Raw genomic sequence first — 56,852 nt, forward strand, 5'->3', positions numbered from 1 at the left:
AGCTTTAAGGGCAATTTCGTCCCCTTCTTCCGCGGCTTGGGTAATGTCCTCCCCGTGGAGGTCGTTATAGGCGATACTCCTAAACCTACTATCCACCAAATATTTGCTCTGCATATACATAACGGTTCGCTTTAATCCGGTTGCGGATACATAAGCCTCCAGCCCGCCTTTTACGCCTAGTCCGGTCAACCTGCCATCTCCCATGGTCATGTCCACATGGCCCAATTCGCCTGCGAATCCATCATATCCATCAATAAGTTGGCCATTGGCCACTATTCCGGCGCCAAAACCTGTGCCAAGTGTAATTACAATAAAATCGGTCATGTTTTTTGCACCTCCAAATAGCATTTCGCCCAATGCGGCGGCACTGGCGTCGTTCATTATGCGAATGGGCATGTCCATTCTTTGTTTTAGGAGTTTAACCAAGGGAACGCTGCCTTTCCACACTAAGTTACTGGCATTCTCTATAGTTCCGTTTTTACTGGAAGCATTAGGGGCGCCGATACCGCAGCCTATTACATTGGCACGCTCTCCAAACTGCGCCAAAAGCTCATCGGAAGTAGCTTTTATTTTATCAAGGTAAGCATCCAGGTTTGGGAATTCCTTGGTTCTAAAAAAGGTTTTTTCGTGGCATTCACCAGTTTCATCTACCAATCCGATTTTGGTTTTGGTTCCACCAATATCTATTCCGATTACTAAATCCATATTTAAAGTCACATTATTTTACGGCTTTTAAATATAACTATTATGAAGGCAATAAAATAACCTCCTTGACTTTTATGACCGCTGATTTTTTGCTAATATCAGGGAAAATTTGAAAACCCTGACTTCTGTCATGTTTTAGATCATGCCACGGTTCTACTTTTGAGTTCAAGAATTGAAATCATTAAATAAAATAGGTATGAGCAGTTTAAATAAAATATTAATTCCGTTTGATTTTTCCGAGGCATCTGTAAACGCCTTGGAGTATGTGGTCAATTTTGTAGGTACAGAGAGAGCTATAAATATCTTGGGCCTTTATGTAGGTGTTATGCCCATGAGTGAATCCGATAGTGAAAAATTAAAGAGGGATTTTTTAAAAGTGTTGGACTCTTTCAATGTAAAATTGAAAGTGAATCCAGAATTCACTACCGATACGGGCGAAGTGATCGGCACTATTCTTTCTGCCCAAGAAAAGAGTAACGCAGATTTGATCATGATGGGCACTATGGGCGATAAAATTACGGATGAGGCCATTACAAACACATCGAAATTGGTGTTGGAGGCCAATTGCCCTGTAATATCAATCCCTTATGGAACCGCCATTAAAGAGCCCAAAAACATTGCCTTGGTAATGGGTGGCGAAAAAATAGATGACAAGAACGTCTTGGGAACACTATTGGACATTGCCAGGGATTTTGATGCCCGTGTCCATGTGCTTACCATTTATAAGGATTCCGTTTTTGATGAAGAAGCCATTAAAGACTCCAATGAAAATCTGTTGGAATACTATTTGGAACACTTTTATGCCGATCATACCTTCACTAAAAATGAAGATGTGGAACAAGGTATTTTGGATTACATCAACGAAAAAAAAATTGATCTGTTAGCCATATTGCCCCGTAACCATGCCGAAAAAAGCTCACCTTCGGAAGGAAGATTGACAAAATTGTTGACCCTGCACTCCGAGATACCGGTTTTGGCCCTGGATTAAACCCTTACCTTTGAAGATGCTGTCGCTGCCGATAGGTTTGCATTACAGTTTGTCCGAACATCTTTAAGATTCAATAAAAGTGAACGATAACAATAGATTTGATATAGAAAGTTTGGGGGCCCCTCAGTATTCATCTCCCCTTGAGCTCAGTACCGTTAAGGGAGACCGCATATTCAACTTTGTAAGTGAATCGGATAGATTGGTTTTTGACCCATCGGTACAATATTACAACCAATGTTTAAATGACGGGGAGTCACCTATTTGTATGGAAAAAGCAGGTCCAAGACAAAACATCTTTTTTGATGCCAAAACCACTACTGCTGCAATAGTTACCTGTGGTGGTCTTTGCCCGGGGATCAACAATGTGATCCGTGGATTGGTAATGGCCCTGCACTATTTTTATGGGATTAAAAAAATTATTGGGATCCCCTATGGCTATGAAGGCCTAAACCCTGAAAAAGGACACGAGTTTGTGGAATTGACACCGGACAAGGTAAAGGATATCCATCAATTTGGGGGCACCTTTTTAGGCTCGTCCAGAGGCGGACAAGACGTGTCTATAATGGTGGATACCCTTGAGAAAAACCATGTGGATATGCTATTTGCCATCGGAGGGGATGGAACTTTGAAAGGTGTAAATGCCATTGGTGGGGAAATTGCCAAAAGAAATGGCAAAATCAGTGTAGTGGGAATTCCAAAGACCATAGACAACGATATTGACCTAATTGATGAATCCTTTGGCTTTCAGACCGCTTTTGACGTAGCGAGTCCCATTTTGCGCGATGCCCATAATGAAGCTACAGGGGCTTACAATGGAATATCCATTATCAAATTAATGGGCAGGGATAGTGGTTTTATTGCTGCTTCGGCCGCTTTGGCCATGCCCGTAGTTAATTTTGTACTTGTTCCGGAAATGGATTTTTCCCTTGAGGGTGAAGAAGGTTTCTTAAAGGTTTTGGAAAAGCGCCTACAAGAAAAAAAACATGCCGTTATTGTGGTGGCCGAAGGCGCGGGACAACAACTTTTTAAAGACAGAAAGATGGTGAAGGATGCATCGGGCAATGTACAGCACGAGGATATCGGTGTTTTCCTAAAGGAAAAAATCACAGCATATTTTAAAGGAAAAAGTCCAGTGACCATTAAGTACATCGATCCTAGCTATATTGTGCGGTGTGCCCCTGCCAACTCCAGCGATAGTGTTTATTGCAGTGGACTGGCCTATCATGCCGTTCATGGAGCCATGGCAGGAAAAACCAAGTTTGTCGCCAGTAGGATAAACAACCGTTATGTGTACTTGCCTGTTGCCGAAGTCACAAAAAAGAGAAAAAAAATTGATTTGGAAGGCGAGTTCTGGTTCTCTGTACTGCAAAGCACAGGTCAACCATTTTTCTTGGGATAAGAATTGGTTTTTAACTGACAATTGTCATTAAATTTTATCGATAGTAGTCATAGATTTGAGTATAATCAAAACAGTAATCATGGAAGTACATGTTCAATATCAAAAGATGAAGACCAGTGAGTCGTTGACCCAACTATTAATGAAAAAACTGGAAAGTTTGGAGCAAAAATACAGTTGGTTGATCAAGGCCAATGTATTGTTTAAAACGGAAAACGATAAAACTGGAGAAGGCAAGATCTGTGAAATTGAACTGAGTGCTCCTGGCCCGAGAATATTTGCCAAATCGGATACCGACGATTTTGAGAAATCCATGTCCCAAACCGTTGAGGATTTAAGAAGGCAACTTGAAAAAAGGCAAGCTACCTTCGATACCCGTTAATAGAAATCAAGATCTTTGTTGCATCCAGATCTTTTAAAAAACACCAAAATGAAACTTAAATTAATCGGCATCAGTTTATTGCTTCTAATGGGGTGCTCCTCAACCCGGTTGGTCAGCACTTGGAAGAACCCGGATATAGTGCTTTTTGACGCATACCAAGTACTGGTGGTGGGCATGTCACAAGACGATAATACCAGAATGGAGTTTGAAACCAGATTTGCCGAAGCGTTGAAGGATCAGGGAGTGGATGCCGTGCGTAGTATTGATCTTTTTGATGTGGAATTCACCTCTTCCAAAAGGTCGGAAGAGGAATTGGCCGAGGTAGAACAGCAATTATTGGATAAGGGGTTCGATGCCATTCTGGTCACCAAGGTTGTTGGGACAGAGAATCGACGAACATTTAGGGAGCACATCAACGAAGTGGATAAAATGTTTGTAAGGTTCAGTACGGATTATTTGGAACATCAAGAAATCTATTACGACCCCGAATACTATGATACTTTCAATATATACCATTCAGAGACCTCTCTCTACTGTATATGCATTGGAAAAGAGATAGAATTGATTTGGAGGGGCGAAGTGGATGTCACAGAACCCAAAAATATAGACAGGACCATAGACTCTTACATAAAGTTGGTGACAAAATCAATGGGGGAGGAAGATGTAATATTTTAAGAAGATAGGCCTATCGCATCCAAGACTCCCAAAAAGTCCAATGCGATCAAAATAGGAATCGCTATCAATATTACAATCAACACAAAGACCATAATTCGTAAAAAACCGACTATAAGTTTATTTCCAAAACTAATTTCATCTGCCATAATAGTGTAATTTCCATCAATTTAAGGAATTATTTGCGTATTTCCTTTATTGGCTGGCTCACTATTCGATTAACGGATTGTTTTTAGCCGTATGCTGTAAACCAATCAATTGGGCCTTTGTTTCTTTCGACTGAGGAGTTTTCCCAACTCCTCCAAAGAGATTCCCTTGGTCTCTGGCATCATGAATGCTACCCATATTAATTGAAGTACCATCATAAAGGCAAAGAAGATGAAAATGGGCCAAGGGTTATCCTTGAAAATCCCAATTTCGGCATCTAAAAAGGTAGGGGTGAGCAAAGTAATAAGTGCAGCGAATACCCAATGGGTCCCAGTGCCCCAAGATTGTCCGTAAGACCTAACCTTGTTCGGGAATATTTCCGAGATGAACACCCAAATCACCGCACCTTGGCCAATGGCATGTGAGGCGATAAAAACTAAGATAAAGGTGAGCAGCAGCACGGAACTGGCTCCCGAATAGAAACACCAGCCCACCATGGCCAAACTCACAATATAACCAATGGAACCAATGTACATTAATTGCTTTCGCCCCAATTTATCGATCAGGGATATGCCCACAAAGGTGAATATCAGGTTAATGATGCCGATGGATATGGAACTAAAGAGCGATTCACCGGAAGCGAGACCTGCACGTTCCAAAATTTCAGGGGCGTAGTACAGTACAAAGTTGATTCCCGAAAGTTGATTGAAGAAAGCAATCAGAAAAGCTAGGGCCAGCGGTTTGTTGTACTTTCCAGAGAATAAACTTTCCTTTTGTTTTTCCGTGGTTTCCACTAAGGCAACTTTAATTTGTTCCAGATGAATGGAGGCCTTGTCTTTTGCAATGCCCAATAAAGTAATGGATTCGATGACCACAGCGTCTGCTCGGTCCTTCATTAACAACCACCGTGGGCTGTTCGGTATTTTGAACACCATAAAGGTGTAGATCAAAGCGGGAAGCCCTTCAATGCCCAACATCCATCGCCAAGCTATGCTTTCATCAAAAACAATCCCGATAAAATAGTTGGATATAAAGGCGATCAAGATGCCAAAAACAATATTGAACTGGTACATGGCCGTTAACCTACCCCGTGTTTGGGCCGTGGAAATCTCGGAGATATAAACCGGTGCGGCCACCGATGAGGCCCCTACGCCGATCCCCCCAATAAACCTAAAGAGTGAAAAACTATAAGGTTCGGGAGCAAAGGCCGAACCCATCGCCGATACAAAATAAAGTACACCTATCCAGAACAAGGTCTTTTTTCTTCCCAAACGGTCGGTTGGGATACCTCCAAAAAGCGAACCCAGAACGGTTCCCCAAAGCGCCATGGACATTATAAAGATGCCGTGGAAAGTAAAAATGGAATCGCCCAAAAACCAGTTGGTGTCCCATATTTCCTTTATGGGCTGGTTGGCACCGGAAATAACAACGGTATCAAACCCAAACAAAAAGCCCGCTAGGGCTGCTGTCAATGAAATTCTAAAAATACGCTTGTCCATATAAAAGGTGAATTTTGCTAAAGCTAACCAAAATTTACATAATCTTGGAAATGTGTTTCATGATCAAATCGGCAGCACCTCTGTTGGAATTGATATAATTGGAGTTGATTGCTCCAATATTTTTAATGGAAACGGGGTTGTTCAAAAGGTCGATCACCAAATCGTCAAAACTATCTTTGCTCGAAATGGGCAGTATACCACCTTCGTTAACAAGATCCTCTGCTTCCTTAAAGCCTTCAAATTGTGGCCCGATGATGATGGGAATTCCAAAAACAGCAGGTTCCATGGTGTTGTGGAGTCCCGTGGCAAAACCGCCCCCTACGTAGGCAATGTTGGCATAACTGTATATTTTGGTCAACAGGCCAATGGTGTCCACCACAAGTACATCGAACTCCTTTAAATTTTGATTGCCCATCGTGGAATAAAGTACCGTCCTTTTTTGAAGGGACGAGGTGATTTTCTCAATATGGGCAGGTTTTATTTCGTGAGGGGCGATTACAAATTTCACCTTTTCCTTACTGTTGTTGATGTAGTTGATGAGTATCTCTTCATCTTCGGGCCAAGTACTGCCCGCTACCAAGCAAAGTTGGTTGTTTTTGAAACGATCCATGAAATCCAATTGATTGTTGCGTTCCAAAATTTCTGAAACCCGGTCCAAACGAGTGTCCCCGCTAATGCTACTAGTTGTAAATCCGATGGATTCCAACAGCTTTTTGGAGTTTTTATCTTGAACAAAATAATGGTCGAATTTCCCGAGGCTCTTTCGCATAAACCCGCCATAAGGCTTAAAATAAATCTGTCTACCCGAAAAAATGGCCGATACCAAAATAGTGGGAATGTTCCTTTTTTTAAGGTGATACAGATAATTGGGCCAAACCTCGTACTTTACAAAAATGGCCAACTCTGGATTTACAAGGTTTAAAAATCGCTTTACCTTGGAGTTGCTGTCCATGGGCAGATACACCACCAGATCTGCAGCCAAAGAATTCTTTTTCACCTCATAACCAGAAGGGGAGAAAAAGCTCAGAACCAGTTTGTGGTCGGGATATTTGGAGCGTAATCTTTCCAAAATGGGCAGCCCTTGTTCAAATTCGCCCAGGGAGGCCACATGCATCCAAATAGTTCTGTCTTCGGAATCGAACTTATCCTCAAGGGTGGGAAAAGTTAACTTTCTGCCCTGAACGAACAATTTGATCTTGGCATTGAAAAGGGCAATTACATTTAGGCCAAGCCAAGCTATGTTGATCAGGATGTTGTAAAGAAAACGCAAGGGCATCATTTTTCGCTAAAATACATTCTTTCGGTCAGAGACCATTATAGCATCTTAATTTCTTAATTTTGACGTATTAATTTATTTGGATGAAAAAAATACAGATGGTTGACCTAAAAGGTCAATATGAAGGTATAAAAACCGAGGTCAACGATGCCATTTCGGAAATCTTGGATTCTTCGGCATTTATAAATGGGCCCCACGTGCACGCTTTTCAAAATGAATTAGAGGAATATTTGGACGTAAAACATGTTATCCCCTGTGCCAACGGAACCGATGCCCTTCAAATTTGCATGATGGGGCTCGGGTTGAAACCAGGAGATGAGGTAATTACGGCCGACTTTACTTTTGCCGCCACGGTTGAGGTGATAGGTCTTTTACAATTGACTCCAGTTTTGGTGGATGTGGAACCCGATACTTTCAATATTGATGTAAAAGCCATGGAAAAAGCCATTACGCCAAAAACAAAGGCCATCGTGCCCGTACATTTATTTGGACAGTGCGCCGATATGGATGAGATCATGGCCTTGGCCAAAAAGCACAATCTGTATGTGATTGAAGATAATGCACAGGCCATTGGGGGATCCTACTTCTCAAAAGATGGTTCCAAACAAAAGGCAGGGACTATTGGGCATGTAGGGGCCACTTCTTTCTTTCCGTCCAAAAACTTGGGCTGTTATGGCGATGGTGGAGCCATTTTTACCAACGATGATGATTTGGCGCATACCATTCGCGGTATCGTGAACCACGGTATGTACAAAAGATATTACCATGATGTGGTGGGTGTGAACTCCAGGTTGGACTCCATTCAAGCTGCTGTTTTAAGGGCAAAGCTGCCCAAATTGGACTTTTACAACCAGAAACGATGGGAGGCAGCATCAAAATATTCAAAGGCATTTAAAGGGCAGGAGCATATCATATCGCCAAAGATATCTTGCGGCTGTGAAACGGATAAAAGTGTTTGCGATTGCCATGTGTTCCATCAGTACACTTTGCGGATTACAAATGGTAAGAGGGACGGTCTGGCACAACATCTAAACGATAACAACGTTCCTTGTGGTGTATATTATCCAGTTCCATTGCATAAGCAAAAAGCCTATGCGGATGACCGTTACAATGAAGAAGATTTTCCTGTGACCAATCAATTGGTGGAAGAGGTTATTTCGCTCCCCATGCACACGGAGTTGGATGATGAACAAATTGATTTTATAACCAAGTTGGTGATTGATTTCGTAAACAAATAATAATGAAAATACTCGTAACTGGTGGTTTGGGCTTTATTGGATCCCATACCGTTGTTGAATTGCAGAATGAAGGTTTTGAGGTAGTGGTGGTGGACAACCTATCCAACTCATCCATTGATGTTTTGGATGGCATTGAAGCCATAAGGGGCAAAAGACCCATTTTTGAAGAATTTGATCTTCGGGACAAGCCAAAAGTCCAAGATTTCTTTCAAAAGCACGCCGATATTGCCGGAGTAATTCATTTTGCGGCCTCCAAAGCGGTCGGGGAGAGTGTGGCCGAACCATTGTTGTATTATGAGAATAATCTTGGGGTATTGGTTTATATCCTTCAGGAGCTCAAGAAAAAAGGGGGGTCAAACTTTATCTTCAGTAGTTCATGCACCGTTTATGGCCAAGCGGATCAAATGCCCATTACCGAGGCTGCTCCAGTAAAGCCGGCAGAATCTCCCTATGGGAACACCAAGCAAGTAGGCGAGGAAATTATTCGGGATACCTGCAAGGTAAATCCAGGGTTGAAAGCCATCGCGTTACGATACTTTAATCCTATTGGGGCCCATCCCTCCGGTAAAATTGGAGAGCTTCCCATTGGAGTGCCCCAGAATTTGGTGCCCTTTATCACGCAAACAGGTGTCGGTCTGCGTGAACAGTTGTCTGTCTTTGGAGATGATTATCCAACCGAAGATGGGACTTGCATTAGGGACTATATCCATGTAGTGGATTTGGCCAAGGCCCATGTAGCAGCATTGCAACGTCTTTTGGAAGACAGGAACGAAAGTAATTACGAGGTGTTCAACTTGGGTACCGGAAAAGGAAGTTCCGTTTTGGAAGTTATCCAAAGTTTTGAGCGCGTTTCTGGAGAAAGGTTGAACTACAAAATAGTTGGTAGAAGGCCAGGGGACGTGATCCAAGCCTATGCCGATACCCAAAAGGCAAATAAAGTTTTGGGTTGGAAGGCTAAATCCAGCCTTGATGATGCCATGAAATCCGCTTGGGAATGGGAGAAAATCGTAAGAAGTTCAAACTGAAAAAATCCTAAAGTATATTTTGGTCGTAAATAGAGTATGCTGCCCAATTTTAACAACAGTTTGGAGTTGCTCGAAGGCGTAGAGCGGGAGCAACTTTATCAAAACCTACTGCTACAACTCAAAAAAGATTTTGAATTGGCCAATGTGCCCATCAATATCCCTTTGGATATATCTCCCGAAGAACTAAAAAGCACCATCCACGAAAAGATTTATTACTTGATCGTGGAAAAATTCCCAGAGTATCTCAACCTATTATATGTAGTTGATATTGCAGAGAGCGAGGTAAAAAAAATAACTCCGTCGGATGTCGTTGATATTTCGGCGGAGGTATCTTTTTTATTATTGAAAAGGGAATGGCAAAAAGTATGGTACAAAGCCAAATATAGCAGCTGACCTTTGGTCAGACCTTCACGTAAATGCCTCTTTTGTCCATAAAGTAACCCACGAGCCAACAAGTCAGCATAATCCAAAGGGCAAATAATAATGAGCCCGTGTGGCCACCTGACCATGATATAAATATGTTGTCGGCAATCCATCGGTACAGCGATTCCCCGTTGAGGTCAATGGCAAAAAGAGTAATTATAAATAACTCCGACAATAAATAAATAAACAAGGTGTTTTTACCGAAGACTTCAAAAAAGTAGCTCCAGCTTTTCGCCTTTTTCATATCCAAGATATAAATAAGCGTAGCGATGGCAAAAAGGTCAATACCGCAAGTGAGCAATACAAAGGAACTCGTCCACAATTTTTTGTTGATGGGCAAAATAAGGTCCCATGCCAAGCCCGCAAATACCAGGGCAAAACCGAACATCATCAATTTGGCGACGGTCTCAAAATTTTGACCGTTGTTTTGGATGAATCGACCAGCCAGGTAACCAATAATCACATTTACAATGGCGGGAAGGGTGCTCAACAATCCCTCGGGATCAAAAGCAATGCCTTCGCCATGGTACATATGGTCGGCTCCAATAAGCCACTCATCCAGTTTAAGAACGGCATTTCCCGATAAGGTAAGGTCGCCAAAACCAATTAAAATAAGATGGTAGCCCACTAAAAAGACAGCGCTCAGCCATATAGCGGTTTTGGCCTTTACAAAGTGAAGGATTATGGATGCGAACATATAGCACAAGGCAATACGTTGCAAAACCCCGAAAACCCTGGTCTCCGAAAATGGTTTTAACTGTCCGTCATCAAAAAATGGGTACCAGTACATTAAAAAGCCCAAAAGAAAAATGATGGCAGTTCGCTTCAGGACCTTCTTAAAAAATGCAGGGTTGCCCATGCTTTCATACTTTTTCATGCTAAAACTCATGGAATTTCCCACCACAAACAAAAAAGTGGGAAAAACAAGGTCGGTCAATGTAAATCCGTTCCAGTCGGCGTGCAATAATGGCGCAAAAGTGGTGGATCCATTGCCTGGTGAGTTAACAATGATCATCAAGGCGACATCCAGACCCCTGAAAACATCCAAGGAAAGATATCTGTTTTTAAGTTTGGACATGTTTGGTTGGTTTAACTGGGCGTTCAAGTTAAATTATTTTTAGTTTATACTGTTAAATTCAGTTAAAAATTTCATTTTTATCGCTTTCCTGTCCATTCTGTGATTTAGTTGTAAATTTGAATAAGAAATTAAGGGGAATGCAAGCATATAAATGCTAAAACCCGTATTTTTGACAAAATTTTCCATAAAGTTTTGGAGAAACATAAAGAATGGACAAATATTCATTTTTAAATGCTGCGCACACTTCGTTTTTTGCGGAGCAATACGAAAAATATCTAACGAATCCAGATACCATAGAGCCCAGTTGGAGGGCTTTTTTTCAAGGATTTGATTTTGGTTTGGAAGGTTCCCTCGAAGATTTGGGGATTGAATCCGATAAAGGGGGAATGGTGGTGCTTTCCAATGGAAGGAAAGTGGAAATGCCCGAAGCCCTTCAAAAGGAATTTCAGGTTATACGCCTTATTGATGGTTACCGTTCCCGCGGACACCTTTTTACCGAAACAAACCCTGTAAGGGAAAGGAGAAAGTATGTCCCTACCTTGGATATAGCCAACTTTGGCCTGACCGAAGGGGACTTGGAGACTGTTTTTGATGCTGGAAAAATTCTTGGAATAGGTCCAGCCCCCCTAAAGGAAATTATACGTCACCTCGAGAGTATTTATTGTGATGCGATAGGAGTGGAGTACATGTATATCCGTACCCCGGAACGTATTCAATGGATTCAGGATTGGCTCAACAAAAACGACAACCACCCCAATTATACTGCGGAAGAAAAGAAAAACATCCTTAGAAAATTAAACGAGGCCGTTTCTTTTGAGAGCTTTTTGCATACCAAATATGTGGGGCAAAAACGATTTTCGTTGGAAGGTGGCGAATCATTGATTCCCGCTTTGGATGTAATCGTAGAAAAAGCGGCGGACAAAGGCGTAAAGCAATTTGTGGTGGGTATGGCCCACCGAGGGCGCTTGAACGTTCTGACCAATATTTTCGGGAAATCGCCAAAGGATATCTTTAGCGAGTTCGATGGTAAGGATTACGAGGAAACCATCTTTGATGGTGATGTAAAATATCACTTGGGATGGACCTCTAAACGTGAGACGGATTCAGGGAAAATGGTCAATATGAACATTGCCCCGAACCCTTCGCACCTGGAAACCGTAAACTCCATTGTTGAAGGTATAGCCAGAGCCAAGCAAGATCGTGATCACAGTGATGAAATCTCTGAAGTACTGCCGATTTTAATCCATGGAGATGCTGCTTTTGCTGCACAGGGAGTGGTGTACGAAGTGATTCAAATGGCCCGTTTGGATGGGTATACCACAGGCGGTACCATCCACATTGTTGTGAACAACCAAATCGGGTTTACCACCAACTATTTGGATGCTAGATCCTCCACCTATTGTACCGATGTTGGGAAAGTCACCCTTTCGCCGGTACTCCATGTAAATGCCGATGATGCCGAAGCTGTGGTGCATGCCACGACCTTTGCGCTGGAATACAGGATGCGATACAAGCGTGATATTTTCTTGGATTTGTTGGGCTATAGAAAGTATGGCCACAATGAAGGTGATGAACCCAAGTTTACACAGCCCTTGTTGTACAAATCCATTTCCAAGCATAAAAACCCGAGGGATATTTACGCAGAGAAATTGATTGCCGAAGGAGTCATCGATGAGAACTACGTAAAAGAACTCGAAGAAAAATATAAGAACGATCTTGAGGAGGACCTTTTGGATTCCCGCAAAATCGAAAAGACCAGAATAACCCCTTTCATGCAAGATGAATGGGAAGGGTTTGAGCAGGTGACCGAAGAGGTGATGCTCAAACCCATGGACACCACCTACGACCTTAAAAAGTTGGATGAGGTTGCCCAAAGCATTACCAAGCTTCCAGAGGATAAAAAATTCCTGAGAAAATTGGAACGATTGGTGGAAGGCCGCCATAAAATGTATTTTGAGGACAACAAGCTCGATTGGGCCATGGGAGAACTTTTGGCCTATGGGTCATTGATCGAGGAAGGGTACGATGTTCGCATGACGGGCCAAGATGTGGAAAGGGGAACCTTCTCCCACAGGCATGCCGTCATCAAAACGGAAATGCACGAGGAAGAGGTGGTGTTATTGAATGAGATGGGGGGCAACCAAAATGGAAAGTTCCACATCTATAACTCACTGCTATCGGAATACGCTGTAATGGGATTTGATTATGGTTACGCCATGGCAAGCCCTAAGACATTGACCATTTGGGAAGCACAGTTTGGGGATTTCAGTAATGGAGCCCAGATCATAATAGACCAATATCTGTCATCAGCGGAAGACAAATGGAAACTGCAGAACGGCTTGGTCCTTTTGTTGCCACATGGTTACGAAGGTCAGGGAGCGGAACACTCTTCGGCGCGTATGGAACGGTACCTGCAACTTTGTGCCAAGGATAATATGTACGTGGCAGATGTGACCACCCCGGCGAACCTGTTCCACTTGTTCCGTAGACAAATGAAGGCCAAGTTCCGTAAGCCATTGGTGGTATTTACGCCCAAGAGTTTGTTGAGGCATCCCAAGGTGGTTTCCACCAAGGAGGAGATGGCCAATGGAAGTTTCCAGATGGTGATTGACGATGCCGAAGCTAAAACAGCCAAAGTAAAGACATTGGTGTTCTGTACGGGTAAATTCTACTATGACCTTTTGGATAAACGAGAAGAGCTTGAAAGAGATGATGTGGCTTTGGTGCGCGTGGAACAATTGTTCCCATTGCCGGCCAAGGAAATGCGAAGCATCATCAAAAAATATAAAAATGCAGACGATATCGTTTGGGCCCAGGAAGAACCAAGGAACATGGGAGCTTGGAGCCACATGTTGATGCATTTGGATGAAGCCAAACAATTTAGGGTGGCATCACGCAGATTCTACGGTGCGCCTGCCGCAGGTAGTGCCGTGCGTTCAAAAAGACGTCATGCCCAAGTGTTGGACTACGTTTTTGACAGGAGTAAGGATAATATGCAAATAAGATAATACAAGTATAAACTACAATAAGATGGTTTTAGAAATGAAAGTTCCCTCACCAGGGGAATCCATTACAGAAGTAGAAATCGCCGATTGGTTGGTTGAGGATGGGGACTATGTAGAGAAGGACCAAGCCATAGCCGAGGTGGACTCGGATAAGGCAACATTGGAGCTTCCTGCGGAGGCGAGCGGTATTATTACCCTTAAGGCCGAAGTGGGAGACGCAGTAGCTGTTGGCGAGGTGGTTTGCCTCATTGATACAAGTGCGGAAAAGCCTGAAGGTTCATCTGGTGGTTCTGATAAAAAAGAGGAATCCAAAAAGGAAGCGCCTAAAGAAGAAGCATCTAAGAAAGAGGAGCCCAAAAAGGAAACCTATGCTTCCGGGACTCCATCCCCAGCGGCCAAGAAAATATTGGACGAAAAAGGAATCGAGCCCTCATCCGTTTCCGGTAGTGGGCGTGATGGACGCATCACCAAGGATGATGCTGTAAAAGCTAAGCCATCCATGGGAACCCCAACAGGCGGCAACCGTGGCGAAAGCCGTTCCAAATTGTCCATGTTGCGTAGAAAAGTGGCCGAGCGCTTGGTGTCTGCAAAGAACGAGACCGCGATGCTGACTACCTTCAACGAAGTGGATATGTCCGCCATCTTCGAACTGCGTAAACAGTACAAAGAAGCGTTCAAGGAAAAGCACGGGGTAAGTCTTGGATTTATGTCTTTCTTTACGAAAGCAGTAATTCGTGCCTTGCAAATGTACCCTGCCGTTAACTCCATGATCGATGGTAAGGAAATGATCACCTACGAATTCTGCGATATCAGTATTGCGGTTTCAGGACCAAAAGGTTTGATGGTTCCCGTAATCCGAAATGCGGAGAACTTGACCTTCAGAGGTGTCGAATCCGAAGTAAAACGATTGGCCATCCGTGCCAGGGAAGGTGAGATCACCGTGGATGAAATGACAGGAGGTACCTTTACCATAACCAACGGGGGTGTATTCGGTTCCATGTTGTCCACTCCGATCATCAACCCACCACAAAGCGGTATTTTGGGGATGCACAACATTGTGGAACGTGCCATTGTTAGGGACGGTGCCATTGCCATTGCACCTGTAATGTACGTTGCGCTTTCTTACGACCACAGAATTATCGATGGTAAGGAATCCGTAGGATTCTTGGTCGCTGTAAAAGAAGCTTTGGAAAGTCCAGAAGAATTGTTGATGGACGGAAACGTGAAAAAAGCGTTGGAATTGTAAAATAATTTGCAATCGAGAGGTTCTCGACTACGCTCGAACTGACACAAATGCCTTTACTTTTTTAAGTAGAGGCATTTTTTATTGTAATCGATTACGGCCTTTCCTTTTTTGAGCACATCGGCACCAATAATGCCATCCACGGGCATTGCGTTATGGCTTGTCAGGGCTTGGTTCACATGGGAGAGGTCAAAAAGTACGACTTTCTGCTTTTTCTTTTTCCAATCCCCAATCTGGATTTTGTTTTTGTTTGAGATCAGAGTTTCCATTTCCGTGGCCCCGGCGCCGGCCGCTTTAATGTCCGTAGCTTCCGAGGCCATTTCAAAAAATTCGATTTTGTCCATCCCCACGCAGGTATTGGAGGCGCCCGTGTCCAAAATAAACTTGCCCGTAACACCATTGATGGTTGCTGCGAGTTCAAAGTGGTTGGTTTCGGTCAATACCAAAGGTATTGTAATGTAATCCTTGTTTTTGAGGAATTTTTTTAGTGATGCCATATTATTAATTGAGAGATGTCATGCTGAGCCTTTCGACTTCGCTCAAGACTGGCTCCGTCGAAGCATCTATGTGTATATTTGGAAACAAAGTTTTGGGACGTCTAAGATAAACCTATTTTTGCGATATGATTATTACGGATACCCATACCCATTTATATAGTGAAGCCTTTGACGAGGATAGAAGTGAAATGATGCAACGTGCCCTGAATGCGGGAGTGGAACGTTTTTTTATTCCGGCTATTGATTCCACGTATACGCAGTCCATGCTGGATTTGGAGGCCAATTATCCCAATAATGTTTTTTTGATGATGGGCCTGCATCCCACCCATGTCAAGGAAAACTATAAGGAAGAGTTGGCCCAAGTGGAAGAGTGGCTGTCCAAACGAAAATTCTATGCCGTGGGTGAAATTGGGGTGGACCTGTATTGGGACAAAACCCTTTTGAAAGAACAACAAGAGGCTTTTGCTTATCAGATTCGGTTGGCGAAAAAGCATCAATTGCCGATAGTGATCCATTGTCGCGATGCTTTTGATGAGGTGTTCGAAGTGTTGGAACAAGAAAAAGGGGAGGGGCTCTTTGGGATTTTCCATTGCTTTACTGGAAGCTTGGAACAGGCCCATCAAGCTATGTCTTATAATATGAAACTGGGTATTGGGGGAGTGGCTACCTTCAAAAATGGAAAAATCGACCAATTTTTGAATCAAATCGACCTAAAACATATTGTTTTGGAAACCGATGCGCCTTATTTGGCACCCGCCCCATATCGTGGAAAACGAAATGAAAGCTCTTATATAGTTAAGGTGTTGGAAAAACTTTCATCCCTTTATGGTATGCCCGAGGAGGAAATCGCGGCAATCACCACGGAAAACTCCAAAGACATATTCGGAATTTGATCTATGAAAAAAAAGACCAACATATTACTGATCTATACCGGGGGGACCATCGGGATGGTGAAGGATTACAAAACGGGTGCACTCAAGGCATTCAATTTTGAGGAACTCGTTAAAAATATTCCGGAGTTGAAACAATTGGACTGTAACCTGAGAGGGGTTTCATTCGATGAGCCCATTGATTCTTCCAACATGAACCCTGATTATTGGGCCGTAATTGCTTCCATTATTGAAGAGCATTATGTGGATAATGATGGTTTTGTGGTGCTGCATGGTAGCGATACCATGAGTTATTCCGCATCGGCACTCAGCTTTATGTTGGAAAATTTGGAAAAGCCGGTCATTTTCACGGGGTCTCAATTGCCGATCGGGGATTTGCGTACCGATGCCAAGGAAAATCTGATTACCTCCATCGAGATTGCTGCGCTCCATGAAAAAGGAAAACCCGTGGTGCGTGAGGTAGGTCTGTATTTTGAATATAAACTCTACCGGGGTAACCGAACCACCAAGATAAATGCGGAACATTTTGAGGCTTTTGCCTCATTAAATTATCCGCCTTTGGTGGAATCGGGAGTGCATTTAAAAGTACACCAGAATTACTTGATCAAAAAAGTGACCAAAAACAAGTCACTTCAGGTGCATAAAAAAATGGATGATCGAGTGGCGATTCTCAAATTGTTTCCGGGATTGAACCAAAATGTGCTGCAATCGGTCTTGAACATTCCCGATTTAAAGGCATTGATCCTGGAAACCTACGGCGCAGGGAACGCTCCGATGGACAAATGGTTTTTAGGTGTCGTAAAAAAAGCCGTGGAAAATGGATTGCATATTATTAACGTAACACAATGCTCTGGCGGGAGTGTTTCCATGGGCCATTATGAGACCAGTGAAAAACTTAAGGCGATGCAACTGGTTAACGGCAAGGATATTACGACCGAAGCTGCAGTAACAAAGGCGATGTACCTTTTGGGGACAGGGGTTCCCGACAAATTGTTCAAGACAATTTTTGAGACACCACTCCGTGGTGAAATGGTGTAAAATTAACGCTTCAAATTTCTATAACTAATTATTTTTTTGTTTATTGGTCGCCCTAAATGAAACAATAGAGAGGTGGCCGAGTGGTCGAAGGCGCACGCCTGGAAAGTGTGTATACACCAAAAGTGTATCGAGGGTTCGAATCCCTTCCTCTCTGCAAGGTATTTTAGTTTTTCTATTATAAAATTTTTATATCTTTAACATTATTAACTAACTAAATTTAAGTTTAAGTAAAATGAAAAAAATATCCTTTACTCTGGCTGCTGCCGGAATGTTTGTGATGGGAACTACAACTGTATCTGCAGCAATGTTGCAAGAAGAAGCTGAAGCCAGCAAAGGTTTCACCCAGGTATTGAAAGAGCAATTTATCCAAGGGGGCCCTGCCTTCATGGGAATTGTATTGCTATGTTTGATCTTGGGATTGGCAGTTGCCATCGAAAGAATCATTTATTTGAATTTGGCCACTACAAATTCCACCAAATTGAAGCAACAAGTTGAGGACGCTTTGGCTTCAGGAGGTGTAGAAGCAGCCAAAGAAGTATGTAGAAACACTAAGGGACCTGTTGCCTCTATCTACTACCAAGGTTTGGATAGAGCTGACGAAGGTTTGGAATCTGCTGAAAAAGCTGTTGTTTCCTACGGAGGTGTGCAAATGGGCCAGTTGGAGAAAAACGTATCTTGGTTGTCCCTGTTTATCGCGATTGCTCCGATGCTTGGATTTATGGGTACGGTAATCGGTATGATTCAGGCCTTCCAAAAAATTGCAGCTGTAGGTAACTTGAGTGCTTCCTTGATCGCAGGTGATATCCAGGTGGCGTTGTTGACAACCGTATTTGGTTTGATCACGGCGATTATCCTTCAGATTTTCTATAACTATATTATTGCTAAAATCGATAGTATCGTAAATGACATGGAAGACAGCTCAATCGCATTGATTGACATGTTGGCTGCCCACAAAAAGTAATTACGAATTAAAAACTATCGAGAATCATGAATAAAATAGTAAAAATATTGCTCATCGTCATCGGATTGGTTGCCGCAGTTCTTTGGTTCTCCCTTCCGTCCGCCGATGATCCAAGTGCCATAAATAGTGGGGCAATGAACTTTATGTTCATCATTATGTACATCTTGTTGGCTATTGCAGTTGTAACTACAGTAGTTTTCGGATTTGCAAAATTGTTTACCACAAAGGGAAGTATTAAGAAAGCTCTTTTCGCCATTGGCGGATTGGCCATAGTAGTGGCTATATCCTACGGGCTTTCTTCAGATAACATGTCTGTGGTGGAAACAATGTCTGAAAGAGGCATCGAGACTACGGAAGGAACTGTGAAAAACATTGGAATGGGATTGAATGTATTTTTTATCCTTACGCTAATTGCGGTAATTCTAATGATAGTACCAGGCTTGAAAAGAATGTTTGTTAAGTAAAAAGTTGAATTATGCCTAGAAGAAAAGGAGCACCGGAAGTAAATGCCGGTTCCATGGCGGATATCGCTTTCCTCTTGCTTATCTTTTTCTTGGTGACCACCACCATAGAAACGGATGCAGGACTGGATCGTATGTTGCCGCCAGCTGAACCGCCAAATGAAGAGCCGCCCATAATCAAGCAGAAGAATATTTTCACTGTCAATATCAACAGAAAAGGGCAACTTTTGGTTGAGGAGAGCTTAATGGATATTAAGGACCTTAGGGAAGCGGCTATCAAATTCCTCGAGAATGGTGCGGACGGGACTTGTGATTACTGTAAAGGTAGGAAAGACCCAGCTTCATCGGATAATCCGTCAAAAGCCATTATCTCTTTAAAGAATGATAGAGAAACCAAGTATAGCACATACATTACAGTTCAAAACGAACTGGTAGGTGCCTATAACGAGTTGCGTAACCGTGAAGCACAACGCCTGTACGGGAGGGACTTTACGGATATGGAGGCAGAATACCTGAATCCAGAGACCCCGTCCAGCGTAAGAGATGACTTGAAAGACAAAGTGAAACGTATCCAGGATATGTTCCCGCAAAAACTTTCAGAGGCAGAAACATCAACCAATTAAAAACTATTTAATATGGCTAAGTTTACCAAAAAGAAGGATGGAGATTTGCCAGCGGTGTCAACAGCTTCGTTGCCGGATATCGTTTTTATGCTCCTGTTCTTCTTTATGACCGTAACCACAATGAAAGATAGTTCGTTAATGGTTGCCAATACCCTTCCCAATGCTTCAGAAATTAAGAAGTTGGAAAAGAAGGACCGCGTTATTTACATTTATGTAGGAACACCTACAAAGGAATATCAAAAGGTTTTTGGTACAGAACCAAAAATTCAATTGAATGATAAATTTGCCAATGTGGACGAAGTAGGTTCATTTATTTTGGCAGAACGTGCAAAAAAACCGCAAGAACTTCAAAATGTATTGACTACTGCTTTAAAAGTTGATAAGGATGCCAATATGGGTCTTATCACTGATATTAAGCAACAATTGAGAGAAGTAAATGCCCTTAAAGTGAACTATACCACTTATGAAGGGGATGCTTTTAACAATTTACAGTAGGCAATAGCTTAGATTTAGTGGGAAACGCTCCAAATTTTTAATTTGGGGCGTTTTTTGTTTTAAATTGCTACCATGATCCGCACCCTACTTCAATTTATAGTTAGCGCCGTTTGTTTATTGCTCTCGATATCTGTTTTGGGTCAAACAAAGATGGATACCACCGTTGTATCCGATAGTCGGTATCTAGAGGATCAGTTTTATTTTGGAGTGGGCTATAATGTACTGTTGGATACCCCGGACCAAGTGGGCCAACAAAATCTATCCTATAATCTACAAGCAGGCTTTATAAAGGACATTCCCTTGAACCAAAAAAGGAATTTTGGTGTTGGTTTAGGGCTGGGATATGCTGTGAACTCGTATTATTCGAACATCGTTTCATCGAAAGAGTCCAATACTATTGTTTACCAAGTAATGGAGAGTTCCAACTTTAATAGGAGCAAGTTCGAAACCCATTCCATAGAATTTCCCTTGGAATTAAGATGGCGTACATCAACTGCGGAGGAATATAAGTTTTGGCGGATATACGCTGGTGCCAAATTGGGCTACGTGTTCTCAGGTAGGTCAAAATTGGTGACAGATAGTGGTAATGACTCATTTTCCAATAATGATATTGAAAAGCTCCAATATGGCCTTATGCTGAACTTTGGTTATAATACCTGGAACATTCATGCCTACTATGCGTTAAATCCATTGCTTAAAGAAGATGCTACGCTTAATGGAAACCCTATCGACTTTAGGGTGCTGCGTATTGGATTGATTTTTTATATCCTATAGCCAGTATTTTAGAATAATCAACTGGGAACAACACCCCAGAATAAAACCTATCAACAGTTCATTTTTAGTGTGTGCCTTCAAATATAATCTTGAGGTGGCCACCAGCCCCGTAAAAAGGGTGAACAAGCTTATGGCAATGGTAATGTTGGTCTCAAAATGAATGCTCAATGCCACCATAAAAGTTAAGATGCTTCCCATGCCCAACAGGTGCATACTCGTCTTAAATTTAAAGAACAACAGAATTAAAGTTGCGCTCGTCGCTGTCAGAAGCCCTGTAAAATAGTAAAAAAGTTCGTGTACGTAATTATTGGGGATAACCTTGTACAATATCATTAAAAAGATAATACAGCTTATATAAAGAGGGTATTTGCGTTCCTCTATGGTGGGCAGGAATATGGAACTGATGATACCAAGGTTCTTCAATATCAGGAAAAAGATAATGGGAATGATTACCGTAAGGATAAAAATGGGAAGTATATTTCCGCTCTGGGTTTGCAGGGCGCTATAGGGTGCCACCATAAAATAAATCGCCGTACCACCGATTGGTATAAACAATGGGTGGAACACATAGGAGATTATGTTGTATACGTGGCGCATTAAATCTCTTTTCGTAGCCTTGCCACTGGAATGTCCAGCTGTTCCCGGTACTTTGCCACGGTTCTTCGGGCTATGGGATACCCTTTTTCTTTTAGAATTTTTGCCAACTTTGCATCGGTTAAAGGCTTTTTCTTCTCCTCATCGCGAATAACGGTCTCCAAGATCTTTTTAATTTCCCTTGTGGATACATCTTCCCCTTGTTCGTTCTTCATGGATTCGGAAAAGAAATCCTTGATCAGTTTTGTGCCATAGGGTGTATCTACATATTTGCTGTTGGCGACGCGCGACACGGTGGAAACGTCCATATCTATTTTATCGGCAATATCCTTTAAGATCATGGGGCGCAATTTTCTTTCGTCCCCCGTCATAAAATATTCCTTTTGATATTCCATAATGGTGTTCATGGTGATGAAAAGGGTTTGCTGACGCTGTCTTATGGCGTCTATAAACCATTTTGCGGCATCCAATTTTTGTTTGATGAACATGACCGTGTCCTTCTGGGATTTGGATTTTTCCTTGGCATTTTTGTATCCCTCCAGCATATTGCTGTAGTCTTTGGAAACATGAAGTTCCGGGGCATTTCTACCGTTAAGGGTAAGTTCCAGTTCACCATCTACTATTTTTATGGAGAAATCGGGGACAATATGCTCGATCATACGGGTATTGCCAGAATAGGAACCACCTGGTTTTGGATTGAGTTTTTCTATTTCCGAAATAGCCTCTTTTAGCTGTTCTTCGGAAACATGGTGTTTTTGTATAAGTTTGGAGTAATGCTTTTTGGTAAAGTGATCGAACGATCGTTCCAAAATATTAATGGCCAATTCAACGGAAGGTTTTTTTTCCTTGCGCTTTAGTTGAATGATCAGACATTCATCCAAAGATCGGGCGGCGACCCCAGGGGGATCTAAATCTTGGACAATCTTGAGAACTTCCTCGATTTTATCCTCTTCCACATAAATATTCTGGGTAAAGGCAAGGTCGTCCATAATATCTGGAAGCGGCCTTCGTATGTAACCGCTTTCGTCCACACTGCCCACCAAAAACTCGGCAATGGCCCACTCTTGATCATCCAAATAAGTCGTGTTCAACTGATTGATCAAGTATTGGTTGAATGATGTTCCAGCGGCATACGGAACCCTTTTATCCTCATCGTCCGCACTATAATTATTCGCTTGGGTACGGTAATCGGGAATTTCATCATCACTCAGGTAATCATCAATATTGATTTCCTCGGTGTCAATGTTTTCATTGTCCGCCGAATCATCGTAGGTATCCTCGTAAACATCATCCAGGGCATCGGTTTCCTCCTTGCCACTTTCCAAAGCAGGATTTTCTTCCAGCTCTTGTTTTAACCTTTGTTCAAAAGCCTGCGTTGGCAATTGAATAAGTTTCATGAGCTGAATCTGCTGTGGAGACAGTTTTTGTGAAAGCTTAAACTGTAGATGTTGTTTCAGCATATTGATTGATAATTTACAATCGTAACCTTCTTAAAATAATAAAATCAAATTAAAACTCGGCATTCTGCGGCGTCCTAGGGTAGGGGATTACGTCCCTGATATTGCCCATTCCGGTGGTAAATTGCACTATGCGCTCAAAACCTAGTCCAAAACCACTATGGACGGCGGTACCGAATTTTCTAAGGTCAAGGTACCACCAAAGTTCTTTGGCATCAATATCCAGTTCCTTTATTTTTTGTTCCAGTACATCCAAACGTTCTTCCCTTTGGGAACCTCCAACAATTTCTCCGATACCCGGGAAAAGTACATCCATGGCACGTACGGTTTTCCCATCCTCGTTCAAGCGCATGTAAAATGCCTTGATGTTTGCGGGGTAATCAAACAGGATTACGGGGCATTTAAAGTGTTTTTCTACCAAGAAGCGCTCGTGCTCGCTTTGCAGGTCCGCTCCCCATTCGTCAATAGGGAACTGGAATTTTTTCTTTTTGTTCGGCTTGCTGTTCTTTAAAATATCAATGGCCTCGGTATAAGAAACCCTTTTGAAATTGTTTTCTACCACGAACTTCAATTTTTCGATCAAAGCCATTTCAGAACGCTCGTTCTGAGGTTTGCTCTTTTCTTCGTCCAACAAACGTTTTTCCAAAAACTCCAGATCATCTTGGCAATGGTCCAGCACGTATTGGATAATGTATTTGATAAAATCTTCTGCCAAATCCATGTTGGCATCCAAATCATAAAAGGCCATCTCGGGCTCTATCATCCAGAACTCGGCCAAATGACGTGATGTATTGGAATTTTCAGCTCTAAAAGTAGGCCCAAAAGTGTACACCTTGCCCAAGCCCATGGCGTAGGTTTCCGCTTCCAACTGACCTGATACGGTCAGATTGGTCTCCTTTCCAAAAAAGTCCTCGGAGTAATCCACTTCACCCTTGCTATCTAAAGGTGGGTTCTTGGCATCCAAAGTGGATACACGGAACATTTCCCCGGCACCCTCGGCATCGGAGCCTGTGATGATGGGTGCGTGCATATAGTAAAAACCATTTTGCTGAAAGTAGCTGTGAACGGCAAAAGAAAGTGCCGACCTAACTCGCATTACCGCAGAAAAAGTATTGGTCCGTACCCTAAGGTGCGCTTTTTCCCTTAAAAACTCCAACGAGTGCTTTTTGGGTTGAATCGGGTAGGTCTCCGGGTCTGCGGTACCGTGCACGAATATATCCGTAGCTTGGATTTCCACACTTTGTCCTCGGCCTTGGCTTTCTTCCAAAGTCCCCGAGATTTTCAGGGCAGCACCTGTTGAAATTTGCTTCAGCAATGCTTCGTCCAAATTTTCAAAGTCCACGACACATTGCAGGTTGTGTATGGTGGAACCATCGTTCAATGCGATAAATCGGTTGCTCCTAAATGTTTTTACCCATCCATTTACTTCAACGGAATCTCCTACGGGTTGCTTTTCCAGCAATTCTTTTATGGAATAAGACATCATTCTAAAACTATCTTAATTTAGTTGGTAAAGATAGGTTTTTGATAAAAAACGATGGCAATGGAATAGCCTAATTTATGGCCGTTTCAAACACTATTTGTCCTTGGGATTGTCCTCGTCCTTGGGCAAAATGTCGATTTGAGGTTTTTTGAGCACCTGCTTGTTGGCAATACTTCTTTCCAAGGAGAGGAGAAGTGATGGCAACAAGATCAAGTTGGACAGCATGGCAAACAACAAAGTGGCCGAAACCAATCCCCCCAATGCTTTGGTGCCCCCAAAACTGGAGATGATGAATACCGAGAACCCAAAGAACAAGACTATGGATGTGTAGAACATACTCACCCCAGTCTCGCGCAAGGCGGCGTACACCGATTTTTTGATGTGCCAACGGTGCGCAGTGAGTTCCTGCCGGTATTTGGCCAAAAAGTGAATGGTATCATCCACCGATATGCCAAAGGCAATACTAAATACAAGAATGGTGGATGGTTTTATGGGAACACCCAAGTATCCCATTACACCTGCAGTAATAACTAAAGGCAGTAAGTTGGGCACCAAGGATATGATGACCATTCTAAAGGACCGGAAGAGGTAGGCCATAAACAGCGAAATGAGTCCAATGGCCAATGCAAGGGACAACAACAGGTTTTTGACCAAGTACTTTGTTCCTTTTAGGAACAAGAGGGCTTTTCCGGTCATAAAAACATCGTATTGTTCCGAAGGAAATTGCTTTGTGATAGCTTCTTGCAGGTCTTTTTCAATTTCCTCCATACGGTCAATTTTTACATCGCGCATGTAAGTCGTTAAACGGGCTGTTTGTCCCGTACTGTCCACAAAACTTTGCAATAGTTCATTGGTGCCTTCGGCCGAGGATTTTTGAACAGCGTTCATAATGAATGTGTTCTCTTGACTGGTGGGCAGTTGATAGTATTTTGGAATTCCGTTGTAAAAAGCCTGTTTAGAGTATTTTACCAAATCAACAATGGAGATGGGCCGCGATAGTTCTGGAATTTCATCGATTACGGCGCCCAATTGGTTCATTCGTTTAAGTGTGGCAGGCTTTACCACCCCATTTTTGCGTTTGGTGTCCACCACAATTTCCATGGGCATGATACCGTCAAACTCAGCCTCAAAAAATTGGATGTCCTTGTAAAAGTGGCTTTTCTTGGGGAGGTCTTCAATCCTACTTCCAGTGATTCGCATCTGGTAAATCCCGATAATGCTCAATACCAAAACTGCAACTGTGGTAATGTACACGCCAATCCTGTGGTTTCTTACCATGTTCTCCATCCAGTTCACAAAAATGTCCATCCATTTTTTGTTCAGGTGCTTTAGGTGCTTGGTCTTAGGAAGCGGCATAAAGCTATAAATGATGGGTATAATCAACAGGGAGAGAATAAAAATCCCAATGATGTTGATAGAGGCGACGATACCAAATTCCTTGAGCAGGTCACTGTCCAAAATAATGAAGGTAGCGAAGCCTGATGCGGTGGTAATGTTCGTCATTAAGGTGGCATTGCCAATTTTGGAGATTACCCTTTGTAAGGAAAGTGCTTGGTTTCCGTGTTTTTTTACTTCTTGCTGATATTTGTTGATCAAGAAAATACAATTGGGAATACCGATTACAATGATCAATGGCGGAATCAATGCGGTAAGGATCGTAATTTCGTATTGTAAAAGCCCAAGTATTCCAAAGGCCCACATTACTCCAATGATTACTACGCACATGGAGATGAAAGTAGCCCTAAAACTTCTAAAGAAAAAGAAAAAGATGATGGAGGTAACAAGTAGGGCACCTACGATAAAAAGCCCGATTTCATCAACAATGGATTTTGTGTTCCAAGTACGGATGTAGGGCATTCCCGAAATACGGACATCCATTCCGGTCTCTTGCTCAAAATCTTCTACAAGCTCAGCAAGGTCATTGAGTATAAACTCGTTTCTTACCGCCGTGTTCATAATATCCTTGTCCAGATAAACAACGGTTTGGATGGTGCCGCTTTTAGCGTTGTATACCAAATTATCGTAGAAAGGAAGTTCTGTGAACAAATGGTTGGTAAGGGAATCTATTTCCTGTTTGGTCTTGGGAGGGTCGGCTATTAAAGGCTCCATGGAGAACGTTTGGGTATCGTTGTCCTTGATTAGCTCCTTTAAGTTCTCCAACGAAATAACATATTCAACCTCGGGAAAAGCATCGAGTTGTTTGCTCAAGGTGTTCCATCGGTTAAAGTTTTTTGGGGTAAACAGTGAGGAATCCCTAATGGCCAAAACTATGGCGTTGCCTTCTTCGCCAAATATTTTGGTAAATGCATTGTACTGGATACTAGCTGGATGGTCATCGGGCAATATATTGGCCTCGGTGTTGGAAAATTGCATGTTTTTCCATTGCATGGCCAAGAAAACGGTAAAGCCGGCAACCGCCAAAAGAATCAAGATTCTATTGCGGAGTATAATTCTTGCGACCTTTGGCCAAAATCCTTTAGTGAGCTTTGCTACCATCTGGGTTTTGTTGGGCGCAAAGGTAGAAAATGATATGTTGTGTTCCTAGGAAAGGGGCTGGTCAAAATCCAAATTTTACACCTTCATTATTTCAGCCTCTTTTGTGGTCAAGATGGCATCAACTCTATCACTGTACTTGTTGGTCAGTTCTTGCACATCAACTTCGGCGTTTTTTAAAAGGTCTTCGGAAATGTCCAATGCTTTTAATTCCTTGTTGGCTTCTTGTCTGGCACTGCGGATACTTACTTTGGCGTCTTCGGCTTCGGCCTTGGCCTGTTTTGTCAACTGTACTCTCCTTTCCTCTGTTAATGGGGGTACGTTAATGATTACCATTTCTCCATTGTTCATGGGATTGAAGCCCAAATTGGCGTTCATGATGGCAGTTTCAATCTCCCCCAGCAGGTTTTTTTCCCAAGGTTGAACGGAAAGCGTTCTTGCATCGGGGGTATTGATGTTGGATACTTGGGAAAGCGGGGTTTGAGAGCCGTAGTAATCCACCATTACAGTAGAAAGCATCATGGGGCTGGCTTTACCCGCCCTAATCTTGGTCAATGCTTTTTGCAAGTGCTCAATACTTGCCTCCATACTTTCTTTTGTACTATCAAGAATAAATTTTACTTCTTCGTCCATAACTTTCAAATTTATAAAACTAAAACCAAAGTATATGCCAATTTAAACATTGACCACGGTTCCGATATTTTCTCCAGATACTATTTTCATTAAGTTACCTCGTGTGTTCATGTCGAACACCACAATGGGCAGCTCATTTTCCTGACTTAATGTGAACGCCGTCGTATCCATCACTTTAAGTCCTTTGGAAAGCACTTCGTTAAAGGAAATGGAATCGAATTTAGTGGCGTTTTTATCTTTTTCCGGGTCAGATGTATAAATGCCGTCAACACGGGTGCCTTTTAAAATTACATCTGCCTTTATTTCGATGGCTCTCAAAACTGCAGCGGAATCCGTGGTGAAATATGGATTTCCCGTTCCGCCTCCAAAGATGACCACTCTTCCTTTTTCCAAATGGCGGATGGCCCTTCTTCGGATAAAGGGCTCGGCAACCTCATTTATTTTGATGGCCGATTGTAGCCTTGTCTGCACTCCTTTTATCTCTAGGGCGCTTTGCAATGCCAAACCATTGATTACCGTGGCCAACATGCCCATGTGGTCTCCTTGTACCCGATCCATACCTTGGCTGGCCCCTGCGAGGCCCCTAAAAATGTTTCCTCCACCGATTACGATGGCTACTTCAACACCTTTATCGATTACAGATTTTATTTCTTCGGCATATTCATCCAACCGGTTGGCATCAATGCCATATTGTTGTTCGCCCATTAAGGCTTCTCCACTTAATTTTAATAAAATTCTTTTGTAATGCATTGAGAGTTTCTTGAAGTCCGGACAAAAATAATCAAAATTATTTATGGGAAATGAAGAATTAAGGGTTTGATATGGACATAAAAAAACCGCTTCGGTTGGGAAGCGGTTTTCTGAATTTATTGTTGTGGTGAATTAGCCCAATGCCACTCTTGAAAAACTGGTAACTTCCAAGCTGGAATCCACCGACTTAACGTATTGGGCAACACTTTGTTTGCTATCTTTAATGAAAGCTTGGTTCACCAAAGTGTTGTCTTTAAAGAAACGCTGTAATTTGCCTTGGGCAATTTTGTCCAACATTTCCTCTGGTTTGCCTTCTTCGCGCAATTGATCTTTCGCAATCTCGATTTCTTTGTCGATGATGGATTGATCAACACCTTCCTCGTTAAGGGCAACCGGGTTCATTGCGGCAGCTTGCATAGCTACATCTTTTGCAGCTTCGGCAGCGCCATCAACATTGGCGGACAAACCTACCAAAGTGGCGATTTTGTTACCTGCGTGGATGTAAGAACCTACGAAAGGGGCGTTCAATCTTTCAAAACTTCCAATCTCGATTTTTTCACCTATTACACCGGTTTGCTCTGTCAATTTATCGGCAACGGTCATTCCATCAAAAGAGGCGGCTAGGAAATCGTCTTTGCTATCGAAACCAAGTGCCAGGTCGGCTAAATCGTTAGCAAGTTTTACAAAGCTATCGTTCTTGGCAACAAAGTCGGTTTCGCAGTTCAAGGAGATAACAACACCTTGTGTGCTATCGCTGTTTACTTTTGCGATGGCTGCACCTTCTGAAGATTCCCTGTCAGCTCTTTTTGCTGCAACTTTTTGACCTTTTTTTCTAAGGATCTCAATTGCTTGGTCGAAATCACCTTCGGCTTCGACCAAAGCTTTTTTACAATCCATCATTCCAGCTCCAGTGGCCTTTCTTAATTTATTTACTTCTGCGGCGGTAATCTTTGCCATTTTCTTTTCTTTTTTAAATTTTACGTAAAGTAAAACACTGTAAAAGTGTTTTTGTTTAGGACAATGTTAAATCAGCAGGTTTATTCAACGCCACCTTTTACGTTGTCTTGCCATTCTTTAAGTTCGTCCCATTTTCCATCGGCAGCCATTTTAGCTTGTTTTGGCCAAGATGTTGGATCCAAGTGGGCCAAAGTTGAGCTGGCCTCGGTCAAGATTTCCTTAACTTTTTCGGCATCGGCATCGGCTAGGTCGGTGTAAGTTTTTACTCCATTGGCTACAAGAGCTTCGGCAGCTTTTGGTCCAATACCTTCAATTTTGGTAAGGTCGTCCGGTTTTGCCTCTTCTTTTGCTTCTTTTTTGGGAGCTTCGGCCTCAGCTTTTTTGGCTGGTTTTTCCTCAGCGGCTTTTTCTTCCTTTTTTGGAGCGGCCTCAGCTTTTTTCTCCTCCTTCTTGGAATCTTCTTCTTTGTCCTTTCCGCTGTTTTTCTCGCTCTTGCGCTCTTCCAAACCTTCGGCCACTGCTTGGGTTACGGATTCCATGATCGCTTCGATGGATTTACCTGCATCGTCATTGGATGGGATGGCGTAATCAACATCGCGAGGGTCTGAGTTGGTATCTACCATGGCAAAAATCGGGATGTTCAATTTTTGGGCCTCTTTAACTGCGATGTGCTCACGCATGGTATCAACAATGAAAAGTGCGCCTGGCAAACGGGTCATGTCGGCAATGGAACCTAAGTTCTTGTCCAACTTGGCACGCAAACGGTCAACCTGCAATCTTTCTTTTTTGGAAAGGGTGTTGAATGTACCATCTTTTTTCATGCGGTCGATAGCTGCCATTTTCTTAACAGCTTTACGAATGGTTACAAAGTTGGTCAACATACCACCTGGCCATCTTTCGGTGATGTACGGCATGTTTACTTTGGATACTTTGTCTGCGACAATGTCCTTTGCTTGTTTTTTTGTGGCTACAAATAGGATTTTTCTTCCTGAGGATGCAATTTTTTTAAGGGCTTCGTTGGCTTCCTCAAGTTTTGCAACTGTTTTGTAGAGATTGATTACGTGGATTCCGTTACGCTCCATGTAGATGTAGGGAGCCATGTTCGGATTCCACTTTCTTGTTAGGTGTCCAAAATGCACACCTGCTTCCAGTAAGTCTTTTACTTCAATTTTACTTGCCATTTTTTGTACTTAGTTTACGTTCCGTTGTAAGTAGCAATGCATTGGTGGTCACAAAATTTTGTTCGCCCAACACATTTAGATGCTAAACTAGTTTCCAAAAAGTTGAATTGTTAATCCCTTTTGGAACAACGACAACTTGGTTAAAAATTTAACCCTGAAAGTATAGTACATAATTTCAGGGTTTTCAATGAACTTATCTATAATTGAATGCCAGGGCACCCAAAGTATATTAACGTTTGGAGAATTGGAATTTCTTACGGGCTTTCTTCTGACCGAATTTCTTTCTTTCCACCATTCTCGGATCCCTTGTCAATAAACCTTCCGGCTTAAGAATCCCTCTATTTTCTGCGTCTATTTCGCACATTGCCCTGGACAAAGCCAAACGAACAGCCTCTGCCTGACCTGTGATTCCACCACCGAAGACATTTACTTTCACATCGTAATTGCCATCGGTTTCAGTTAAAGTGAAAGGCTGTCTCACTTTGTACTGCAATGTACCAGTGGTAAAGTAATCGTTAAGATCTCTTTTGTTTACTGTGATGTTTCCAGATCCTTCGGAAACATATACTCTTGCCACAGCGGTTTTTCTTCTACCTATCTTATGAACCACTTCCATTATTTGTAGTCGTTTAAGTTTATAGCTTTTGGTTTTTGCGCTTCTTGCCCGTGCTCAGCACCGGCATATACCTTTAGGTTTCTGAACAAGTCAGCTCCAAGTTTGTTTTTTGGAAGCATTCCTTTTACAGAACCTTCGATAATGCGCTCGGGATGTTTTTCCAACACTTCTCTAGCAGAAGCGGAACGTTGCCCACCGGGATAACCGGTATATCTTAGATATTCTTTCTCATCCCACTTGTTGCCTGACATATCGATTTTTTCAGCATTGATGACAATGACATTGTCTCCACAATCAACATGGGGGGTAAAGTTGGTCTTATATTTCCCTCTAAGTATTTTGGCTACTTTAGACGCCAATCTTCCTAAGGTCTGTCCTTCAGCATCAACCAATAACCATTGTTTGTCAACAGTAGATTTATTGGCGGAAATAGTTTTATAACTTAATGTATCCACTTCTCGAATATTATTGATTTAATAACCTATCCCGAATAACGGGCTGCAAATGTACAATTATTAGATTGAATTACAAACGGTTGATCGGGAATATTTTTCCACTTTTTTAAAATCCAATTGGATGCTTTATAAAGGTCCTGCAATATAGCTTGTTGAAAATGTTAAAAAAAGATTAAAAAAAACGTCGACTGTAACTCATGCCATTTTCACAGGTCTTTAATACATCTATCTAATCAAAAAACGACCAAGTGAGAAACGTAGTACCAGTTTTCTTAAGTCTTTTCTTTTTTTACAATCTCCAAGCGCAAGATTCCACGGAGGTCATCATCAAAAAAAAGTATACCACTAAAGCTTTGGGGCAATATGCCGCTCCTACCATAAATGGTATTTTGGAAGATGAGGCATGGAATCTTGTAGAATGGGGCGGAGATTATATTGAATGGCAGCCCGATGAAAACACCCCGCCTGCCCATCAAACCAAATTCAAAATATTGTACGATAGCAAAAACCTATATATAGGTGTACGCTGTTATGATTCCGAACCCGATAAAATTGTACGGAGATTGTCCCGTAGGGATGGTTTTGACGGAGATTGGGTAGAGTTCAATATAGATAGTTATTTTGATAAGCGTACCGCATTCTCCTTTACCATTACCGCTGCAGGAGTAAAGGGCGATGAGTTTATATCCAACAATGGGAACAATTGGGATCCGAGCTGGAACCCTATTTGGTATGCTAAGGCCCATGTAGATGATAAGGGGTGGACCGCGGAACTTCGTATCCCTTTAAGTCAATTGAAATTTGGTAGTGCAGAAGAACAAGTTTGGGGTTTTCAGTCCACAAGACGCTTTTTTAGAAATGAAGAACGCTCCGTGTGGCAACGTAAACCCGTGGACCAGCCCGGTTGGGTAAGTGAGTTTGGGGAACTACACGGACTAAATAATATTGAGCCTCAAAAACAATTGGAGATTCAGCCTTACACAGTGGCAAAAACAGAAACCTACGAAGCAGAAGAGGGAAATCCGTTTAGGGATGGTAGCGAAAGCAATATTACGGCAGGTTTGGATGCCAAGATAGGCATCACCAACGATCTTACCTTAGATTTAACGGTGAATCCAGATTTTGGACAGGTAGATGCCGACCCATCGGCCATTGCTTTGGATGGTTTTCAGATATTTTTCCAAGAGCGACGTCCATTTTTTGTGGAGAACAAAAATATTTTTGACTTTAGTGTATCGCAATCCGAAGCGGGGAATACATTCGGTTCCGATAATATATTCTATTCCCGAAGAATTGGTAGAAGCCCACAAGGGTACCCCGATACATCGGATGATGAGTTTGTGGACCAGCCCGATAACACTCCTATAATCGGTGCGGCCAAATTTAGCGGCAAAACCAAAGATGGTTGGGCCATAGGCGTGTTGGAAAGTGTGACAGCACAACGAACAGCCACTATTATTAATGGTGAAGGAAATACCAGAAAGGAAATGGTGGAACCCCTTACCAATTATTTTGTCGGCCGATTACAGAAAGACTTCAATGAAAGGAACTCGTATATAGGAGGCATCTTTACAGCCACCAATCGCGAGCAAATTCCTGATCAGCTCAATTTTTTGCATGATGCCGCTTACACTGGCGGCTTGGATTTTAAACACCAATGGGCCAACCGAGATTGGTATGTTGGGGGCAATATTACCATGAGCCATGTTCGAGGAAACGAAGAAGCCATCACCAATACCCAAGAATCCATCACCCATTTGTTCGATAGGGTGGGGGCAGACCACGTCGCTGTGGATACCACGAGAACATCATTGACAGGAACTGGGGGCAACGTGCAAATTGGAAAGATAGGAAATGGACATTGGCGCTTCGAGTCCGGAGCTACTTGGCGATCGCCCGAATTGGAGCTCAACGATATCGGGTTTCAGCGTCAGGCTGACGATGTACGGCATTATACTTGGATAGGCTATCAAACCTTAAAGCCGGACAGTACCTTTAGGCGCGTAGGTATTAATTATAACCATTGGACGGCTTGGGATTTTATGGGAAATCATAATTATTTGCAGTTCAATACCAATAGCTGGCAAAACTGGAAGGACAATTGGAACACCAATATCGGGTTCAATTTTGCCCCTATCGAGTATTCCAATTTTGCCTTGCGAGGTGGCCCAAGATTACGACAATCGCCCTGGGTGAGCTTTTGGAACAGTATCAATACGGATTACAGGAGGAAATTGCGATTCTCATTTTTTCACAATGGTAGAAAAGCGCTGGACAACTCCATACAAAACTATTATATGGAAGGAGGGTTTGTTTATCAGCCCTTAAATGCATTACGGATTTCCGTATTCCCTTCTTTGGATATCAATCACGATAAATTACAGTATATTGATAATTTTGATAATGTCAATGGTTCGCCGCGCTACCTGAACGGGGAAATTAATCAGCGTACCTTGAGTATGTCGGTGCGTTTAAACTATACCATCAACCCCAATTTGACCATTCAGTATTGGGGACAACCCTTTATTTCGAGAGGACGCTATTCCAATTTCAAAAACATCACCGACCCTTTGGCCAAAACTTTTGAGGACCGATTTGTGCAATACACTCCTGAACAAACTACCTTGAACGATGGTACCTTCACCATTGATGAAGATTTGGATGGCGTAACCGATTTTAGTTTTGACAATCCAGACTTTTCCTTTGTGCAGTTCCGTTCCAACTTGGTCATCCGATGGGAGTACATCCCAGGGTCGGAAATATTCTTGGTATGGTCTCAAGATGTGTCAAGGAATGGCGACCCGACCAATGGACTGTTGTCCAGTTTGGGCGACAACATTTTTGGTCAAAAACCACAAAATATCTTTTTGTTGAAGGCTACGTATCGATTTGTGTTGTAGTTGTCATTCCTGCGAAGGCAGGAATCCAAAAAAATATCCAAAATGGATTCCGCATCAAGTGCGGAATGACAACTAAATGTCCATCATCTTCCTTAAGGCTTTCACCAATGCTTCATTCGCCTCTTTATTACCTATGGTAATACGAACTTTTCCCGGGGCACCAAACTGTGAAACGGGACGAACCATAATCCCTTCTTCCATCATTTTGTCCGTGAACTCCATTTCGGGTAATGGCGGGGCAATGATAAAAAAGTTCGCTTGGCTTGGCCAATATTTGATGTCCAATTCATCAAAAGTCTTGGCAATAAAAGTTCTGCCTTCCAAAACGGTTTTTACGGTTTCGGCAATAAATTCGGTATCGTTCAAAGCTCCGATAGCGGCTTCAATGGAAGTCAATGGAAGTAAAAAAGGCTTATGAATCAAACGTACATAATTGGCAATGGTGGCTGTAGTATAGCCGTACCCAATGCGCTGTCCTGCCAATCCGTAGGTTTTGGAAAAACTGTTGAGCCCAACCACATTGTAACCTTCCAATACATAAGGCAATGCGGTAACATAATCTTCTGCATCGGCAAAGTGGCGGTAGACCTCATCAAACACCACCACAATATTCTTAGGAACACGAGTTATGAAATCGTCCATCACCGATTTGGGAATATAGGTGCCCGTTGGATTGTTGGGACTGGTCAAGAAGATTACCTTGGTCTTCTCTGTGATAGCGTTCAAGATACCTTCCACATCCAATTCGTAGTTGGGGGCCAAAAGGGGAATGTCCACTTGGTGGGCGCCATACCATCTGGAAAAAACGGAGTAGGGCAGGAAGCAGGGATTGGAAAAAATCACCTCGTCACCTTCGTTGATAAAAGCTCGAAGAATAATGTCGATAACTTCCGAACCGCTATTGCCGCACAAAAACTGGTCGGCGCTCAACTGACCACCAAAATCTTGGACCAAAGCCTCGCGTAAACGGATGTCCGTTTGGTCCGGGTAAATATCAATTTTGTCCATGGCGGCCTTCATCGCAGCAACAGCCTTGGGCGATGCACCCAAAGGATTTTCGTTGGAGGATAGCTTATATATTTTTTTATCGGTCGGGGGAATATTTTTTCCGCCTTTATAGACCTCTTTCGGCACTAAATGCGGTTTGAAGATGGACTTTATGTCTTTTTTCATTTTTCTGATTGAATTTTAGAATAAGAATTTTATCAAATCCCTACCACCGTACAGTACCCTTATTATGCGTACATAACCGTCCATTTTACGATAGAATATAATATGGGAAACGTAAGGGAAACTAAAAAGCCCATCCTTGATTTCTTTTCTTTCTTTTCTTATATCGGGATTTTTGGCAATTGCTTCAAAGTGATTGTTCATGCCAATTAGATATTCAATGGCTTTAGAGGTGCCGAATTTGTGCTCCCCATATTCAAAAATATCCTCAATATCATCATCCGCTTCTTGTGATAGAACGTAGTCGCTTATCATCCATTTCTTTTTGAAGCAATGATTTCCTCCATGGTTCTTGGGCTGTCTGGTCCCTTCCAGCCTTTCTCTATTTCATTTCTAAGGTCATTAATGACCTTGTCCCTATAAATTTTGTGTAAACGTAAGGCGTCACGAATAACTTCGCTATTATTTTGATATTCCCCAGTGGCAACTTGTTCGGTAATATATTCTTCCTGTTTTTTGGTAAAACTGACATTCATGACAAACAACTTATTGATTACTCAAAATTATAAAATATGTCTATATTTAGCAAATATAGATATAAATTAAATGTTTTAGTTGAACTATCACAATCCCTCCGCAAACAATAAATACGCCATTGCCTTTACAGCATCACCTTCCTCCAATAGCTGTTTGGCCAAGGTGTGCAGTTCGGTTTTGGATTTATCTTGTATTCCCTCGGCCTCAATAATGGTTTCAATGTCTTTTGGGGAAGGTAATTGCTCCAAATTTCCCAATCGCCCTAAATTGTTTCCTGTAAGTATATCACTTTCTCTAATGCCCTTGGGCAAAGCATCCACGCCAATGCCGTGGGTGCGAATGGGCTTTGGAATCTCGAACAAGGACTCTTTAATGGCTCGGATATACCAATTGCCCCCCATACGGCCCACCAAGTCCAATTTTTCGGTATCCAGCACACCATTGGTAAAGTAGTCATCGTTTACATGGATCATATCAACCTGTGCAATGATCAAATTTCCCGCACCAGGGGTTTGCGCCAATTCAACCACTTCCAAAACACTGCACTCAAAGGAAACGGGCGCTTCGCCCACTCGGGGCGGTTTTACTTTTACACTGGGCACTTCGGTAAAACCAGCTTTCACAAATTCGTTAACGCCCTTGTCGTAGGCCGTACTGGAAAGCGACATTTGCTCTGCCATTGCATGGTTTACCACGTTGATGACCACTTCGGGCACTTCCACCACATTTTGGTGGGTATGTTTCAAGGAATTGTCCCTACCGCTCCTCGCAGGCGAAAATACCATCACAGGCGGATTGGAACTGAACACATTAAAAAAACTGAACGGGCTCAGGTTTACATTGCCGGCCGCGTCCACCGTACTTGCAAAGCAAATCGGTCTGGGAGCTACCGCGGTAGATAAAATACTGTACAGTTCGGGTTGTGGTATTGTATTTGGGTCTATGGTTTTGATCATATGCTATTCTTCTATCATTCCCACAAAGGTGGGAATCTCTAGTTGGTTTCCTATGTCATTCCTGCGAAAGCAGGAATCTCTATTCGTTTTCAGTTAAGGGGACTTCGACTGCGCTCAGTCACCATTCAGTAGCTTCGACTCCGCTCAGCTACCAAAATCATTTAGCAGGCAACACTTTGGTGGTCACCTCGCCAAATCCGACCCTAATATCGCCCTTTTTGGCGAAACCGCGCATAATCACCGTGTCGCCATCTTCTATAAATTTGCGTTCGCTACCATTTTTTAGTTTGATAGATTTTGTGCCTCCCCAAGACAATTCGAGCATGGAGCCAAAACTGTTTTCTTCCTTACCCGAAATGGTTCCTGAAGCCATCATGTCACCAATATTAATGTTGCACCCATTTACGGTATGATGCGCCAATTGTTGGGCCATGTTCCAGTACATATGTTTAAAATTACTTGAGCAAACCGTGGTTTCTTCACCTTGTTCTGGGGCAATGTTTACTTCTAAATTGATATCGTAATTCTTCGCACCCTCAAATTGTAAATAAGGCAATACTTCAGGTTCTTGTTTGGGCCCTGCTAATTTGAAGGGTTCCAAGGCCTCCAAAGTAACCACCCAAGGCGAAATGGACGAAGCGAAATTCTTCGCCAAGAAAGGCCCAAGCGGTATGTATTCCCATTTTTGGATATCACGCGCCGACCAATCGTTGAATAATACCAGCCCGAAGATGTGATTCTCGGCATCTTTTGTAGAAACGGATTCGCCCAATTGGGTGTCTTTTCCAGAGATGAAACCCATTTCCAGTTCAAAATCCAAGCGTCGCGTAGGGCCAAACACGGGCGCATCCGAATCTTTTGGCATTGTTTGTCCTTTCGGACGATGAATGGGTTGACCACTAACAATAATGGAGCTTGCCCTGCCATGATAACCAACTGGAATATGTTTCCAATTGGGCAAAAGGGCATTTTCGGGGTCACGAAACATTTTCCCCACATTGGTGGCGTGTTCCAGACTCGAATAAAAATCGGTATAGTCCCCAACCGCTACGGGAATATGCATTTGGGCCTCGCTCTGCTTTACGAATAGTTCTGGTTTTCCAGCCAAAACGGAATCGTCGTCTTTTAGCCAATATTGGATTTTTTTACGAACCCGTGTAGTGATTTCTTTCCCAAGCGAAATAAAATCATTCAAGGTGTCTTTTTCCAGCAAAGCCGTATTGAAATCGAACACATCCAATTCGGCCACAGCGGCCAAATCCAAAATATGTTCACCAACGGCAACGCCTACTCGCGGGCTTCTACCTTTAGTGGAAAAAATCCCAAAGGGAATATTGTGAATCGAAAAATCTGAGTTTTCGGGTATTTCTATGATCATGTAACTTTTTATATGTCATTCCCGTGAAAACGGGAATCTTATCTTTTTGTCATTTCGAACTGTCAGCTCGAGCGCAGTCGAGAGCGATAAACAACGCCTTCTTTTCTCGACTGCGCTCGAAATGACAGAAGGCAAGAAAAGGAATCCGAATATTTACTCCAACCACGATTTATAATACTTGCCATCGTCAATCTTAAGTGCATTCTCGGTAATCTGTAAGGGTTTAAAGGTATCTATCATCACCGCCAACTCCTTGGTTTCTTTTTTGCCGATACTGGCTTCATAAGTTCCGGGGTGCGGCCCATGGGGAATACCTGCAGGATGCAACGAAATATAACCCGGGCCAATGCCTGTTCTGCTCATAAAGTCACCATCTACATAATACAATACTTCATCGGAATCTATATTGGAATGGTTGTATGGAGCGGGTATGGATTTTGGGTGATAATCGTACAATCTAGGACAGAACGAACACACCACAAAGGCACCCGTCTCAAAAGTTTGATGCACAGGTGGCGGTTGATGCACACGTCCCGTAATCGGTTCAAAATTATGGATGGAAAATCCGTAGGGGAAGTTATAACCGTCCCAACCGACCACATCAAAAGGATGCGTGGCATATACGAGTTGGTGCAACATACCCTGTTTCTTGATTTTCATCAAAAACTCTCCTTTTTCATCAAAAGTTTGAAGGTCCTGCGGCAGTTTGTAGTCCCGTTCGCAGAAAGGGGAGTGCTCCAAAAGTTGGCCAAACCAATTGCGATATCGTTTTGGGGTATAAATTGGGTGGAAGGACTCTGCATATAAAATACGGTTGTCCTCCGTGTCAAATTCTATTTGATAGATCATCCCCCGTGGAATGATGAGGTAATCCCCATATTCAAAAGGAATGTTTCCCAAAAAGGTTTTTAAGGTTCCCGACCCTTTGTGGATAAAGAGCATTTCATCCGCATCGGCATTTTTATAAAAATAGTCCGTTACGGATTTTTTGGGTGCAGCCAAACCTATGTGAACATCGTTGTTTACCAATAGCGGTTCGCGCGCTTCCAAGAAATCATTTTTTGGGGCTACATCAAAACCGATTAATTTTCGGCTGGTGATGTTCTTTGCCACCGCAATCTTTGGGCTCACGTCCAAGGCCTTATCAATTTCCTTGACCTGAGTGGGTCGGTGAACGTGGTAGGACAGTGAGGACATCCCATCAAAACCGATAGTCCCAAAAAGCTGCTCGTAATAGAGGCCGCCATCGGGCTTCTCGAATTGGGTATGCCGTTTCTGCGGAATTTTCCCGAGTTTATGATAAATAGGCATGGTGTTACATTTAAGTTCAAATTCAAGAATCAAGTTCAAGCTCAAAAACTTTGAACCACATGTTAGTGCAAAGTGCCTCGAAGCTCTTGCTCACGCTCAATGGCCTCGAACAATGCTTTAAAGTTACCCTTTCCAAATGATTGTGCGCCTTTTCTTTGGATAATTTCAAAGAACATGGTTGGTCTGGGCTCTACTGGCTTGGTAAAGATTTGCAGCAAATACCCCTCATCATCACGGTCTACCAAGATGCCCAATTCTTTCAATGGGGCAATATCCTCGTCAATTTCACCGACACGGTCTGTAACGGCATCATAATAAGTGGCCGGAACTCTTAGGAACTCTACGCCACGACTTCTTAAGTCACGAACAGTTTTAATAATATCGTCGGTGGCCACGGCAATGTGCTGTACGCCTTCATCCTCATAAAAATCCAAATATTCTTCCACCTGTGACTTTTTCTTTCCTTTGGCAGGTTCGTTAATCGGGAATTTGATGCGACCGTTTCCGTTGCTCATTACCTTGCTCATTAAAGCGGTGTAGTCTGTAGAAATGTCATTGTCATCAAAAGATAGGATGTTCTTGAATCCCATAACATCTTCGTAAAACTTTACCCAATGGTTCATTTTGTTCCAACCTACATTGCCAACCATGTGGTCTACAAATTTTAGGCCCGTAGGTTCTGGGTTGTAATCCGGGGTTTCCCATTTTTTGTATCCGGGAAGGAATGTACCATTATAATCTTTGCGTTCCACAAAAATATGCACGGTCTCACCATAGGTGTAAATTCCAGCACGTACCACTTTTCCATTCTTGTCCTCTTCAACCCTTGGCTCCATGTAGGATTTAGCACCTCTTTCCATTGCATTGTTATAGGCTTGGGTGGCATCATCCACCCATAGGGCCACAACTTTTACGCCATCGCCGTGCTTGTCGATGTGTTTTCCAATCTCTGTTCCACTCTTTAAGGGAGAGGTAAGCACCAAACGAATTTTATCCTGAACCACTACGTAACTTTCACGGTCTTTTAGTCCAGTTTCCAATCCAGCCTGTGCATAGGATTGAAAACCAAAGGCGGTTTTGTAATAATGTGCCGCTTGTTTGGAGTTTCCTACATACAATTCGATGTAATCCGTCCCGTTGATGGGCATAAAGTCTTCAGATGTATTTGTTCCTTTTGGAAGTGTTGATGTCTCCATGGTCTTTTATATATTTTTTATTGTCTAATTTTATATTGTTGCATCAACAACAAAAATAATAATTTTGAGATACGAAAACGATTTTGTTGGTTGAAATTTGAGTTAAAATTGATACTGTGATGAGGCATGGCGGACCAACTAAATCGGAATCCCTATTTTTGTGGCTATTCTCAAAAAGATGCTCAATCGTATAGATGAAATACAAGGGATGGGGTTCCACTTGGATTTGGTGCTCCGTAAAATCCAAAAGGCGTATTTGCGCACTTTTAATGAACTTGGAGTGGATACGACCATTGAGCAATGGGTGATTCTCTATCAAATTCATCAACTTGGTGAAAATGCCAGTCAGCGTGATATTGTGAATGAAAATTTTCGCAATCGCGCCACAACCTCCAGGGTTATTGGTGGTTTGGAGCGCAAAGGTTGGATTTCCAAGACCCGTTTTGAAGGTGACCAAAAACGTTTTAAACTGGAACTGACCCCAAAGGGAAAGGAAATTCTGGACACTACCTTGCCTAGCGCAATGCAACTGCGAAAACTGGCCATAAAGGATGTGGATACATCCGAGTTTGAGACCTTTTTAAGGGTGTTGGATAAAATAGGGGAGAATTACGAAGAAAATGAGCCCCAATAATTCAATACCAAACCGGCGATGGTGGCCAATCCAATAAGCAGGATAAAGATTAAACTTAGTTTGCGGAATTTTTCTTGTGGGATGTAATGCAGTATTCTTTTTCCCAAATACGTACCCACCAAACCAATTACGAACAAAAAGGGAAGATAGGTCAATTCTTGTTTGCCGATGTAGCCATTTCCGTAGTACACAAAGGTTCGGGAGAAATCAATCATAAAATCAATAAAGGCGGAAGTGGCAATAAAGGCACTTTTTTCCAAATTGAAAGCAGCCATGGTCAATCCACGGATAGCGCCTCCTGTGCCCAAAAGACCGGCAGAGAACCCTGATAATGCACCTCCGATTACAGAATTCTTTTTGTTTGGAAGTATAATGATCTCGCTTTTTATGAGAAACAGTAGACTAAAGGCAACCAGAAATACGCCCAACACAATTTCCAGTGCACTGCTGTTTACTATTTTAGAGAGAAACCCACCCACAATCACGAAGAGCACCGAGGGAGCACCGATGTAAAGCAGCAGCTTTTTGTCCAACCCTTTTTTGAACAGAAAGATCTTACTAAGGTTGCTGGATAGGTGGAAAATGGCCGTCATGCCCAGCACGGAATAAAAATCAAAATAAAAGTTGCCCAGCGGTACAAAGAACACTGATGAGCCAAAACCTCCGATGGTTCCTATGATTTCAGCAACCAGTGCAAGCAATAAAAAAATGTAGTTGATCTTCATACTTCCGAAAGATAATACGGTATGCTGTATGGAAGTTAAATTTATGTCATTTTAACCTAAAAAAATCTTAAAAAGTGTATTTCGTGTTAATGTAGCATATAAAATGGATAATCTGTTGGACGCCCGGTTGGGAAAACCACCGCAACTTTGTACCTGTATAAGTTAGATATACAATAGCTATGAAAAAGACGAATTTTTATCCAACAATATGGTCAATAGCTGCTTACACCCCGAGTGTAATGGCAGACTGGTACGGCACCGAAGCCAAAGGAGCCGAGTTGATTTTGAAAAATGAGGCCGCTACAGCGCTCCATGTTTCAGAAATGACCCTTAACATTACTAAGTTCTCAGCAATAGATGCGCAGGGTAATGAACACTTTATTATAGATTTTCCCGGTCAGAACCCGGTAACCCTAAAAGGTATAGCTTCCGGAAACTTTATGCGTTCCAAAAGCGTACTTTCCTTGCCCGAAGGTAAATACACTACATTGCGTTTTTATATGGCAGGATGGGGAAACCAGTTCATTTACCGGGATGGGGCAGCCGAATCTGCCAACTCGTTCAACCGTCTGGATTTTCAGATTGAAGACGGTTTTACGGTGCAGGAAGGCAACGCCCCCGATGTTAAATTGTGGTTTGACTTTGCTCCCTACCAGTGGAAGCGACACTTTAAACCGCTTACGGATTTGTTTATTGGGAGCAAAAGTCAAAAACCACGATTGGCCAATAGTTTTGGCAATTGATCATTATGCTATGAAGAGGAATGAAAGAGGTTGTTTAAAAAGCTAGTTATCTGTCAGTTCGAGCGCAGTCGAGAACCTAAAGTATGTTGATAATCAATGGGTTTCGACTTTAGTTTATCCTGAGTATAGTCGAAGGGCTCAACCTGACAAATTCAAACTTTTGTTGCTTTTAAACAACCTTTTTTAATTTTGTGGAAAGGGTTTTATTGCAGTTACTTTAGTTTTCTATAAATCCCCTCTCCGGTCTCCCAAAGGGGAGAAGTTTCCCTCCTTTGGAGAGCCTGTCCCGAACCTGATTCGGGAGATTAAGGGAGGATTTGATACCAGATGTGACAAAGAATTTCATTCTTTTTGAAAAAGAGACTTTTAATAATCCGAATATTCGGTAGGGTATAAGAACCAAATATCGGCATGGGATACATTGTTTTCATACTTGGGCATGGCAATGAGTTCCTTCCATTCCGGTGCATCCACAAAAGCTTCCCAATTTTTTTCTCTGGTTGCCATATCGGCGTGGGTGGTCATGTACATTAAGTTGGGCATATTGGCGCCTGAAAGCACCTCGCCATAAAACACGGCGTTGAAGCCCAATCGGTCAAAAAGAGGGATTTCGCCTCCTGCATTGAACATATCCACCTTGTTGCGATAGTATTTTTCCGTAGCGGATTCGTAGCTTCTCAGTTCGTACACGCGTTCCGACCTTGGACTATCCAAATCAGGCACCTCCATTATGGGCATATCGGGGAATGCTTGCAAAAGTATGGACTGGATGCGATCATAGGGCGGGTTATCGTAATTGGCATTGATGTACGCGCTTCCTGCTGCGGTATATTCCTCGTCTTCCAGGAGTTTGTTGTCCAGTTCTGTGAACTGTTGCACACCTTTTAAAGGAAGAAGCACGTAGGTTTTTTGTACCGTGTCTGTTTCATTGGTGCGAAATTTAAAAACACCCACTTTATCGATGCCCTGTTTCTTAACCGCAGGCATAAAGGCATTTTTCAGGTAATTGTCGGTGGCAGCTATTTGGTCTTCGGAACTAAAAGAATAGATTTTTAATTGATAGAATTCCCGTTCATCTTGTACGGTTTCGGGAGTCTCGGTAGTTGCAGTGGTTTCGGGCTTTGGATTGCCACAGCTTGCCAATGCTGCCGTTACCAATAGCAAAAGTAGTTTGATAGTTTTCATTTTTATGTGCAGTTTAGTTTGATGTGATATCTAATCTTGATTCTACAAGTTTAATTTTGGTTTATACTATTTCTTCCGCTTCGCCCTTAGTTTTTTCACCTCCTCCACGGAAAGTCCAGTGATTTCGGAAATGGTCTCCACATCCATACCCTTTCCCTTCATTTCTCGGGCGATTTCAATTTCGCGTTTTCGTTTGGCAATGTCGGCAGCCTCTTTTTTAAAGCGTTTTTCCAAAACGTAGCTGGGTACGTACTGGGTGCTCTCCAAAAGTTCGTCCATAAGCCCAATGTCCTTAAAGCTCAGGTAGCTTTTGGTGGAGATGATCAAATGGTCCAGTACCTGTGTGTTCACAATAATGCCCACTTGTATAAGGCGGTCTGTGATGTCCTTGTCCACCTCCGTGGACGTGAGTTCGCCCGTAGGGTGGTTGTGGCACAGGATGATCTTTACCGCCCTTTTCTGCAGGGCCAAGCTAAAGACCTCCATGGGCTCGGCCAGGGCACGGTTCACGGTGCCCAGACTGATCAGCTCTATAAACAAAATGCGGTTGTTGTTCTCCAGCCCAATGACCCAAAAGTGCTCCCGGTTCTGGTCTATTTTGTCCTCGCGCAAGAGAATGCGCTGCATAATGCCGTACAGGTCGTCCGAGTTCAGGATTTTGATCTTCTGGGCTTCTGTGAGTTTAATGTCCATGGATTAAAGATAGTTGATTACAAGAAATTCCGCGTAATCAAAGCAAGTTATCCAAATCTTGCCTTCCCACAATGGCCATGATTTCAACCATATCATTGTTCAATCTAAAAAATATACTGTCCGAACCACAGACACAGCGCCTATACCCTTTTTTGATGTGATCTACGGATTCAAAGGAAAAAGGATTTTGGGCAATTCGGTCAAAATGTTCAAAAAAAGCTTCAAAGTAAGTATCGGCCTGTGCCATGCCAAATTTGGCCACGCCATACCGGTGTATTCGAATCAAATCTTCCTTGGCCTCATTGCTCAACCTATACTTGGCCACGCTAAGAGGATTTGGATTGCTTTAAAATATCATCCTTACTATCCGTTGTGAACCCGCTGTTTTCGGCCTTGGTGAGTTTGGCCCGTATCCAGTCCAATTGCGCCTGTTGGTTCCGAGCCTGCCTGATGAGGTCGTTTACCAACTCGCTTTTGCTGGAATACTCTTTGCTGTCCACTTGGGATTTTAACCACTCATCATTGGGTTCTGTAAGGGAAATGCTCTGTCTTGCCATAACAACCACTATTTGGTGCAAATATACACCAAAAATGAATCAGGCGCAATATCGGTAGTTTAAGGTTATAATCAGTTGGATTGGTTTTGGCTCTATCATTCTTTTTTTAGAAGTAATAATAAAAGAAGTTTTCCTACATTTAAAAAAATGAAGTAAAAATGGACATAAAACTCCTTAATAATCTACCGATTGAAGACCTTACAAAAGAAAATGACTATTTAGGAATTATTGAAAAGGGTGATTTGATCAAACTTTTTTTGGAGAATAATAAAGAGCAATTTTCTGAAATTAAAATGTTTGCCCTTTATGGGGAATGGGGTAGCGGAAAGAGTACGCTGATGAAATATCTCCAAAAGGAACTCAAGCCTAATTTTAATACATTCTTTTTTGATACTTGGGAGTTTGAAACCGATAATAACTTGTCACTTTCACTTCTTGAATTTTTAATTTCAAAATCTACAGGTGCTGAAGAGGAAATGGCTGGAGAATTGATAAAGGTTGCTGAAAAATTATTAAAAGGATTTACCAAATCAATTAAAATTTCCTTGCCAATTCTAACCTTTGATGGAAAGACTTTTACCGAAGAATTGGAATCAGAAAAAGAGAAATCTTTTGTTAAGCTTAAAGAAGAATTCAAAACTGAGTTTGTTCGATTTGAGGACAAAATAAAAGCCCATAGTAAAAAGGAATATAATATTGTATTTGTTGATGATTTAGATCGATGTGAACCTGAGAATGTACTTAATCTTTTATCAGCTTTAAAATTATTTTTTACCTATGGAAATAGAACAATATTCTTTTGTGGAGTTGATAAAAAGGCGGTTAGAGAAGCTATCAAGACTAAGTATAATGATATTGTAAAATCTGAAGAATATTTAGAAAAGATATTTGATGTTAACTTTTCAATGCCAGAGCCAAATAGTATTGAGAAACTTGTAGGTCAATACTTTGATAATCGTGATATAGAAATAAAACAGTTTAAGGGTAAGTTGGATATAAGAATATCTGATTTTTTTATCCACATAAATTTTACCAATCCAAGAAGATTAAAGAAAATATTAAATAAGTATCTTTTAATCTCAGTGTTTAAAAAAAGCCTTCAAGATGATACCTCTGGTAAAATACCCAATATTTATATTAAAAATGAAGATGGGGGAAACTTCATGGAAACTATCTTGACCATATATTTTTTAATCCTGAAAGAGTTTTATCAGGATAAATTCACTTCTTTTTTTAATTTAGAAAAGAGAAAATTAATGTATAGAAAAGCTGTAATAAATCATTACGAGGGAGGTAATACGGCTAATAGAAATTCTGAGATTGAAAGAGTCAACGATTTTTTAGTAGATGGTCATCACAAATACAAGTTAAGTGCCTTTTCTACTTTTAGAAACGCTGGCGAAAAAAATAATAGGTTAATGGCTTTCATAAAAATGTTTGCACCAACTAAAGTGGAATTTTTATCCGAAAAAGCTTTTGGACAACCTAGGGAATTTAAGAAGTATTTTAATTTGCAAGAGAAAGAAATTGATTTTCTTTTTGTGGAATATTTATTTCAACACGCAGAGAGTCTTCTTTTTAATGATGATCTTGGAGATTTTGTAATTGAAGAATTTAAGTATCTTCAAAAGAGGTTTGTTTAATCAATGCGCCTCCAACCAGTTCTCACCAATACCTACTTCCACATCCAGGGGTACCGACAGTTTATAGGCGTTTTCCATCTCGGTTTTAATGAGTTCCTTCATTTCCTCCAGTTCGGGTTTGTAGCAATCGAACACCAATTCATCGTGCACCTGCAACAACATTTTGGTCCTGTATTTTCCTTCGGAAAGTTTTTTATGGATATTGATCATCGCAATTTTTATAATGTCCGCTGCACTCCCTTGGATGGGTGCGTTCACGGCGTTTCGCTCCGCAGCCCCGCGCACTACTTGGTTGCCTGCATTAATATCCTTTAAATAACGACGGCGCCCTAAAACCGTTTGTACATATCCGTGCTCACGGGCAAAATCCACTTGTTCGCTCATATAATTGCGCAATTTCGGGTAGGTTTTGTAATAGGTGTCAATGAGTTCCTTGGCCTCCGAACGGCTCAAATCTGTTTGGTTGCTCAACCCAAAGGCCGAAACCCCGTAAATAATCCCAAAGTTCACCGTTTTGGCATTGCTACGCTGTTCGCGGGTCACCTCCTCAATCGGTACATTAAATACCTTGGATGCAGTGGAAGCGTGAATGTCCTCACCGTTTTTAAAGGCTGAAATCATGGTGTCTTCCTCGCTCAATGCCGCAATTATACGCAATTCTATCTGGGAGTAATCCGCAGCCAAGAGTACGTAGTTTTTATCCCGTGGGATAAACGCCTTGCGCACTTGTCGCCCGCGCTCTGTACGGATGGGAATGTTCTGCAAGTTCGGGTTGTTACTGCTCAAACGGCCCGTAGCGGCTACGGTCTGCATATAATCCGTGTGTACTCGACCTGTTTTTTGCTGTACCTCGTTGGGCAACGCATCCACGTAGGTGCTTTTTAGTTTGGCCAATCCACGGTAGTCCAACACATTCTGAATAATGTCGTGATCCTTGGCCAAGTAGGAGAGCACATCTTCCGAAGTGGAAAACTGCCCTGTTTTGGTCTTTTTGGGCTTGTCCACCAGTTTTAGTTTGCCAAAAAGGATGTCGCCCAATTGTTTGGGGGAGGCAATATTGAATTCCTCACCGGCATCTTCATAGATTTTCTTTTCCAACTCAGCAATATCCGTTTCTAGCGCAACCGAGAGGTCATTTAGATACTCCTTATCCAAATTGATGCCTTCTAGTTCCATATCGGCCAATACCCGAACCAACGGAATTTCGATTTCATCAAACAATTTATCGGTATGTGCGTCTTTCAGCTCTGGGGTGAATTTTAAACCCAACTGGAAAGTGATATCGGCATCTTCCACGGCATACTCCGTTTGTTTTTCCAAAGGAACCTGTCGCATGCTGAGCTGATTCTTGCCTTTTTTGCCAATAAGTTCCGTAATGGAAATGGGCGTGTAGTTGAGGTAGGTTTCCGCAAGCACATCCATATTGTGGCGCATATCGGGGTTGATGAGGTAGTGGGCCAACATGGTATCGAACAACTTGCCTTTCACCTCCACGCCATAGTTTTGCATTACTTTGATGTCGTACTTCAGGTTTTGCCCCACTTTTTCAATGGCTTCAGATTCGAAAAACGGGCGTAGCTTTTCAATCAAAGGTTTGGCGTCGTTTTCATTGTCGGGAAAGGGCACATAAAATCCTTTGCCTGGTGACCAACTAAAGGCGATGCCCACCAGTTCGGCTTCCAACGGATTTAGGGAAGTGGTCTCGGTATCAAAACAGACGGAAGGTTGTTTCATCAAGGTTTCAAGGAATAGTTCCATGCCCAATCCATCTTGTACATGCTGATAAAAATGGGGGACATCGGCAATGGTTTTTCGGCTGTTCACATCTTTGATGGTGGCCGCAGCTTCTGATGGATCACCGCCAAACAACGTAAACTGACCGCTTCCGGCCACTTTGGCCTCTTCCTTGGCCGTTTTGGTATTGGTCACTTGGGTGCTGGCTTCCGCCTCGCCCGTAAATATTTTGATGAATTGATCCTTTAACCTACGGAATTCCAGTTCTTCGAAGATTTCTTGCACTTTTTCCGCATCGGGCGGACACATTTCGTAATCCTCCGCGTGAAATTGCACTTCGCAATCGGTTTTGATCTCAGCCAATTTTCGTGAAAGTCGGCCCAGTTCGGCATTTTCTTCCACTTTTTCCTTCATTTTGCCTTTGAGCTGGTCGGTATTGCTCAACAAACCTTCCATGGAATCGAATTGATCTAAGAACTTTTTGGCGGTCTTGTCGCCCACACCGGGCAGTCCGGGAATATTGTCACTTGCATCGCCCATCATTCCCAAATAGTCGATTACCTGCTCTGGACGTTTTACGCCGAAGCGTTTTTGTACTTCGGGAATGCCCCAAATTTCAATACCGTTGCCCATTCTGGCAGGGCGGTACATGAAAATGTTCTCGCTCACCAACTGCCCAAAATCTTTGTCGGGCGTTACCATAAATACTTTGTAATTCTCTTTTTCGGCCTGTTTGGCCAAGGTTCCGATAAGGTCATCGGCTTCGTAGCCTTCCAATTCCACCACGGGAATCTTCATGGCCTCCAAAATTTGTTGGATGTATGGCACCGCAATGCGGATGGCATCAGGAGTTTCGTCACGGTTGGCTTTGTATGCTTCAAACATTTCGGTGCGCTCTACACTGCCTCCCTTGTCAAAAGCAACGGCCAAATGGTCGGGCTGTTCGCGTTTGATCACATCAAAAAGAGAGTTTACAAACCCCATAATAGCAGAGGTATCCATTCCCTTGGAGTTGATTCTCGGGTTTTTGATCAAGGCATAATAACCACGGAATATAAGTGCGTAGGCATCAAGTAAAAAAAGTCGTTTTTGTTCGGACATGTATTTTTCAGTTGTCAGTTAGCAATTTTCAATAAACAATTATAAAAGGCAGGTTTTAAAAGTACGAATTGCTGTTCAAAAGAGCCTAGAATATAGAGCCAAGAATCAAGAGACAAGTGATATATAATATATTCTTCTAATTTTGATGCTACTTTTTTTGCTTATTAATCATCCTTCATTTAAAGAAAAAAAGTCTTTTTGAAATCCATATTCCAGAAACCAGCACTATAAATTCGAATAAAAAAATCAAAATGAAGTAAATGGGTAAAAATGCTAGATGGAGCAGAAAACCTATTATTCCTTCTGTTTGATTTCCATTTAGTGTAATAGGAACTTTTGCGCCTGCAATTATCATGATTGTTCCAATTCCAAAATAAAGTACACTAAATCCTAGACTGCTGAAAATTGAAATTTTTAACAGACGATTGAATGTTAGTGACTTGATAAGTTCTTCTGATTTCATTGTTGAAATGACTTTATTGAATGTATGCAAATTCTTATTGAGCCAAGAGTCAAGACGTCTTGGTTCTTGTTTCCAGAAGCGAAGCGGTCTAACATCTAATGTCCATCAGCGAAGCGGTCTTGTGTCTTTTTTCTAAAAGCGTAGCGCTCTTGGTTCTGATATCTATTCGTAGAAGCTCACGACTTCTCGGTTTTCGTGCCCATTATCGGAAAACTCCCGGTAGGTAAACCCGGGATGCACGCAGTAGCCGCCCGTTTCCCCATTTTTGTTGATGGCCAAAAATCCAATTTGGAAATCTTTTCGGTCCTTATTTTTCTTCATAATGCGTTTTACACCTTCTTCGCAGGCTTCTTGCGGACTTTTTCCTTGACGCATCAATTCCACGATCAAAAAGCTGCCCACGGTACGTATCACTTCTTCGCCTACACCTGTTGCGGTGGCACCACCCACTTCATTATCGATAAACAGTCCCGCGCCAATAATGGGGGAGTCCCCAACACGCCCAGCTACTTTATAGGCCATTCCACTTGTGGTGCAAGCCCCGGAAATATCGCCATTTTCATCAATGGCCAACATACCAATGGTATCGTGGTTTTCTATATTGATGGTGGTCTCATATTTAGAGGTCTTCAACCACTCTTCGTATTGTTTTTTGGTACTTTCGGTCAATAGGTCTTCTTTTTTGAAGCCTTGTTCATAGGCAAATTTCTCCGCGCCTTTGCCCGCCAAGATAATGTGCGGGGTTTCCTCCATTACTTTTCTGGCCACGGAAACAGGGTGCACAATATTTTGCAAGCAGACCACCGAGCCGCAATTGCCATCCTTGTCCATAATGCAGGCATCCAGGGTAACATTACCATCACGGTCCGGTCGGCCGCCTTTGCCCACCGTTTCGTTGGTTTCGTCGGCTTCCTCTACCATTACGCCTTGCTCCACGGCGTCCAGGGCATTGCCGCCCGACTTTAATACCTCCCACGCCTTCTCCGTAGCATTGAAAAAGTTCCAAGTACAGACCACAATGGGTTTTATAGGATTGGGAGTTGGAATTGCCGCAGCGGAAGCTGCTTCGGGCTTTGGCTCGGTTTTACAGGCGACCAAAGTAGAGGCGGAAACCAGTCCGGCTGCGGAGAGGCTGGAATTTTTGAGAAATTTGCGTCGTTCCATGCGATGGTATGTTTAATTTTGAGGGTCATAAATATACAATATGCTGGTAGAAGTTTGTGCCAATTCCTTGGAATCGGCAAGGAATGCCGAAAGGGCAGGAGCGAATCGAATTGAACTTTGTTCGGAACTCGGAGTGGGAGGCGTAACGCCATCTGCTGGATTGATCCAATGGGTTAAAAGGGAGTTGAATATTCCCATCCACGTTTTGATTCGCCCGAGAGGTGGTCATTTCACCTATTCCAATACTGAGTTTGAGGTGATGAAAGCCGATATTTTGGCGTGCAAGGCTTTGGGTGTGCAGGGTATTGTTTCTGGAATTTTGATGGAAGATTTTACTGTGGATGTGGAAAGAACCAAAGCGTTGGTGGATTTGGCAAAGCCAATGCATTTTACCTTTCATCGTGCGTTTGATTGGGTGGAGGAGCCCTTGGAGGCCATCAAGCAGCTTGATGGACTTGGGGTACAGACCATTTTAACCTCCGGAGGAGAGATTTCAGCGGAAAAAGGAATCAATCACTTAAAGTTATGGCAGCAAAATACTACCATGACCATTATGGCAGGTGGAGGTGTGTCTCCCAAGAATGCATCGGATTTCAAGGATATTGGACTTAGTGCCATCCATTGCTCGGGGACTTCCTTTGGACATCATGTGGCGTTAGAAGGTAAAATCAGTATGAACTCTGCAAAACATATGGTGGAGGATGAGGTTGCGATTTCAAATTTAGCTATCCTCAAATCTATTGTTGAAGCCGTTAAATAAAATTAAAAAACCCTGCTTTATAGCATATTAGCCCTAATTTTGTAAAAAAATTGTATGTCCCGATTTATTGTTTTGGCAATCTTGTATGTGGTGCTGGCCGTTTATGGCTTTCAAGCATTCCGTACACTGTTCAAAAGTCCGTTGATGCAATGGGCTTATATTGTACTTTTTTTGGGAGCCTTGGTTTTTTTGACCATCAAAGTAATGACATACGATCCTGGCGATGGGTTTAAAGGTACCGCCGCCATTGCAGGAACCATATTTGCTTCATTTTTTTTATTGGCTTTGGTCTTGGGCTTCTTCCTTTTGCTGGAAGATGTGGTACGTGTAATTGGCTACGGGTATAACAAAATTGTTGGGGTTTCGGATACTGATGCAGGTTACTTCCCTTCACGAAGAAAATTTATTAGCGGTATTGCCCTTGGTTTGGCTGCGCTGCCCTTTGGGGCATTGCTGTATGGCATGTACCGTGGAAAATACAACTATCAGGTTTTAAAATACGAACTGGAGTTCGATGATCTTCCAGATGCCTTCCACAACTATCAGATTACACAGATTTCCGATGTGCACAGCGGTAGTTTTGACGATTATAAAAAAGTGGAATATGGGGTAAGTCTTATCAACCAACAAAAGAGCGATGTAATTTTCTTTACCGGAGATATTGTGAACAACCGTTCGGATGAGTTGGAACCTTGGAAAGAGGTTTTTTCCCGTTTGGATGCCAAAGATGGGGTGTTCTCTATTTTGGGCAACCACGATTATGGGGATTATGCGGTTTGGGATACGGAAGAAGAGAAGGCACAAAACTTGGAGAACCTCAAAACCATGCAAAAAGAAATGGGTTTTGACCTATTGCTCAACTCCAACCGATTTTTGGAAAAGGGTGGCGAAAAGATTGCCTTGGTCGGAGTGGAGAACTGGGGTCGCGGCGGATTTAAAAAAGCGGGCGACCTACAAAAGGCCAAAGAGGGTGTCTCCCATGATGATTTTAAAATATTGTTGAGCCACGACCCATCGCATTGGGAAGATGTGGTGATCCATGATGATTACCATTTTCACTTGACCTTGAGCGGACATACCCATGGCATGCAGTTCGGTGTTGAGATTCCTGGGTGGGTTAAATGGAGCCCTGTTAAGTGGCGTTACAAATATTGGGCGGGCATTTACAAGGAGTTGGACCAGTTTATCAATGTAAACCGAGGGTTTGGATTTATTGGGTACCCAGGTCGTTTTGGTATTTGGCCCGAGATTTCAGTGATTACCTTGAAGAAAAAGGGGATGGCAGCGTAAATCTGATTTTCGAGTTTACAGGAAGTCTCTTTGGCGCTTTACTATCATTTCCAGTTTTGGCCCTTTATTCCCATCGTAGCTTTTAGAATGTCTTTTTGGGATATTTGACCAACAAGTTTTCCGTCTTCCAAAATAGGGAAACGGCGTCTTCTGACTTCGAGGAACATTTTTGCCGCATCAAAGATGTTCATATTGCCATCAATGGTCTCCACATTTTTAATCATTCGAAGTTCTACTTTACTGTGCTCCATGGGCAAATTGTAATACCTACTGTCACTAATGTGCTTTATACAATCCCCTTCTGAAATGATGCCTATCAATTCGTTGTGTTCGTTAACGACCGGGCCTCCCGAAATTTTATGCCGTATCAAAGCTTCGATGACCTCCTCTATGGATTGGTCAGGACTAAAGGTGATTAAGTCCCGAGTCATATAATCACTCACTTTAAGCGGTATTTCTTTTGGTATTTGTTTTGCTTTTGGTTCTATATAATTTTTGATTCCCATATCCAATTTTTTAAGTCCTTTATTAAATATACTGAATTTCAGTGACTTAAAATCATAAAAATTGTAAATTAACTGCTTTTGGAATATGGTTGTATGATGATTAAATTGTACTGTTTGTTAGAACAAATATTGGAATGGGACTTGGTAATAGGGTGCTGTATGCTGGATGGTTTGAAGAGAATTTTCCATGGACTGTAAGCTAAAGCATTGACTTGCTATAAAAACATTCACATTTTTTCTTACTTTTGATTGTAAACCTTAGAATACATGTCCAAATTTGGTGAACTTATAGATTTACAAGTCCCCGTATTGTTAGACTTTTATGCGGAATGGAACGAGGAGTCCACTTCCATGCACCCTGTTTTGAGTGATGTGGCCGCTGCCCTTGGTGATAAGGGAAAGGTTATAAAAATTGATGTGGACAAAAACAAGGAACTTTCACAAGCACTCCGTATTAAGGGGTTGCCTACTTTAATGATCTACAAAAAGGGTGAGATGGTTTGGCGCCAAAGCGGTGAGCAGGACGCCAATACGCTCATAGGTATCCTAAACGAATACATCCAATAAAGAAAAAAGCGAGGTGAAAACCTCGCTTTTTTATGTTTTTTATTCTTCAGGAAGTGTGGAATCCAGAACACTTTCTATGGTATCCAGCAGTATGGAATCTTCCATATCCGGGTCTAGGGGAAGTGGTTCGTCCAAACTCTCTTCTTCTTCATCCACAAACTGCGAGAACTTATCTATATACTCATTGAAAATGATCGTTTCCGACTCCGCCAGTTCCTTGTCGTTGTTTTCGATTAGGATATCAATGTTCCTGCGGTATGCTTGCATATCGGACAGGATATCGTCAATTTTATCGTATTGTTCATCCAAAGGAATGTTGGCATAATATTCCAAATGTTCTTGATATACTTTTTTGAGCTTGCCGAACAACGCACGGGCCTTTTCGGTCTCACCGACTTTGTAGTACCCATCTACAAATGGTTCCACAAAGGCATAAAAGCCATAATGGTCCACTGGCATGTTGTCCATAGCAATGTTGATCACGTCCTTGGCCTTGTCTATTTTGTTTTCTTCGATAAGGGTTTCCATCAAACGGGCCAAATTGCTCCTAAAGGAGAGCCCTTGGGAACGCGTTTGTGGGTCGTGGTAAATTTCATCGCTTCCTGAGTTGCCCCAATCCCAATCCTTTACAATGTCGTACATCAATTCGGAATCAATACGGCCCATTTCAAAGGAATTTCTATTTGGTGTTTTAATGGGCACCAATTTGTATACCAGGCCATCAAGCTGAAGATAATCCTTCATCCAAATGTATTCGGCGCTATCAAAACTACCCCCGGAGAAATAGATGGGGCGTTTCCAATCGTTGTTGGCGATAAGATCCAGCATCAGAATTCTATTTTTTGGAAGTGCGCTCTGTGGTAAATCAATATCAATATAATCCACAATAAGGGCGGAATCTTTTTCCTTGACCAACCCACTTTCCAGTACATTTTGTTTGTTGACCGGAATCCTAATCTTATTGGTGGGATAGTACACAATATCCAAGGTGCTTTCCGAATAGTTACTCAAATCGGCACCTTGATTGGTTAAAATATGTCTGAACTTGGTTTGGGGTTTATCGCTCCCGATCCAGTTCATAAAATCTTTGATGTTCCATCGGTTTTCAGTAATGCCTTGATAATAAACTGCATCCCTTGTTCCATAGCTGTACTTGTCGTGGGTCAATTGCGATGGTATGGGGTCGCTCTCGTAGGCTTTACGTTTCATCTGGTCTATGTACCAGTCGGTGGCAAAAAGACTGGTGTTTACCACACGAACATCGGTTCTATAGTTTTCAATTTCCTGTGCATACCAGATCGGGAAGGTATCGTTGTCCCCAATAGTGAACAGAATTGCCCCTGCATCTTCTTGGCAGGAATCGAGATAGGCTTTAGCGGTTGCTGGTGCGGTGTATCGGTCGGATCTATCGTGATCGTCCCAGTTTTGGAAGGCCATCAACAGGGGTACAGCCAATAGGCATAAGGTTGTAATGGCAGGTGCAGCAATTTTGGCCGAAATCAGTTTTTTAAATTCTTCAAACAGGCCGTAGACCCCAATACCAATCCAAATACAGAAAACATAAAAGGATCCCACCAAAGAATAATCCCTTTCCCTAGGTTGGAAAATGTAGGGGTTGGTGTAGAACTGAATGGCCAGTCCCGTAAACATGAAGAATACGAAGAGGACCCAAAATTGTTTCGGGTTTTTGGATATCTGGAATACAATGCCCAAAATTCCGAGAAGCAACGGTAGGAAGAAATAGGTGTTGCGCCCTTTGTTGTTTTTCCAGTCGCTGGGTAGGTTTTCTTGGCTTCCCAGACGGATGCCATCAATAAAATTAATGCCGCTCAGCCAGTTCCCGTTTTCATCGTATCTACCTTGTACATCGTTTTGCTTTCCGACAAAATTCCACATAAAGTAGCGCATGTACATGTAGCTGAACTGGAAATCGAATAGGTATTCGATGTTTTGCCATACGGTTGGTGGTTCCACTTCAATGTACTCTCCAAATTCGCGCAAAAAGCGAATATATTGTTCGGTGTCGAGTTCTCCTTGTGAGTATGCTGTTTTAAATTGGTTTACGGCATCCCTAAGATCGTTGTTTGAGATGTATTCCGATTTTATCCGAAATTCCAGTGCACCAAAATAGCGCATGTAATTTTCGGCATGCTGGTCGCTCCACATTCTGGGCAAAATGCCCACATGCTTTTCGTTGGGCCCGG

At 42.4% G+C, this 56,852-nt stretch carries 56 protein-coding genes and 1 tRNA gene (2 of these 57 cut by a window edge); 24 read left to right on the forward strand and 33 right to left on the reverse strand.

What is annotated here, in order from left to right; all coding sequences use genetic code 11:
- Positions 1–705, reverse strand: the 5' portion of a protein-coding gene (locus tag AC13CC_RS13965) for an ROK family protein (RefSeq protein WP_326277013.1). The gene continues 264 nt to the left of window position 1, outside the view; only the first 705 of its 969 coding nucleotides appear in the window; the start codon lies at positions 703–705; its stop codon lies beyond the left edge, outside the window.
- 196 nt (positions 706–901) lie between these two features.
- Between AC13CC_RS13965 and AC13CC_RS13970 the strand changes: the two genes are divergently transcribed.
- The 4 genes from AC13CC_RS13970 (at position 902) to AC13CC_RS13985 (ending at position 4,146) form a co-directional block, all read left to right on the forward strand.
- The gene (locus AC13CC_RS13970) at positions 902–1,693 is read left to right on the forward strand and encodes a universal stress protein (RefSeq protein WP_482877645.1); all 792 of its coding nucleotides are present in this window, start codon (positions 902–904) and stop codon (positions 1,691–1,693) included.
- A gap of 79 nt (positions 1,694–1,772) precedes the next feature.
- On the forward strand, positions 1,773–3,092 hold the full coding sequence (locus AC13CC_RS13975) for an ATP-dependent 6-phosphofructokinase (protein WP_482877646.1): 1,320 nt from the start codon (positions 1,773–1,775) through the stop codon (positions 3,090–3,092).
- A 79-nt stretch (positions 3,093–3,171) separates the two neighbouring features.
- Positions 3,172–3,471, forward strand: a complete 300-nt coding sequence (locus AC13CC_RS13980; protein WP_293167158.1) for an HPF/RaiA family ribosome-associated protein — start codon at positions 3,172–3,174, stop codon at positions 3,469–3,471.
- A gap of 48 nt (positions 3,472–3,519) precedes the next feature.
- Positions 3,520–4,146, forward strand: a complete 627-nt coding sequence (locus AC13CC_RS13985) for a hypothetical protein (protein ID WP_326277016.1) — start codon at positions 3,520–3,522, stop codon at positions 4,144–4,146.
- Here the strand turns inward: AC13CC_RS13985 and AC13CC_RS13990 are convergent.
- The 3 genes from AC13CC_RS13990 to AC13CC_RS14000 form a co-directional block, all read right to left on the reverse strand.
- On the reverse strand, positions 4,143–4,292 hold the full coding sequence (locus tag AC13CC_RS13990) for a hypothetical protein (RefSeq protein ID WP_326277017.1): 150 nt from the start codon (positions 4,290–4,292) through the stop codon (positions 4,143–4,145). The genes AC13CC_RS13985 and AC13CC_RS13990 overlap by 4 nt on opposite strands.
- Positions 4,293–4,397: 105 nt before the next feature.
- Positions 4,398–5,789: a sugar porter family MFS transporter gene (locus AC13CC_RS13995; protein ID WP_326277018.1), complete on the reverse strand. Its 1,392-nt coding sequence runs from the start codon at positions 5,787–5,789 to the stop codon at positions 4,398–4,400.
- 34 nt (positions 5,790–5,823) lie between these two features.
- Positions 5,824–7,065, reverse strand: coding sequence for a 3-deoxy-D-manno-octulosonic acid transferase (locus tag AC13CC_RS14000; protein WP_326277126.1), 1,242 nt, complete (start codon positions 7,063–7,065; stop codon positions 5,824–5,826).
- A gap of 83 nt (positions 7,066–7,148) precedes the next feature.
- On the opposite strand from AC13CC_RS14000, the gene AC13CC_RS14005 reads away from it, so the two are divergent.
- From AC13CC_RS14005 to AC13CC_RS14015, 3 genes are read left to right on the forward strand one after another with little or no spacing between them, the layout of a single operon-like run.
- Entirely contained in the window at positions 7,149–8,303 is a 1,155-nt protein-coding gene (locus AC13CC_RS14005; RefSeq protein WP_326277019.1) for a DegT/DnrJ/EryC1/StrS family aminotransferase, read from the forward strand.
- A gap of 2 nt (positions 8,304–8,305) precedes the next feature.
- Positions 8,306–9,328 carry a UDP-glucose 4-epimerase GalE gene (gene galE, locus AC13CC_RS14010; protein WP_326277020.1) on the forward strand — a complete coding sequence of 341 codons (1,023 nt, stop codon included), beginning with the start codon at positions 8,306–8,308 and terminating at the stop codon, positions 9,326–9,328.
- Positions 9,329–9,364: 36 nt separating this feature from the next.
- Complete coding sequence (locus tag AC13CC_RS14015) at positions 9,365–9,721, forward strand: hypothetical protein (RefSeq protein ID WP_326277021.1); 357 nt, start codon at positions 9,365–9,367, stop codon at positions 9,719–9,721.
- Positions 9,722–9,728: 7 nt separating this feature from the next.
- Here AC13CC_RS14015 and AC13CC_RS14020 read toward each other — a convergent pair whose 3' ends face one another.
- Positions 9,729–10,829 carry an acyltransferase family protein gene (locus AC13CC_RS14020; protein WP_326277022.1) on the reverse strand — a complete coding sequence of 367 codons (1,101 nt, stop codon included), beginning with the start codon at positions 10,827–10,829 and terminating at the stop codon, positions 9,729–9,731.
- Positions 10,830–11,038: 209 nt separating this feature from the next.
- Between AC13CC_RS14020 and AC13CC_RS14025 the strand changes: the two genes are divergently transcribed.
- The gene (locus AC13CC_RS14025) at positions 11,039–13,837 is read left to right on the forward strand and encodes a 2-oxoglutarate dehydrogenase E1 component (RefSeq protein WP_482877650.1); all 2,799 of its coding nucleotides are present in this window, start codon (positions 11,039–11,041) and stop codon (positions 13,835–13,837) included.
- A 22-nt stretch (positions 13,838–13,859) separates the two neighbouring features.
- On the forward strand, positions 13,860–15,080 hold the full coding sequence (odhB, locus tag AC13CC_RS14030) for a 2-oxoglutarate dehydrogenase complex dihydrolipoyllysine-residue succinyltransferase (RefSeq protein WP_326277024.1): 1,221 nt from the start codon (positions 13,860–13,862) through the stop codon (positions 15,078–15,080).
- Between the two features lie 53 nt (positions 15,081–15,133).
- Here odhB and AC13CC_RS14035 read toward each other — a convergent pair whose 3' ends face one another.
- Entirely contained in the window at positions 15,134–15,574 is a 441-nt protein-coding gene (locus AC13CC_RS14035) for a retropepsin-like aspartic protease (RefSeq protein WP_326277025.1), read from the reverse strand.
- Positions 15,575–15,699: 125 nt separating this feature from the next.
- Here AC13CC_RS14035 and AC13CC_RS14040 point away from each other — a divergent pair, with 125 nt between their 5' ends.
- The 8 genes from AC13CC_RS14040 (at position 15,700) to AC13CC_RS14075 (ending at position 20,816) form a co-directional block, all read left to right on the forward strand.
- Entirely contained in the window at positions 15,700–16,467 is a 768-nt protein-coding gene (locus tag AC13CC_RS14040; protein WP_326277026.1) for a TatD family hydrolase, read from the forward strand.
- Between the two features lie 3 nt (positions 16,468–16,470).
- On the forward strand, positions 16,471–17,502 hold the full coding sequence (locus tag AC13CC_RS14045; RefSeq protein WP_326277027.1) for an asparaginase: 1,032 nt from the start codon (positions 16,471–16,473) through the stop codon (positions 17,500–17,502).
- A 66-nt stretch (positions 17,503–17,568) separates the two neighbouring features.
- Positions 17,569–17,656, forward strand: a tRNA-Ser gene (locus tag AC13CC_RS14050).
- 78 nt (positions 17,657–17,734) lie between these two features.
- The gene (locus AC13CC_RS14055) at positions 17,735–18,463 is read left to right on the forward strand and encodes a MotA/TolQ/ExbB proton channel family protein (protein WP_326277028.1); all 729 of its coding nucleotides are present in this window, start codon (positions 17,735–17,737) and stop codon (positions 18,461–18,463) included.
- Between the two features lie 26 nt (positions 18,464–18,489).
- Complete coding sequence (locus AC13CC_RS14060; protein ID WP_293167170.1) at positions 18,490–18,927, forward strand: hypothetical protein; 438 nt, start codon at positions 18,490–18,492, stop codon at positions 18,925–18,927.
- Between the two features lie 11 nt (positions 18,928–18,938).
- Positions 18,939–19,547, forward strand: coding sequence for an ExbD/TolR family protein (locus tag AC13CC_RS14065; protein ID WP_326277029.1), 609 nt, complete (start codon positions 18,939–18,941; stop codon positions 19,545–19,547).
- 12 nt (positions 19,548–19,559) lie between these two features.
- On the forward strand, positions 19,560–20,042 hold the full coding sequence (locus tag AC13CC_RS14070; protein ID WP_326277030.1) for an ExbD/TolR family protein: 483 nt from the start codon (positions 19,560–19,562) through the stop codon (positions 20,040–20,042).
- A gap of 150 nt (positions 20,043–20,192) precedes the next feature.
- Positions 20,193–20,816 carry a porin family protein gene (locus AC13CC_RS14075; RefSeq protein WP_482877653.1) on the forward strand — a complete coding sequence of 208 codons (624 nt, stop codon included), beginning with the start codon at positions 20,193–20,195 and terminating at the stop codon, positions 20,814–20,816.
- Here the strand turns inward: AC13CC_RS14075 and AC13CC_RS14080 are convergent.
- The 10 genes from AC13CC_RS14080 to rplM all read right to left on the reverse strand — a co-directional run bounded on the left by AC13CC_RS14080 (position 20,811) and on the right by rplM (position 31,435).
- Positions 20,811–21,413 (reverse strand): hypothetical protein, encoded by a 603-nt coding sequence (locus AC13CC_RS14080; protein ID WP_482877654.1) that lies wholly within the window; start codon positions 21,411–21,413, stop codon positions 20,811–20,813. The genes AC13CC_RS14075 and AC13CC_RS14080 overlap by 6 nt on opposite strands.
- Entirely contained in the window at positions 21,413–22,870 is a 1,458-nt protein-coding gene (gene rpoN, locus AC13CC_RS14085) for an RNA polymerase factor sigma-54 (RefSeq protein WP_482877656.1), read from the reverse strand. The genes AC13CC_RS14080 and rpoN overlap by 1 nt, the downstream gene beginning before the upstream one ends.
- Before the next feature lie 49 nt (positions 22,871–22,919).
- Entirely contained in the window at positions 22,920–24,353 is a 1,434-nt protein-coding gene (gene asnS, locus AC13CC_RS14090) for an asparagine--tRNA ligase (RefSeq protein WP_482877658.1), read from the reverse strand.
- Between the two features lie 90 nt (positions 24,354–24,443).
- Positions 24,444–26,846, reverse strand: coding sequence for an efflux RND transporter permease subunit (locus AC13CC_RS14095; RefSeq protein ID WP_482877660.1), 2,403 nt, complete (start codon positions 26,844–26,846; stop codon positions 24,444–24,446).
- 75 nt (positions 26,847–26,921) lie between these two features.
- Positions 26,922–27,476 (reverse strand): ribosome recycling factor, encoded by a 555-nt coding sequence (frr, locus tag AC13CC_RS14100; RefSeq protein ID WP_293167177.1) that lies wholly within the window; start codon positions 27,474–27,476, stop codon positions 26,922–26,924.
- A gap of 42 nt (positions 27,477–27,518) precedes the next feature.
- The gene (pyrH, locus tag AC13CC_RS14105; RefSeq protein WP_014033137.1) at positions 27,519–28,226 is read right to left on the reverse strand and encodes a UMP kinase; all 708 of its coding nucleotides are present in this window, start codon (positions 28,224–28,226) and stop codon (positions 27,519–27,521) included.
- Between the two features lie 132 nt (positions 28,227–28,358).
- A complete protein-coding gene (gene tsf, locus AC13CC_RS14110; protein ID WP_163625397.1) occupies positions 28,359–29,183 on the reverse strand; it encodes a translation elongation factor Ts in 825 nt (274 codons plus the stop codon).
- Positions 29,184–29,263: 80 nt separating this feature from the next.
- Positions 29,264–30,364 carry a 30S ribosomal protein S2 gene (rpsB, locus tag AC13CC_RS14115; RefSeq protein ID WP_482877663.1) on the reverse strand — a complete coding sequence of 367 codons (1,101 nt, stop codon included), beginning with the start codon at positions 30,362–30,364 and terminating at the stop codon, positions 29,264–29,266.
- A 229-nt stretch (positions 30,365–30,593) separates the two neighbouring features.
- Positions 30,594–30,980, reverse strand: a complete 387-nt coding sequence (rpsI, locus tag AC13CC_RS14120) for a 30S ribosomal protein S9 (protein ID WP_293167179.1) — start codon at positions 30,978–30,980, stop codon at positions 30,594–30,596.
- Positions 30,980–31,435, reverse strand: coding sequence for a 50S ribosomal protein L13 (gene rplM, locus AC13CC_RS14125; RefSeq protein WP_014033141.1), 456 nt, complete (start codon positions 31,433–31,435; stop codon positions 30,980–30,982). The genes rpsI and rplM overlap by 1 nt, the downstream gene beginning before the upstream one ends.
- 248 nt (positions 31,436–31,683) lie before the next feature.
- On the opposite strand from rplM, the gene AC13CC_RS14130 reads away from it, so the two are divergent.
- Complete coding sequence (locus AC13CC_RS14130; RefSeq protein ID WP_482877665.1) at positions 31,684–34,335, forward strand: DUF5916 domain-containing protein; 2,652 nt, start codon at positions 31,684–31,686, stop codon at positions 34,333–34,335.
- A gap of 72 nt (positions 34,336–34,407) precedes the next feature.
- Here the strand turns inward: AC13CC_RS14130 and AC13CC_RS14135 are convergent, their stop codons facing one another.
- From AC13CC_RS14135 to hppD, 7 genes are all read right to left on the reverse strand, one after another.
- Positions 34,408–35,508 (reverse strand): pyridoxal phosphate-dependent aminotransferase, encoded by a 1,101-nt coding sequence (locus AC13CC_RS14135; RefSeq protein WP_293167182.1) that lies wholly within the window; start codon positions 35,506–35,508, stop codon positions 34,408–34,410.
- A 15-nt stretch (positions 35,509–35,523) separates the two neighbouring features.
- Positions 35,524–35,820, reverse strand: a complete 297-nt coding sequence (locus AC13CC_RS14140) for a type II toxin-antitoxin system RelE/ParE family toxin (RefSeq protein ID WP_293167183.1) — start codon at positions 35,818–35,820, stop codon at positions 35,524–35,526.
- Positions 35,817–36,041, reverse strand: a complete 225-nt coding sequence (locus AC13CC_RS14145) for a type II toxin-antitoxin system ParD family antitoxin (RefSeq protein ID WP_293167184.1) — start codon at positions 36,039–36,041, stop codon at positions 35,817–35,819. The genes AC13CC_RS14140 and AC13CC_RS14145 overlap by 4 nt, the downstream gene beginning before the upstream one ends.
- An 87-nt stretch (positions 36,042–36,128) precedes the next feature.
- The gene (locus AC13CC_RS14150) at positions 36,129–36,998 is read right to left on the reverse strand and encodes a flavin reductase family protein (protein WP_293167185.1); all 870 of its coding nucleotides are present in this window, start codon (positions 36,996–36,998) and stop codon (positions 36,129–36,131) included.
- A 157-nt stretch (positions 36,999–37,155) separates the two neighbouring features.
- On the reverse strand, positions 37,156–38,376 hold the full coding sequence (gene fahA / locus AC13CC_RS14155; protein ID WP_482877667.1) for a fumarylacetoacetase: 1,221 nt from the start codon (positions 38,374–38,376) through the stop codon (positions 37,156–37,158).
- Between the two features lie 153 nt (positions 38,377–38,529).
- Positions 38,530–39,687: a homogentisate 1,2-dioxygenase gene (locus AC13CC_RS14160; protein WP_482877668.1), complete on the reverse strand. Its 1,158-nt coding sequence runs from the start codon at positions 39,685–39,687 to the stop codon at positions 38,530–38,532.
- A 62-nt stretch (positions 39,688–39,749) separates the two neighbouring features.
- On the reverse strand, positions 39,750–40,883 hold the full coding sequence (gene hppD, locus AC13CC_RS14165; protein ID WP_293167187.1) for a 4-hydroxyphenylpyruvate dioxygenase: 1,134 nt from the start codon (positions 40,881–40,883) through the stop codon (positions 39,750–39,752).
- Positions 40,884–41,061: 178 nt separating this feature from the next.
- Here hppD and AC13CC_RS14170 point away from each other — a divergent pair, with 178 nt between their 5' ends.
- Positions 41,062–41,517 carry a MarR family winged helix-turn-helix transcriptional regulator gene (locus AC13CC_RS14170; RefSeq protein ID WP_482877670.1) on the forward strand — a complete coding sequence of 152 codons (456 nt, stop codon included), beginning with the start codon at positions 41,062–41,064 and terminating at the stop codon, positions 41,515–41,517.
- Here AC13CC_RS14170 and AC13CC_RS14175 read toward each other — a convergent pair.
- Positions 41,493–42,242 carry a sulfite exporter TauE/SafE family protein gene (locus tag AC13CC_RS14175; RefSeq protein WP_293167189.1) on the reverse strand — a complete coding sequence of 250 codons (750 nt, stop codon included), beginning with the start codon at positions 42,240–42,242 and terminating at the stop codon, positions 41,493–41,495. The genes AC13CC_RS14170 and AC13CC_RS14175 overlap by 25 nt on opposite strands.
- Positions 42,243–42,421: 179 nt before the next feature.
- Here AC13CC_RS14175 and AC13CC_RS14180 point away from each other — a divergent pair, with 179 nt between their 5' ends.
- Positions 42,422–42,985, forward strand: a complete 564-nt coding sequence (locus AC13CC_RS14180; protein WP_293167190.1) for a hypothetical protein — start codon at positions 42,422–42,424, stop codon at positions 42,983–42,985.
- Between the two features lie 366 nt (positions 42,986–43,351).
- On the opposite strand, the gene AC13CC_RS14185 is transcribed toward AC13CC_RS14180, so the two are convergent.
- The 4 genes from AC13CC_RS14185 to AC13CC_RS14200 all read right to left on the reverse strand — a co-directional run bounded on the left by AC13CC_RS14185 (position 43,352) and on the right by AC13CC_RS14200 (position 45,420).
- Entirely contained in the window at positions 43,352–44,170 is an 819-nt protein-coding gene (locus AC13CC_RS14185; protein WP_482877671.1) for an NIPSNAP family protein, read from the reverse strand.
- Between the two features lie 66 nt (positions 44,171–44,236).
- Positions 44,237–44,863, reverse strand: a complete 627-nt coding sequence (locus AC13CC_RS14190) for a JAB domain-containing protein (protein WP_482877673.1) — start codon at positions 44,861–44,863, stop codon at positions 44,237–44,239.
- 37 nt (positions 44,864–44,900) lie between these two features.
- On the reverse strand, positions 44,901–45,188 hold the full coding sequence (locus tag AC13CC_RS14195; RefSeq protein WP_293167194.1) for a type II toxin-antitoxin system RelE/ParE family toxin: 288 nt from the start codon (positions 45,186–45,188) through the stop codon (positions 44,901–44,903).
- Position 45,189: 1 nt separating this feature from the next.
- A complete protein-coding gene (locus tag AC13CC_RS14200; RefSeq protein ID WP_163625379.1) occupies positions 45,190–45,420 on the reverse strand; it encodes a ribbon-helix-helix domain-containing protein in 231 nt (76 codons plus the stop codon).
- A 158-nt stretch (positions 45,421–45,578) separates the two neighbouring features.
- Here AC13CC_RS14200 and AC13CC_RS14205 point away from each other — a divergent pair, with 158 nt between their 5' ends.
- Positions 45,579–47,063, forward strand: coding sequence for a KAP family P-loop NTPase fold protein (locus AC13CC_RS14205; protein ID WP_482877676.1), 1,485 nt, complete (start codon positions 45,579–45,581; stop codon positions 47,061–47,063).
- Here AC13CC_RS14205 and polA read toward each other — a convergent pair whose 3' ends face one another.
- From polA to AC13CC_RS14220, 3 genes are all read right to left on the reverse strand, one after another.
- Positions 47,064–49,898, reverse strand: a complete 2,835-nt coding sequence (gene polA, locus AC13CC_RS14210; protein ID WP_482877678.1) for a DNA polymerase I — start codon at positions 49,896–49,898, stop codon at positions 47,064–47,066.
- A gap of 175 nt (positions 49,899–50,073) precedes the next feature.
- Positions 50,074–50,361, reverse strand: a complete 288-nt coding sequence (locus AC13CC_RS14215; protein WP_482877680.1) for a hypothetical protein — start codon at positions 50,359–50,361, stop codon at positions 50,074–50,076.
- A 162-nt stretch (positions 50,362–50,523) separates the two neighbouring features.
- A complete protein-coding gene (locus tag AC13CC_RS14220; RefSeq protein WP_482877681.1) occupies positions 50,524–51,525 on the reverse strand; it encodes an isoaspartyl peptidase/L-asparaginase family protein in 1,002 nt (333 codons plus the stop codon).
- A gap of 40 nt (positions 51,526–51,565) precedes the next feature.
- Here AC13CC_RS14220 and AC13CC_RS14225 point away from each other — a divergent pair, with 40 nt between their 5' ends.
- Positions 51,566–52,285 carry a copper homeostasis protein CutC gene (locus AC13CC_RS14225; protein ID WP_482877683.1) on the forward strand — a complete coding sequence of 240 codons (720 nt, stop codon included), beginning with the start codon at positions 51,566–51,568 and terminating at the stop codon, positions 52,283–52,285.
- Between the two features lie 54 nt (positions 52,286–52,339).
- Positions 52,340–53,575 (forward strand): metallophosphoesterase, encoded by a 1,236-nt coding sequence (locus AC13CC_RS14230; RefSeq protein WP_293167201.1) that lies wholly within the window; start codon positions 52,340–52,342, stop codon positions 53,573–53,575.
- Positions 53,576–53,619: 44 nt separating this feature from the next.
- Here AC13CC_RS14230 and AC13CC_RS14235 read toward each other — a convergent pair whose 3' ends face one another.
- The gene (locus tag AC13CC_RS14235) at positions 53,620–54,081 is read right to left on the reverse strand and encodes a CBS domain-containing protein (RefSeq protein ID WP_482877685.1); all 462 of its coding nucleotides are present in this window, start codon (positions 54,079–54,081) and stop codon (positions 53,620–53,622) included.
- A gap of 267 nt (positions 54,082–54,348) precedes the next feature.
- Between AC13CC_RS14235 and AC13CC_RS14240 the strand changes: the two genes are divergently transcribed.
- Positions 54,349–54,648 carry a thioredoxin family protein gene (locus AC13CC_RS14240; protein WP_163625372.1) on the forward strand — a complete coding sequence of 100 codons (300 nt, stop codon included), beginning with the start codon at positions 54,349–54,351 and terminating at the stop codon, positions 54,646–54,648.
- A 39-nt stretch (positions 54,649–54,687) separates the two neighbouring features.
- Here AC13CC_RS14240 and AC13CC_RS14245 read toward each other — a convergent pair whose 3' ends face one another.
- On the reverse strand, positions 54,688–56,852 hold the 3' portion of the coding sequence (locus AC13CC_RS14245; protein ID WP_482877687.1) for a glycosyltransferase family 117 protein. 1,168 nt of this gene lie beyond the right edge of the window; 2,165 of the gene's 3,333 nt are visible here — the last part of the coding sequence; its start codon lies beyond the right edge, outside the window; it ends in the stop codon at positions 54,688–54,690.

This window comes from Flagellimonas sp. L-11 (assembly GCF_056857735.1).

What these genes read in the sequence shown, in the direction of transcription:
- AC13CC_RS13970 (WP_482877645.1), top strand. Translation starts at nt 902, where the DNA reads ATGAGCAGTTTAAATAAAATATTAATTCCGTTTGATTTTTCCGAGGCA.
- AC13CC_RS13980 (WP_293167158.1), top strand. Translation starts at nt 3,172, where the DNA reads ATGGAAGTACATGTTCAATATCAAAAGATGAAGACCAGTGAGTCGTTG.
- AC13CC_RS13985 (WP_326277016.1), top strand. Translation starts at nt 3,520, where the DNA reads ATGAAACTTAAATTAATCGGCATCAGTTTATTGCTTCTAATGGGGTGC.
- AC13CC_RS13990 (WP_326277017.1), bottom strand. Translation starts at nt 4,292, where the DNA reads ATGGCAGATGAAATTAGTTTTGGAAATAAACTTATAGTCGGTTTTTTA.
- AC13CC_RS13995 (WP_326277018.1), bottom strand. Translation starts at nt 5,789, where the DNA reads ATGGACAAGCGTATTTTTAGAATTTCATTGACAGCAGCCCTAGCGGGC.
- AC13CC_RS14000 (WP_326277126.1), bottom strand. Translation starts at nt 7,065, where the DNA reads ATGCCCTTGCGTTTTCTTTACAACATCCTGATCAACATAGCTTGGCTT.
- AC13CC_RS14005 (WP_326277019.1), top strand. Translation starts at nt 7,149, where the DNA reads ATGAAAAAAATACAGATGGTTGACCTAAAAGGTCAATATGAAGGTATA.
- galE (WP_326277020.1), top strand. Translation starts at nt 8,306, where the DNA reads ATGAAAATACTCGTAACTGGTGGTTTGGGCTTTATTGGATCCCATACC.
- AC13CC_RS14015 (WP_326277021.1), top strand. Translation starts at nt 9,365, where the DNA reads ATGCTGCCCAATTTTAACAACAGTTTGGAGTTGCTCGAAGGCGTAGAG.
- AC13CC_RS14020 (WP_326277022.1), bottom strand. Translation starts at nt 10,829, where the DNA reads ATGTCCAAACTTAAAAACAGATATCTTTCCTTGGATGTTTTCAGGGGT.
- AC13CC_RS14025 (WP_482877650.1), top strand. Translation starts at nt 11,039, where the DNA reads ATGGACAAATATTCATTTTTAAATGCTGCGCACACTTCGTTTTTTGCG.
- odhB (WP_326277024.1), top strand. Translation starts at nt 13,860, where the DNA reads ATGGTTTTAGAAATGAAAGTTCCCTCACCAGGGGAATCCATTACAGAA.
- AC13CC_RS14035 (WP_326277025.1), bottom strand. Translation starts at nt 15,574, where the DNA reads ATGGCATCACTAAAAAAATTCCTCAAAAACAAGGATTACATTACAATA.
- AC13CC_RS14040 (WP_326277026.1), top strand. Translation starts at nt 15,700, where the DNA reads ATGATTATTACGGATACCCATACCCATTTATATAGTGAAGCCTTTGAC.
- AC13CC_RS14045 (WP_326277027.1), top strand. Translation starts at nt 16,471, where the DNA reads ATGAAAAAAAAGACCAACATATTACTGATCTATACCGGGGGGACCATC.
- AC13CC_RS14055 (WP_326277028.1), top strand. Translation starts at nt 17,735, where the DNA reads ATGAAAAAAATATCCTTTACTCTGGCTGCTGCCGGAATGTTTGTGATG.
- AC13CC_RS14060 (WP_293167170.1), top strand. Translation starts at nt 18,490, where the DNA reads ATGAATAAAATAGTAAAAATATTGCTCATCGTCATCGGATTGGTTGCC.
- AC13CC_RS14065 (WP_326277029.1), top strand. Translation starts at nt 18,939, where the DNA reads ATGCCTAGAAGAAAAGGAGCACCGGAAGTAAATGCCGGTTCCATGGCG.
- AC13CC_RS14070 (WP_326277030.1), top strand. Translation starts at nt 19,560, where the DNA reads ATGGCTAAGTTTACCAAAAAGAAGGATGGAGATTTGCCAGCGGTGTCA.
- AC13CC_RS14075 (WP_482877653.1), top strand. Translation starts at nt 20,193, where the DNA reads ATGGATACCACCGTTGTATCCGATAGTCGGTATCTAGAGGATCAGTTT.
- AC13CC_RS14080 (WP_482877654.1), bottom strand. Translation starts at nt 21,413, where the DNA reads ATGCGCCACGTATACAACATAATCTCCTATGTGTTCCACCCATTGTTT.
- rpoN (WP_482877656.1), bottom strand. Translation starts at nt 22,870, where the DNA reads ATGCTGAAACAACATCTACAGTTTAAGCTTTCACAAAAACTGTCTCCA.
- asnS (WP_482877658.1), bottom strand. Translation starts at nt 24,353, where the DNA reads ATGATGTCTTATTCCATAAAAGAATTGCTGGAAAAGCAACCCGTAGGA.
- AC13CC_RS14095 (WP_482877660.1), bottom strand. Translation starts at nt 26,846, where the DNA reads ATGGTAGCAAAGCTCACTAAAGGATTTTGGCCAAAGGTCGCAAGAATT.
- frr (WP_293167177.1), bottom strand. Translation starts at nt 27,476, where the DNA reads ATGGACGAAGAAGTAAAATTTATTCTTGATAGTACAAAAGAAAGTATG.
- pyrH (WP_014033137.1), bottom strand. Translation starts at nt 28,226, where the DNA reads ATGCATTACAAAAGAATTTTATTAAAATTAAGTGGAGAAGCCTTAATG.
- tsf (WP_163625397.1), bottom strand. Translation starts at nt 29,183, where the DNA reads ATGGCAAAGATTACCGCCGCAGAAGTAAATAAATTAAGAAAGGCCACT.
- rpsB (WP_482877663.1), bottom strand. Translation starts at nt 30,364, where the DNA reads ATGGCAAGTAAAATTGAAGTAAAAGACTTACTGGAAGCAGGTGTGCAT.
- rpsI (WP_293167179.1), bottom strand. Translation starts at nt 30,980, where the DNA reads ATGGAAGTGGTTCATAAGATAGGTAGAAGAAAAACCGCTGTGGCAAGA.
- AC13CC_RS14135 (WP_293167182.1), bottom strand. Translation starts at nt 35,508, where the DNA reads ATGAAAAAAGACATAAAGTCCATCTTCAAACCGCATTTAGTGCCGAAA.
- AC13CC_RS14140 (WP_293167183.1), bottom strand. Translation starts at nt 35,820, where the DNA reads ATGATAAGCGACTACGTTCTATCACAAGAAGCGGATGATGATATTGAG.
- AC13CC_RS14145 (WP_293167184.1), bottom strand. Translation starts at nt 36,041, where the DNA reads ATGAATGTCAGTTTTACCAAAAAACAGGAAGAATATATTACCGAACAA.
- AC13CC_RS14150 (WP_293167185.1), bottom strand. Translation starts at nt 36,998, where the DNA reads ATGATCAAAACCATAGACCCAAATACAATACCACAACCCGAACTGTAC.
- fahA (WP_482877667.1), bottom strand. Translation starts at nt 38,376, where the DNA reads ATGATCATAGAAATACCCGAAAACTCAGATTTTTCGATTCACAATATT.
- AC13CC_RS14160 (WP_482877668.1), bottom strand. Translation starts at nt 39,687, where the DNA reads ATGCCTATTTATCATAAACTCGGGAAAATTCCGCAGAAACGGCATACC.
- hppD (WP_293167187.1), bottom strand. Translation starts at nt 40,883, where the DNA reads ATGGAGACATCAACACTTCCAAAAGGAACAAATACATCTGAAGACTTT.
- AC13CC_RS14170 (WP_482877670.1), top strand. Translation starts at nt 41,062, where the DNA reads ATGCTCAATCGTATAGATGAAATACAAGGGATGGGGTTCCACTTGGAT.
- AC13CC_RS14175 (WP_293167189.1), bottom strand. Translation starts at nt 42,242, where the DNA reads ATGAAGATCAACTACATTTTTTTATTGCTTGCACTGGTTGCTGAAATC.
- AC13CC_RS14180 (WP_293167190.1), top strand. Translation starts at nt 42,422, where the DNA reads ATGAAAAAGACGAATTTTTATCCAACAATATGGTCAATAGCTGCTTAC.
- AC13CC_RS14185 (WP_482877671.1), bottom strand. Translation starts at nt 44,170, where the DNA reads ATGAAAACTATCAAACTACTTTTGCTATTGGTAACGGCAGCATTGGCA.
- AC13CC_RS14190 (WP_482877673.1), bottom strand. Translation starts at nt 44,863, where the DNA reads ATGGACATTAAACTCACAGAAGCCCAGAAGATCAAAATCCTGAACTCG.
- AC13CC_RS14200 (WP_163625379.1), bottom strand. Translation starts at nt 45,420, where the DNA reads ATGGCAAGACAGAGCATTTCCCTTACAGAACCCAATGATGAGTGGTTA.
- AC13CC_RS14205 (WP_482877676.1), top strand. Translation starts at nt 45,579, where the DNA reads ATGGACATAAAACTCCTTAATAATCTACCGATTGAAGACCTTACAAAA.
- polA (WP_482877678.1), bottom strand. Translation starts at nt 49,898, where the DNA reads ATGTCCGAACAAAAACGACTTTTTTTACTTGATGCCTACGCACTTATA.
- AC13CC_RS14215 (WP_482877680.1), bottom strand. Translation starts at nt 50,361, where the DNA reads ATGAAATCAGAAGAACTTATCAAGTCACTAACATTCAATCGTCTGTTA.
- AC13CC_RS14220 (WP_482877681.1), bottom strand. Translation starts at nt 51,525, where the DNA reads ATGGAACGACGCAAATTTCTCAAAAATTCCAGCCTCTCCGCAGCCGGA.
- AC13CC_RS14225 (WP_482877683.1), top strand. Translation starts at nt 51,566, where the DNA reads ATGCTGGTAGAAGTTTGTGCCAATTCCTTGGAATCGGCAAGGAATGCC.
- AC13CC_RS14230 (WP_293167201.1), top strand. Translation starts at nt 52,340, where the DNA reads ATGTCCCGATTTATTGTTTTGGCAATCTTGTATGTGGTGCTGGCCGTT.
- AC13CC_RS14235 (WP_482877685.1), bottom strand. Translation starts at nt 54,081, where the DNA reads ATGGGAATCAAAAATTATATAGAACCAAAAGCAAAACAAATACCAAAA.
- AC13CC_RS14240 (WP_163625372.1), top strand. Translation starts at nt 54,349, where the DNA reads ATGTCCAAATTTGGTGAACTTATAGATTTACAAGTCCCCGTATTGTTA.